This is a genomic window from Nocardioides pocheonensis, assembly GCF_003725535.1.
GTDB classification, from domain to species: Bacteria; Actinomycetota; Actinomycetes; order Propionibacteriales; family Nocardioidaceae; genus Marmoricola; species Marmoricola pocheonensis.
In genome coordinates this window covers 150,514-205,431 of the sequence record NZ_RJSF01000019.1, presented here as the reverse complement: position 1 = coordinate 205,431, position 54,918 = coordinate 150,514, and the positions used below count along the sequence as shown (strand labels likewise).

Annotated in this window: 60 protein-coding genes (1 of these 60 only partly in view); 12 read left to right on the top strand and 48 right to left on the bottom strand. The window is 71.6% G+C overall.

Annotated elements, in window-relative coordinates:
- The 3 genes in view from EFL26_RS06835 to EFL26_RS06825 are tightly spaced (at most 60 nt apart) and all read right to left on the bottom strand, a layout consistent with a single transcriptional unit that may run on beyond the window.
- Positions 1-615: the 5' portion of an HAAS signaling domain-containing protein gene (locus EFL26_RS06835; protein ID WP_123222135.1), read on the bottom strand. The gene continues 513 nt to the left of window position 1, outside the view; 615 of the gene's 1,128 nt are visible here — the first part of the coding sequence; it begins with the start codon at positions 613-615; its stop codon lies beyond the left edge, outside the window.
- Positions 612-947, bottom strand: coding sequence for a PadR family transcriptional regulator (locus EFL26_RS06830; RefSeq protein ID WP_123222134.1), 336 nt, complete (start codon positions 945-947; stop codon positions 612-614). The genes EFL26_RS06835 and EFL26_RS06830 overlap by 4 nt, the downstream gene beginning before the upstream one ends.
- Before the next feature lie 60 nt (positions 948-1,007).
- Positions 1,008-1,838, bottom strand: coding sequence for an alpha/beta fold hydrolase (locus EFL26_RS06825; protein ID WP_123222133.1), 831 nt, complete (start codon positions 1,836-1,838; stop codon positions 1,008-1,010).
- A 135-nt stretch (positions 1,839-1,973) separates the two neighbouring features.
- Here EFL26_RS06825 and EFL26_RS06820 point away from each other — a divergent pair, with 135 nt between their 5' ends.
- Positions 1,974-4,100, top strand: coding sequence for a molybdopterin-dependent oxidoreductase (locus EFL26_RS06820; RefSeq protein WP_123222132.1), 2,127 nt, complete (start codon positions 1,974-1,976; stop codon positions 4,098-4,100).
- A 2-nt stretch (positions 4,101-4,102) separates the two neighbouring features.
- Here EFL26_RS06820 and EFL26_RS06815 read toward each other — a convergent pair whose 3' ends face one another.
- From EFL26_RS06815 to rimP, 11 genes are all read right to left on the bottom strand, one after another.
- Positions 4,103-4,561, bottom strand: a complete 459-nt coding sequence (locus tag EFL26_RS06815) for a MarR family winged helix-turn-helix transcriptional regulator (RefSeq protein ID WP_123222131.1) — start codon at positions 4,559-4,561, stop codon at positions 4,103-4,105.
- Positions 4,558-5,016, bottom strand: a complete 459-nt coding sequence (locus EFL26_RS06810) for an SRPBCC family protein (protein ID WP_123222130.1) — start codon at positions 5,014-5,016, stop codon at positions 4,558-4,560. Before EFL26_RS06810 ends, EFL26_RS06815 begins: the two co-directional genes overlap by 4 nt.
- Before the next feature lie 81 nt (positions 5,017-5,097).
- Complete coding sequence (gene cobS, locus EFL26_RS06805) at positions 5,098-5,856, bottom strand: adenosylcobinamide-GDP ribazoletransferase (RefSeq protein ID WP_123222129.1); 759 nt, start codon at positions 5,854-5,856, stop codon at positions 5,098-5,100.
- Complete coding sequence (locus EFL26_RS06800; protein WP_123222128.1) at positions 5,853-6,812, bottom strand: bifunctional riboflavin kinase/FAD synthetase; 960 nt, start codon at positions 6,810-6,812, stop codon at positions 5,853-5,855. Before EFL26_RS06800 ends, cobS begins: the two co-directional genes overlap by 4 nt.
- A gap of 9 nt (positions 6,813-6,821) precedes the next feature.
- Positions 6,822-7,145 (bottom strand): DUF952 domain-containing protein, encoded by a 324-nt coding sequence (locus EFL26_RS06795; protein ID WP_123222127.1) that lies wholly within the window; start codon positions 7,143-7,145, stop codon positions 6,822-6,824.
- Positions 7,142-8,002: a tRNA pseudouridine(55) synthase TruB gene (gene truB, locus EFL26_RS06790; protein ID WP_123222126.1), complete on the bottom strand. Its 861-nt coding sequence runs from the start codon at positions 8,000-8,002 to the stop codon at positions 7,142-7,144. The genes EFL26_RS06795 and truB overlap by 4 nt, the downstream gene beginning before the upstream one ends.
- A complete protein-coding gene (gene rbfA, locus EFL26_RS06785; RefSeq protein WP_123222125.1) occupies positions 7,999-8,463 on the bottom strand; it encodes a 30S ribosome-binding factor RbfA in 465 nt (154 codons plus the stop codon). Before rbfA ends, truB begins: the two co-directional genes overlap by 4 nt.
- Positions 8,464-8,543: 80 nt before the next feature.
- The gene (gene infB, locus EFL26_RS06780; protein WP_123222124.1) at positions 8,544-11,366 is read right to left on the bottom strand and encodes a translation initiation factor IF-2; all 2,823 of its coding nucleotides are present in this window, start codon (positions 11,364-11,366) and stop codon (positions 8,544-8,546) included.
- A 103-nt stretch (positions 11,367-11,469) separates the two neighbouring features.
- Positions 11,470-11,805 carry a YlxR family protein gene (locus EFL26_RS06775; protein ID WP_123222123.1) on the bottom strand — a complete coding sequence of 112 codons (336 nt, stop codon included), beginning with the start codon at positions 11,803-11,805 and terminating at the stop codon, positions 11,470-11,472.
- A 54-nt stretch (positions 11,806-11,859) separates the two neighbouring features.
- Complete coding sequence (gene nusA / locus EFL26_RS06770) at positions 11,860-12,849, bottom strand: transcription termination factor NusA (protein WP_123222122.1); 990 nt, start codon at positions 12,847-12,849, stop codon at positions 11,860-11,862.
- Between the two features lie 2 nt (positions 12,850-12,851).
- Positions 12,852-13,343 (bottom strand): ribosome maturation factor RimP, encoded by a 492-nt coding sequence (rimP, locus tag EFL26_RS06765; RefSeq protein ID WP_123222121.1) that lies wholly within the window; start codon positions 13,341-13,343, stop codon positions 12,852-12,854.
- A gap of 66 nt (positions 13,344-13,409) precedes the next feature.
- On the opposite strand from rimP, the gene EFL26_RS24115 reads away from it, so the two are divergent.
- Together EFL26_RS24115 and EFL26_RS24110 are read left to right on the top strand one after the other, a co-directional pair.
- Positions 13,410-13,937 (top strand): hypothetical protein, encoded by a 528-nt coding sequence (locus EFL26_RS24115; RefSeq protein ID WP_183408069.1) that lies wholly within the window; start codon positions 13,410-13,412, stop codon positions 13,935-13,937.
- Entirely contained in the window at positions 13,934-14,353 is a 420-nt protein-coding gene (locus EFL26_RS24110) for a ferritin-like domain-containing protein (protein ID WP_183408068.1), read from the top strand. Before EFL26_RS24115 ends, EFL26_RS24110 begins: the two co-directional genes overlap by 4 nt.
- A 48-nt stretch (positions 14,354-14,401) precedes the next feature.
- Here the strand turns inward: EFL26_RS24110 and EFL26_RS06755 are convergent, their stop codons facing one another.
- Genes EFL26_RS06755 through EFL26_RS06740 form a run of 4 tightly spaced genes read right to left on the bottom strand, consistent with a single transcriptional unit; the run spans position 14,402 to position 18,291 of the window.
- Positions 14,402-15,118: an HAD family hydrolase gene (locus EFL26_RS06755; protein WP_123222119.1), complete on the bottom strand. Its 717-nt coding sequence runs from the start codon at positions 15,116-15,118 to the stop codon at positions 14,402-14,404.
- A 54-nt stretch (positions 15,119-15,172) separates the two neighbouring features.
- Positions 15,173-16,942 (bottom strand): proline--tRNA ligase, encoded by a 1,770-nt coding sequence (locus tag EFL26_RS06750; RefSeq protein WP_123222118.1) that lies wholly within the window; start codon positions 16,940-16,942, stop codon positions 15,173-15,175.
- Between the two features lie 48 nt (positions 16,943-16,990).
- Positions 16,991-17,359 (bottom strand): DoxX family protein, encoded by a 369-nt coding sequence (locus EFL26_RS06745; protein WP_123222117.1) that lies wholly within the window; start codon positions 17,357-17,359, stop codon positions 16,991-16,993.
- A 53-nt stretch (positions 17,360-17,412) separates the two neighbouring features.
- The gene (locus tag EFL26_RS06740) at positions 17,413-18,291 is read right to left on the bottom strand and encodes a GNAT family N-acetyltransferase (protein WP_246000054.1); all 879 of its coding nucleotides are present in this window, start codon (positions 18,289-18,291) and stop codon (positions 17,413-17,415) included.
- Positions 18,292-18,323: 32 nt separating this feature from the next.
- On the opposite strand from EFL26_RS06740, the gene EFL26_RS24105 reads away from it, so the two are divergent.
- The gene (locus tag EFL26_RS24105) at positions 18,324-19,082 is read left to right on the top strand and encodes a hypothetical protein (protein ID WP_183408067.1); all 759 of its coding nucleotides are present in this window, start codon (positions 18,324-18,326) and stop codon (positions 19,080-19,082) included.
- On the opposite strand, the gene ispG is transcribed toward EFL26_RS24105, so the two are convergent.
- The 6 genes from ispG to EFL26_RS06705 form a co-directional block, all read right to left on the bottom strand.
- On the bottom strand, positions 19,079-20,230 hold the full coding sequence (ispG, locus tag EFL26_RS06730) for a flavodoxin-dependent (E)-4-hydroxy-3-methylbut-2-enyl-diphosphate synthase (protein WP_123222115.1): 1,152 nt from the start codon (positions 20,228-20,230) through the stop codon (positions 19,079-19,081). The two genes, EFL26_RS24105 and ispG, sit on opposite strands and share 4 nt — an antisense overlap.
- A gap of 28 nt (positions 20,231-20,258) precedes the next feature.
- Entirely contained in the window at positions 20,259-21,569 is a 1,311-nt protein-coding gene (locus tag EFL26_RS06725; RefSeq protein ID WP_123222114.1) for a M50 family metallopeptidase, read from the bottom strand.
- A 10-nt stretch (positions 21,570-21,579) separates the two neighbouring features.
- Positions 21,580-22,689, bottom strand: a complete 1,110-nt coding sequence (gene dxr, locus EFL26_RS06720) for a 1-deoxy-D-xylulose-5-phosphate reductoisomerase (protein WP_123222113.1) — start codon at positions 22,687-22,689, stop codon at positions 21,580-21,582.
- A 24-nt stretch (positions 22,690-22,713) separates the two neighbouring features.
- Entirely contained in the window at positions 22,714-23,088 is a 375-nt protein-coding gene (locus EFL26_RS06715; RefSeq protein ID WP_123222112.1) for a nuclear transport factor 2 family protein, read from the bottom strand.
- Between the two features lie 73 nt (positions 23,089-23,161).
- Complete coding sequence (locus EFL26_RS06710; protein WP_123222111.1) at positions 23,162-23,737, bottom strand: NUDIX hydrolase; 576 nt, start codon at positions 23,735-23,737, stop codon at positions 23,162-23,164.
- A gap of 58 nt (positions 23,738-23,795) precedes the next feature.
- The gene (locus EFL26_RS06705; RefSeq protein WP_123222110.1) at positions 23,796-25,277 is read right to left on the bottom strand and encodes an NAD-dependent succinate-semialdehyde dehydrogenase; all 1,482 of its coding nucleotides are present in this window, start codon (positions 25,275-25,277) and stop codon (positions 23,796-23,798) included.
- Between the two features lie 206 nt (positions 25,278-25,483).
- Between EFL26_RS06705 and EFL26_RS06700 the strand changes: the two genes are divergently transcribed.
- Both EFL26_RS06700 and EFL26_RS06695 read left to right on the top strand, forming a co-directional pair.
- Entirely contained in the window at positions 25,484-26,365 is an 882-nt protein-coding gene (locus tag EFL26_RS06700; RefSeq protein ID WP_123222109.1) for a serine protein kinase RIO, read from the top strand.
- A 23-nt stretch (positions 26,366-26,388) separates the two neighbouring features.
- Positions 26,389-27,498, top strand: coding sequence for an LOG family protein (locus tag EFL26_RS06695; RefSeq protein ID WP_221176860.1), 1,110 nt, complete (start codon positions 26,389-26,391; stop codon positions 27,496-27,498).
- Here the strand turns inward: EFL26_RS06695 and EFL26_RS06690 are convergent.
- Together EFL26_RS06690 and EFL26_RS06685 are read right to left on the bottom strand one after the other, a co-directional pair.
- Positions 27,388-28,497 (bottom strand): adenylate/guanylate cyclase domain-containing protein, encoded by a 1,110-nt coding sequence (locus EFL26_RS06690; protein WP_123222107.1) that lies wholly within the window; start codon positions 28,495-28,497, stop codon positions 27,388-27,390. The two genes, EFL26_RS06695 and EFL26_RS06690, sit on opposite strands and share 111 nt — an antisense overlap.
- 4 nt (positions 28,498-28,501) lie before the next feature.
- The gene (locus EFL26_RS06685; RefSeq protein ID WP_123222106.1) at positions 28,502-28,906 is read right to left on the bottom strand and encodes a cyclic nucleotide-binding domain-containing protein; all 405 of its coding nucleotides are present in this window, start codon (positions 28,904-28,906) and stop codon (positions 28,502-28,504) included.
- 145 nt (positions 28,907-29,051) lie between these two features.
- Here EFL26_RS06685 and EFL26_RS06680 point away from each other — a divergent pair, with 145 nt between their 5' ends.
- Positions 29,052-30,833 (top strand): TIGR03767 family metallophosphoesterase, encoded by a 1,782-nt coding sequence (locus tag EFL26_RS06680; RefSeq protein WP_123222105.1) that lies wholly within the window; start codon positions 29,052-29,054, stop codon positions 30,831-30,833.
- A 7-nt stretch (positions 30,834-30,840) separates the two neighbouring features.
- Here the strand turns inward: EFL26_RS06680 and rlmN are convergent, their stop codons facing one another.
- The gene (gene rlmN, locus EFL26_RS06675) at positions 30,841-31,998 is read right to left on the bottom strand and encodes a dual-specificity RNA methyltransferase RlmN (protein WP_123222104.1); all 1,158 of its coding nucleotides are present in this window, start codon (positions 31,996-31,998) and stop codon (positions 30,841-30,843) included.
- Between the two features lie 86 nt (positions 31,999-32,084).
- Between rlmN and EFL26_RS06670 the strand changes: the two genes are divergently transcribed.
- Both EFL26_RS06670 and EFL26_RS06665 read left to right on the top strand, forming a co-directional pair.
- A complete protein-coding gene (locus EFL26_RS06670; protein ID WP_425464102.1) occupies positions 32,085-32,621 on the top strand; it encodes a sigma-70 family RNA polymerase sigma factor in 537 nt (178 codons plus the stop codon).
- Entirely contained in the window at positions 32,618-33,268 is a 651-nt protein-coding gene (locus tag EFL26_RS06665; protein WP_123222102.1) for an anti-sigma factor family protein, read from the top strand. The genes EFL26_RS06670 and EFL26_RS06665 overlap by 4 nt, the downstream gene beginning before the upstream one ends.
- 4 nt (positions 33,269-33,272) lie before the next feature.
- Here EFL26_RS06665 and EFL26_RS06660 read toward each other — a convergent pair whose 3' ends face one another.
- The 5 genes from EFL26_RS06660 to rpsB form a co-directional block, all read right to left on the bottom strand.
- On the bottom strand, positions 33,273-34,160 hold the full coding sequence (locus EFL26_RS06660) for a phosphatidate cytidylyltransferase (protein ID WP_123222101.1): 888 nt from the start codon (positions 34,158-34,160) through the stop codon (positions 33,273-33,275).
- A 4-nt stretch (positions 34,161-34,164) separates the two neighbouring features.
- A complete protein-coding gene (gene frr, locus EFL26_RS06655) occupies positions 34,165-34,719 on the bottom strand; it encodes a ribosome recycling factor (protein WP_221176883.1) in 555 nt (184 codons plus the stop codon).
- Positions 34,719-35,444, bottom strand: coding sequence for a UMP kinase (gene pyrH / locus EFL26_RS06650; protein WP_123222099.1), 726 nt, complete (start codon positions 35,442-35,444; stop codon positions 34,719-34,721). Before pyrH ends, frr begins: the two co-directional genes overlap by 1 nt.
- Positions 35,445-35,575: 131 nt before the next feature.
- Positions 35,576-36,385 (bottom strand): translation elongation factor Ts, encoded by an 810-nt coding sequence (gene tsf / locus EFL26_RS06645; protein WP_123222098.1) that lies wholly within the window; start codon positions 36,383-36,385, stop codon positions 35,576-35,578.
- Positions 36,386-36,388: 3 nt separating this feature from the next.
- On the bottom strand, positions 36,389-37,411 hold the full coding sequence (gene rpsB, locus EFL26_RS06640) for a 30S ribosomal protein S2 (protein ID WP_123222097.1): 1,023 nt from the start codon (positions 37,409-37,411) through the stop codon (positions 36,389-36,391).
- A gap of 403 nt (positions 37,412-37,814) precedes the next feature.
- Between rpsB and EFL26_RS06635 the strand changes: the two genes are divergently transcribed.
- Entirely contained in the window at positions 37,815-38,363 is a 549-nt protein-coding gene (locus tag EFL26_RS06635; protein ID WP_123222096.1) for a murein hydrolase activator EnvC family protein, read from the top strand.
- Here the strand turns inward: EFL26_RS06635 and EFL26_RS06630 are convergent.
- The 9 genes from EFL26_RS06630 to EFL26_RS06590 form a co-directional block, all read right to left on the bottom strand.
- Entirely contained in the window at positions 38,311-39,231 is a 921-nt protein-coding gene (locus EFL26_RS06630) for a tyrosine recombinase XerC (RefSeq protein WP_123222095.1), read from the bottom strand. The genes EFL26_RS06635 and EFL26_RS06630 overlap by 53 nt on opposite strands.
- 28 nt (positions 39,232-39,259) lie before the next feature.
- Positions 39,260-40,423, bottom strand: a complete 1,164-nt coding sequence (gene dprA / locus EFL26_RS06625; RefSeq protein ID WP_123222094.1) for a DNA-processing protein DprA — start codon at positions 40,421-40,423, stop codon at positions 39,260-39,262.
- Positions 40,420-42,009 (bottom strand): YifB family Mg chelatase-like AAA ATPase, encoded by a 1,590-nt coding sequence (locus EFL26_RS06620; protein WP_123222093.1) that lies wholly within the window; start codon positions 42,007-42,009, stop codon positions 40,420-40,422. The genes dprA and EFL26_RS06620 overlap by 4 nt, the downstream gene beginning before the upstream one ends.
- Positions 42,009-42,374 (bottom strand): YraN family protein, encoded by a 366-nt coding sequence (locus EFL26_RS06615; protein ID WP_123222092.1) that lies wholly within the window; start codon positions 42,372-42,374, stop codon positions 42,009-42,011. Before EFL26_RS06615 ends, EFL26_RS06620 begins: the two co-directional genes overlap by 1 nt.
- A 159-nt stretch (positions 42,375-42,533) precedes the next feature.
- Positions 42,534-44,525: a pilus assembly protein TadG-related protein gene (locus EFL26_RS06610; RefSeq protein ID WP_123222091.1), complete on the bottom strand. Its 1,992-nt coding sequence runs from the start codon at positions 44,523-44,525 to the stop codon at positions 42,534-42,536.
- A gap of 1 nt (position 44,526) precedes the next feature.
- Positions 44,527-44,982, bottom strand: a complete 456-nt coding sequence (locus EFL26_RS06605; RefSeq protein WP_183408066.1) for a TadE/TadG family type IV pilus assembly protein — start codon at positions 44,980-44,982, stop codon at positions 44,527-44,529.
- 14 nt (positions 44,983-44,996) lie between these two features.
- On the bottom strand, positions 44,997-45,377 hold the full coding sequence (locus EFL26_RS06600) for a TadE family protein (RefSeq protein ID WP_183408065.1): 381 nt from the start codon (positions 45,375-45,377) through the stop codon (positions 44,997-44,999).
- 201 nt (positions 45,378-45,578) lie between these two features.
- Positions 45,579-47,678, bottom strand: a complete 2,100-nt coding sequence (locus EFL26_RS06595) for a Tad domain-containing protein (protein WP_123222088.1) — start codon at positions 47,676-47,678, stop codon at positions 45,579-45,581.
- Positions 47,663-48,175, bottom strand: coding sequence for a TadE/TadG family type IV pilus assembly protein (locus EFL26_RS06590; RefSeq protein WP_183408064.1), 513 nt, complete (start codon positions 48,173-48,175; stop codon positions 47,663-47,665). The genes EFL26_RS06595 and EFL26_RS06590 overlap by 16 nt, the downstream gene beginning before the upstream one ends.
- 330 nt (positions 48,176-48,505) lie before the next feature.
- Between EFL26_RS06590 and EFL26_RS24100 the strand changes: the two genes are divergently transcribed.
- Positions 48,506-49,027, top strand: a complete 522-nt coding sequence (locus tag EFL26_RS24100) for a TadE family protein (protein WP_183408063.1) — start codon at positions 48,506-48,508, stop codon at positions 49,025-49,027.
- On the top strand, positions 49,015-50,322 hold the full coding sequence (locus EFL26_RS06585; protein WP_183408062.1) for a pilus assembly protein TadG-related protein: 1,308 nt from the start codon (positions 49,015-49,017) through the stop codon (positions 50,320-50,322). The genes EFL26_RS24100 and EFL26_RS06585 overlap by 13 nt, the downstream gene beginning before the upstream one ends.
- An 18-nt stretch (positions 50,323-50,340) precedes the next feature.
- Here EFL26_RS06585 and EFL26_RS06580 read toward each other — a convergent pair whose 3' ends face one another.
- The 7 genes from EFL26_RS06580 to EFL26_RS06550 all read right to left on the bottom strand — a co-directional run bounded on the left by EFL26_RS06580 (position 50,341) and on the right by EFL26_RS06550 (position 54,862).
- Complete coding sequence (locus EFL26_RS06580; protein WP_123222085.1) at positions 50,341-50,652, bottom strand: DUF2469 domain-containing protein; 312 nt, start codon at positions 50,650-50,652, stop codon at positions 50,341-50,343.
- A complete protein-coding gene (locus EFL26_RS06575; protein WP_123222084.1) occupies positions 50,649-51,362 on the bottom strand; it encodes a ribonuclease HII in 714 nt (237 codons plus the stop codon). The genes EFL26_RS06580 and EFL26_RS06575 overlap by 4 nt, the downstream gene beginning before the upstream one ends.
- 33 nt (positions 51,363-51,395) lie before the next feature.
- The gene (gene lepB, locus EFL26_RS06570) at positions 51,396-52,103 is read right to left on the bottom strand and encodes a signal peptidase I (RefSeq protein WP_246000052.1); all 708 of its coding nucleotides are present in this window, start codon (positions 52,101-52,103) and stop codon (positions 51,396-51,398) included.
- A gap of 58 nt (positions 52,104-52,161) precedes the next feature.
- Positions 52,162-52,512 (bottom strand): 50S ribosomal protein L19, encoded by a 351-nt coding sequence (rplS, locus tag EFL26_RS06565; protein WP_123222083.1) that lies wholly within the window; start codon positions 52,510-52,512, stop codon positions 52,162-52,164.
- Positions 52,513-52,721: 209 nt separating this feature from the next.
- Positions 52,722-53,900, bottom strand: a complete 1,179-nt coding sequence (gene trmD / locus EFL26_RS06560; RefSeq protein ID WP_123222082.1) for a tRNA (guanosine(37)-N1)-methyltransferase TrmD — start codon at positions 53,898-53,900, stop codon at positions 52,722-52,724.
- Positions 53,900-54,499, bottom strand: a complete 600-nt coding sequence (rimM, locus tag EFL26_RS06555) for a ribosome maturation factor RimM (protein WP_123222081.1) — start codon at positions 54,497-54,499, stop codon at positions 53,900-53,902. Before rimM ends, trmD begins: the two co-directional genes overlap by 1 nt.
- Before the next feature lie 120 nt (positions 54,500-54,619).
- Positions 54,620-54,862, bottom strand: a complete 243-nt coding sequence (locus tag EFL26_RS06550) for an RNA-binding protein (protein WP_123222080.1) — start codon at positions 54,860-54,862, stop codon at positions 54,620-54,622.
- Positions 54,863-54,918 lie beyond the last annotated feature (56 nt).

The window sequence follows — 54,918 nt, the reverse complement described above, 5'->3', positions numbered from 1 at the left end:
CCCGACCAGCATCGGCGTGAGGACGACCGCGCAGACGTTCAACCCGGCGATCAAGAGGCGCGCCGTCGCGGCCCGCCGGCTCGCGGGCCACAGGTGCCCGCGCCCGAGCTGGACACTGAGGAGGACGGCCAGGACGAGCACCGGAGCGCCGAATCCACGCAGGTGCGGGACCAGCTGGCCGGAGATGTGGGCCTGATGGGCGTGGACCGCGACGTCGAGGAGCTGCACCGCGAGCCAGGCCCGGAACACCCACCACACGGGCCGCAGTGCGACCGCGATCTCCCACGGACGGCCAGGCACCGTCGCCGTCGCCGCCAGCCAGCGCTGACGGACGGTGTCGAGCATTCCGTTGATCCGCTCCCCCAGGGGCCGGCGTGCGGCAGCGCCCGCCACCTGCGGCTCCAGGCCGGCCGCCGTGCGCAGCTCCCGGGCGTAGTCGACCGGGTCGCCGAGCGCTCCCCTGCCCCGCTCGGCGACCAGGTCGGTGAGGTCGGCCTCGAGGCCGTCGAGGATCTCGCGCTGCTCCTCGGGATCCAGGTCGGCGAGCTGGGCACGGACGGCGGTCAGGAACTCCTGGACCTCCGGGGCGACGGTCGGAGCGTCGGTGGTGTTCATGCGGTGACTGCCTCTCGGTGCTGGAGGATCCCGGTGACGGTGTCGGAGAAGAGCGCCCAGGCGTCGCGCTGCTGCTTGAGCTGCGCCCGACCGGTCGGGGTGATGCCGTAGTACTTGCGGTGCGGGCCGGACTCCGACGGGACGACGTAGGAGGTCAGGGCCCCGGCGGAGTAGAGCCGGCGCAGGGTGCCGTACACCGATGCGTCCCCCACCTCGGTCAGGCCGCCGTCGCGGAGCCGGCGGACGATGTCGTAGCCGTAGCCGTCCTCGCCGTCGACCACCGCCAGCACGGCGAGATCGAGCACGCCCTTGAGCAGCTGCGTGGTGTCCATGCGGTGCACAGTACTACGGAATGCGGAGTACTACGCGTCGCGCAGCGGCGTGTCGGATACTCACCCCACGTCGAGGATGTTCGTGAGCTCCTCGGCGAAGCGCCCGGGGTTGACCAGCAGCCAACTGTGGCTGCCGTCGATGGTGCGGACGGCCCGCTTGCCGAGGGCGGCGCGCATCGACTCCAGCCCCGCCTGCGGGAGCACCGTGTCGTGACGCCCCCAGAGGATCGTGACCGGCATCCGCCGCTTCCGCAGCTCCCTCAGCTCCGCCCCGAGGTCCGCGTCGCGCGCCAGCCGGCCCACCTGCCAGAGCGACCGCGGCTGCCGCAGCACGTTCGGCAGCGCGTCGGCGACGATCACCGGGGCGATCCGGGTCAGCTGGCGGAGCGAGAAGGTGTCGGCCTGCAGGTGCAGACCCCAGTCCCACAGCGGTCGGTCGCGCATGTGTCGCTCACGGCCTTGCCGGTCGGTCCACACCGAGCCGCCGATCGAGTTCACCAGCACCAGCTGGCTGACCCGGCCGACCACGTCGTGGGCGAGCTGGATGGCAACGCCGCCACCGAACGAGTGGCCGATGAGGACGACGGGCTCGGTCACCTCGACCGCGGTGAGGAACCGGTCGACCCAGCGCGCGTAGCCGCCGAGGCTGAACTCCTCCGCCGGGAGATCCGCCGTGCCGCCGAAGCCAGGCATCGACGGGGCGTAGACGCTCATCCCCAGGCGCGCCAGACCGCCGAGGGCGTGTCGGTAGCTGCGGTGGTTGAGGCCCCACCCGTGCAGGAACACGACCGGCCGCCCCTCCCCGCGGGTCGCGGCGAAGGCCACCTCGCGCCCGTCGACCTCCACGTGCCGCCAGTCGAGGCGGTGGTCGTGCCCGGTCACGTCGGTCATGGCAGGTCCCTCCGTCGGAGCGCCCGAGCGGCCTTCTCCTTCCACTCTCCGGCAGGGGCTGCGCCCGGGGATGGGCCGTCGTACCGGTGATGGGATGACTTTCGGCCCCGGCGCCCGCGGTGACAGGATCGGCGGATGGACCCGACCACGACCCGCACGCTCGGCGTGTGCAACCTCTGCGAGGCGATCTGCGGCCTCGAGCTGACCATCGAGCACCGAGCCGAGGGTGACCGCGTGACCGGCATCCGGGGCAACCCGTCCGATCCGCTGTCGCGCGGGCACATCTGCCCCAAGGGCGTGGCGCTGGCCGACATCCACAGTGATCCGGACCGGCTGCGGGCGCCGGTCAAGAAGGTGGACGGCGAGTGGGTCGAGACCACGTGGGACGACGCGCTCGACCTGGTGGCGGAGAACGTCGCCCGCGTGATCAACACCCACGGCAAGGACGCCCTCGGCATCTACCTGGGCAATCCGAACGCGCACTCCCTCGGCTCCGCGACGCACGGCGTCCGGCTGGTCAAGGCGTTCCGCACCCGCAACCGGTTCAGCGCCTCGTCGGTCGACCAGATCCCGCACCAGTTCGTCGCCTCCCTGATGTTCGGCCACCAGCTGATGATCCCGATCACCGACATCGACCGCACGTCCTACTTCCTGGTCTTCGGGGCCAACCCGATGGCCTCGAACGGGTCGTTGATGACCGTGCCCGACTTCCCGAACCGCGTCCGCGAGCTGAGGCGCCGCGGCGGCCGGATGGTGGTCTTCGACCCGCGCCGCACCGAGACCGCCAAGATCGCCGACGAGCACTTCTTCGTCCGTCCCGGCACCGACGCGGTGGTCCTGCTGGCGATGCTGCACGTCCTCTTCGCCGAGGGGCTGACCCGCCCGGCGGCGTACGTCGACAACGTCGAGCGCGTGCGCGAGCTGGTCGCCGACTTCACCCCTGAGTGCGCCGAGACCCTCAGCGGGGTCGCGGCCGAGGACATCCGGCGGATCACGCGCGAGTACGCCGCGGCCGACGGGGCGGCGGCGTACGGCCGGATCGGGCTCTCGACCCAGGGCTTCGGCTCCGTCTGCCAGTGGGCCCTGAACTGCCTGAACATCCTCTCCGGCAACCTCGACCGGGAGGGCGGCATGCTCTTCACCGAGCCGGCCGTCGACTTCGTCGAGCGGGGCCTGATCGGGCGCGGGCACTTCGACAAGTACCGCAGCCGGGTCCGCAACGCCCCCGAGTACGGCGGCGAGCTGCCGGTGAGCGTGTTCGCCGAGGAGATCGAGACGCCGGGCGAGGGCCAGATCCGCGCGGTGCTGACCATCGCAGGCAACCCGGTGCTCTCCACGCCCGACGGCAGGCGACTGGGCGAGGCCTTCGACAAGCTCGACTTCATGGCCGCCGTGGACATCTACCTCAACGAGACCACGCGGCACGCCGACGTGATCCTGCCGCCCACGACCGCGCTCGAGCGGGACCACTACGACATCGTGTTCCACGGGCTGGCGGTCCGGAACACCGCGCGGTTCACGCCGGCGGTGCTGCCCAAGCCCCGCGGCGCTCGCCACGACTGGGAGATCTTCCGCGACCTGGTGCTGCGCATCCAGGCGCGCCTGGACCGCAAGCCGCCGCTGGCCGCCCGGCTGCGCGAGCGGCTGACGCTGTCGCTGAGCCCGACGTTCCTGATCGGGATGCTGCTGCGCACCGGCGGTCGCACCACGATCAGCGAGCTGCGCAAGCACCCCGAGGGCGTCGACCTCGGCCCGCTGCGTCCGACGCTGCCGGAGCGCCTGATGACCAGGGACAAGCGGATCGACCTGGCACCGGCCGTGCTCACCGACGACCTCACCCGCCTGCGCGCCGAGATGACCGAGCTCGACGGTGCCGACGGCCTGGTCCTGATCGGTCGGCGGCACCAGAAGGACTGCAACTCCTGGATGCACAACACCGAGCGGCTGACCAAGGGGCGCGCCCGCCACCAGCTGCTCATGCACCCGGACGACCTGGCGGCGCGGGGTCTCACCGACGGCGCGCTGGTGGAGGTCACGTCCCGCGTGGGGTCGGTCGCCGTCGAGGTCGCTGCGGCCGACGACATGATGCGCGGGGTGGTCTCACTCCCCCACGGCTTCGGCCACCAGGTCGACGGCACCCGCCTCGAGCACGCCACGAAGGTCACGGGGGTCTCGATCAACGACCTCACCGACCCGGAGCGGCTCGACCTGTCGGGCAACGCCGCGCTCAGCGGGGTGCCGGTGACGGTGGCCGCGCTCTGAGGTCAGGCGTGGGCGTCGCGCAGCACCCTGAGGCCATGGGCGAACCCCGCCGACCGTGAGCCGAGCGCGGCGAAGAAGTCCTCGTCGCACTGCTCGACGGCGACCACGGCCCGGCGGACGAGCGCGACCCCGTCATCGGTGATCCGCAACGCGACGGCGCGCCCGTCCGCCGGGTGCGGCTCGCGGAGCAACCAGCCACGCGACTCCAGCACGCGGACGACCTGGGAGGTCATCATCGGGTCGGTCGCCGCCTGGTCGGCCAGGGCGCGCTGGCTGACCGGGTCGTCGGGCCGCTCGGCGTCCGAGAGCCAGGCCAGGGAGGCCAGCAGGACGAACTGCACGTGGGTGAGCCCGAAGGGCTTGAGCACCGCGCGTTGCGCGGCCTGCCACCGGTTGGTCACCTGCCAGAGCAGCAGGCCGGCGCTCTCGTCCGCGCCGTGCCGCGAGCCGAGCCGGCTCATCGGCCGATGTCGGAGGGTCCCACCCGGTCCGCGCGGTCGGCGCTCTCCACGCGCTGGACCAGGCGCTCCAGGTCGGGCTGCATCGACGCGCGGACACCCTTGCCGAGGATCAGCCGCCAGACCGGTGCCAGCGGCCCCTCCAGGGTCGCCTCGACAGCGACGGTCGTGAGCCCGTCGACCACCGACACCAGGTGCCGGAAGGTCAGGCGAGCGCCGAGCAACGTGGAGACGTCGGTGAACTCCTCGCCGTCGACCAGCCGCGCGACGACGAACCGCACCTTGGGCCCGCCCTTCGGCTTGAGCTCGCCGGTGGCGCCCTCGACGAAGGGTCCGTCGAGACGGACCCACTCGGTGTCGAGGTTCCACTCCGGCCAGCCGGCCATGTCGGCCCACTCGGCGAAGAAGGCTGAAGGCGCGGCGGACGAGGTGACGGTTGCGGTGGCGATCGTGGTCATGGATTTAGTATGCGCGCTTACTATTTGGGTGTCAAGCGGGCCCGTGTCACCCCGCCGGTGCGCGTCGACCGCGCCCGCCCCTCAGCGCAGCGCGACCAGCAGCGCGAGCGAGCCGATCTCGACGAGCTCGGCGGTGGCGCCCATCACGTCCCCGGTGACGCCACCGAGGCGGCGGCTCGCCGACCGTCCGGCGAGCGGGACCACCACGGCCGTGACCAGCAGCACGGCCCAGGCATCGACCCCGACACAGGCGACCGCCACGACCGCGCCGACGACGACAGCCACCACGGCGCGCGCCCGGCTGGGATGGGCGGACAGCGCCTCGCCCGCCCCGGGCCGGGTCTGGGCGTACGGCAACGCAGCCGCGAGAAGAGGCCCGCCCGCCCGACCGATGCCACCCGCCGCCGCGGCGACGAGCAGCGCGTCGGAGGTGCCGGCGAGCGCGGCCAGCGCGCTCACCCGCACGAGCAGGTCCAGCAGCAGCGCGGTGCCACCGTAGGTGCCGATCGTGTGGTCGCGCATGATCCGCAGCCGGTCCTCGGGCGTGCGGCCCCCGTAGCTGTCGGCGCAGTCGGCCAGGCCGTCGAGGTGGAGAGCCCCGGTGACGGCGGCACCGGCGGCGACGCCGATCACGGCGGCGAGCAGCGGGGGCACGTGGTCGCCCAGGGCCCACACCAGTCCGCCGCTGAGTGCACCGATGCCGGCGCCGACGACGGGGAACAGCACCGAGCCGCGCGCGACGTCCGCGCCGTCGAGGGCGACCCGGCGCGCGACCGGCACCACGGTGAGGAAGCTGACCGCGGCCGCCAGCGCACGGACCGCCTTGGTCGGAGCGTTCACACCAGGCCGAGCAGGCTGCGGGTGCGGTCGACGTCGTCGCGGATCGTGGCCACGAGGGCGTCGACGCCGTCGAAGGTCACCATGCCGCGGATCCGGCCCACGAACGCGACCTCGACGCGGCGGCCGTAGAGGTCGAGATCGGTGCGGTCCAGCACGTAGGCCTCGACCCGGCGGTCACGCACGCCGGCGAAGGTCGGGTTCGTGCCGATCGAGATCGCGGTCGGCATCGGCTCACCGGGCTCGAAGTCGGGGGCGTCCGCGTCGGCGAGGACACGCAGCCAGCCGGCGTACACGCCGTCGGCGGGGACCGCGAGGGCGCCGACCGGCACGTTCGCGGTGGGGAACCCGAGCTCGCGCCCGCGCTTGTCCCCCTCGACGACCACGCCGGTGACCGAGTACGGACGGCCGAGCGCCTCCGCCGCGCCCTCCACGTCACCCGCGGTCAGGCACGTCCGCACGTACGTCGAGGACCACACCTGCGGGCCGCCGTCCAGGGCGATCCCGTCGACGACGAAGTCCCCGGCCGCGCCGGCCCGCTCCAGGGTGGCGACGTCGCCGGCAGCACGGTTCCCGAAGCGGAAGTTCGCCCCGACCACGACGTGCCGGGCGTGCAGGCCGTCGACGAGGATCCGCTCGATGAACTCCTCCGGGGTCCAGGCCGCGATCTCGCGGGAGAACCGGATCACGAACACGTCGTCGGCGCCCGCCTCGGTCAGCAGGCGTGCGCGCGAGTCGAGGTCGGTGAGGGTGACCGGCGCATGGTCGGGTCGGAGCACGGCCATGGGGTGCGGGTCGAACGTCACCGCCACGACGCGCAGGCCGTCGGCGTCCGCGATCTCGCGCGCGGTGCGCACCACGTGCTGGTGCCCGAGGTGCACGCCGTCGAAGTTCCCGATGACCACCGCGGTCCGACCGAGGTCGGCCGGGATCTCGTCGAGGGAATGCCACACGCGCACGCGCTGAGACTACTGTCCGAGGGTCCGGGCCTCGACGACGGCATCGAGGTTGATCGGGCCGTAGAGGTGCGGGAACGTCTCCTCGCTCCCGGGCACCTCCTCCTCCCGGACCTCGGCGTGCAGCCGGTCCGGGTCGATCGCGAGCAGCACGAGGGGCTCGGTCACGTCGGCGTAGAACCGCTCGCGCACGCCGCGCCACTGTTCCTCCCGCGACGCGTGGATGAAGCCCTCCTCGGCGAGGGTGCGGCCGAGCGTCGACACGGCGTACTCGCCGGCGACCTGCGCCTCGGCCCAGTCACGGGCCAGCGCGAGGTGGTAGATCCGGGCGCTCACACGAACACCGCGACTGCGCGCGCCAGATCGCCGTCCTGCTGGTAGAGCGCGAGGAACTCCCCGTCGGGCGCGAACACGGCATGCGGGCGGTCGTCGCCGAGAGACAGCGCCAGCTTGCGCCCGAACCGGACGTCGTGCGCCTGCTCGTCGTCGAGGTCGACGGACGGGAAGGCCGCCCGGGCCGCGTCGGCGATCGGGATGACGTGCACGTGATCGAGGTCGGTGGTGGCGCCGGCCAGCGTGAACGGCCCGACCGCCGTGCGCCGCAGCGCGGTCAGGTGCCCGCCGACGCCCAGCGCCGCCCCGAGGTCGCGCGCGATCGCGCGGATGTAGGTGCCGCTCGAGCAGGAGACGCGAAGGTCGACGTCCAGGAAGTCGCCGACGCGCCGGACGGCGTCCACCTCGATCGCGTGCACCGTCACGGGCCGCGCGGCCAGCTCGACCGCCTCGCCGCTGCGCACCCTCGCGTAGGCGCGCTTGCCGTCGACCTTGATCGCCGAGACCGCGGACGGCACCTGCTGGATCTCCCCCTCGAAGGCCCGCAGGCTCGCGCGCACGTCCTCCTCGGCGAGGTCGGCGGTCGGCGCCGTGGCGACCGCCTCGCCCTCGGCGTCGTCGGTCGTGGTGGCCGCACCGAGGCGCACGGTGGCGTCGTAGGCCTTCTCCGTGAGCATCAGGTGGCCGAGCAGCCGGGTCGCCCGGTCGACGCCCAGCACCAGCACGCCGGTCGCCATCGGGTCGAGGGTGCCGGCATGGCCGACCTTGCGGGTCCCGGCGGCACGGCGCACGCGGGCGACCACGTCGTGCGAGGTCATCCCGGCCGGCTTGTCGACGACGACGAGGCCGGGGTCGGTCACGCGTCCTCGTCCGCCTCGTCGGCGTCCTCGGCCCGCGGCTTCTTGTACGGGTCGGGCTCGCCGGCGTACGCCGCGCTGCTCGCCGACGCGGCGACCGCGGCATCGGCCTGACGCGCCTGCTCGAGGAGGTCGTCGATGTGGCGGGCGCTCTCGGGGAGCGCGTCGTGGATGAACTCCAGGTTCGGCACGTGCCGCATGCCGAGCTGCTTGCCGACCTCGGAGCGGATCAGCCCCTTGGCCGACTCCAGCGCCGCCGCGGTGCCGGCCAGGTCCATGCCGCTCTGCTCGTTGTCGAGGGCGAGGACGGTGTAGAAGATCGACGCCTGCTGGGTGTCACCCGACACGCGCACGTCGGTGACCGTGACGAAGCCGAGCCGCGGGTCCTTGACCCGCCGCTCCAGCATCTCGGCGACGATCACCTTGATCCGGTCCGCGATCTTGCGGACCCGTGGGCTGGCCATGGGTTGTTCTCTCTGGTCTGAGCGGGTGGGTGTCCGGCGGGCCCGCGTGTCACCACGGGGCCCGCCGGATCACGACTGGACTAGCTCCGCGGGATCTCCCGCATCTCGAAGGCCTCGACGATGTCGCCCTCCTTGATGTCGTTGAAGCCCTTGATCACCAGACCGCACTCGAAGCCCTCGCGGACCTCGGACGCGTCGTCCTTCTCGCGCTTCAGCGACGCCAGGTCGGCGCTCTCGACGACCACGGCACCGTCGCGGATGACCCGCACCTTGGCGTTGCGGCGGATCACCCCGCTGGTGACCATGCACCCGGCGATGTTGCCGATCTTGGAGGACCGGAAGATCGCCCGGATCTCGGCCTGGCCCAGGGTCTGCTCCTCGTACTCGGGCTTGAGCATGCCCTTCAGTGCCGCCTCGATCTCCTCGATGGCCTGGTAGATCACCGAGTAGTAGCGGATCTCGACGCCCTCGCGCTCCGCCAGCTCCGTCGCCTTGCCCTGCGGGCGGACGTTGAAGCCGATGATGATCGCGTCGGACGCGGCCGCCAGGTCGACGTTGGTCTCGGTGATCGCACCGACACCGCGGTCGATCACGCGCAGCGACACCTCGTCGCCGACGTCGATCTTGGCCAGCGAGTCCTCGAGCGCCTCGACCGAACCGGACACGTCGCCCTTCAGGATCAGGTTGAGCTCCTGGCTCTCGCCCTTCTCCATCGAGGCCATGAAGTCCTCCAGGCTGCGGCGCACGCGACGCTTCGCCTGCATCGCGGCCCGCTCGCGCGCCTCGCGCTTCTCCGCGATCTGGCGAGCCATCCGGTCGTCCTCGACCACGATGAAGTTCTGACCCGCACCCGGTACGCCGGACAGGCCGAGCACCATCGCCGGACGGGACGGCTCGGCGACCTCGAGGTTCTCGCCGTACTCGTCGAGCATGGCGCGGACGCGGCCGTGCGCCGGACCCGCCACGATCGAGTCGCCGACGCGCAAGGTGCCGCGCTGGACGAGGATCGTCGCCACCGGACCGCGACCGCGGTCCAGGTGCGCCTCGACCACGAGGCCCTGGGCGTCCTGGTCGGGGTTGGCCCGCAGGTCCAGTGACGCGTCCGCGGTGAGCACGATCGCCTCGAGCAGCTTGTCGAGGTTGAGGTTCGCCTTCGCCGAGACGTCGACGAACATCGCGTCGCCGCCGTACTCCTCGGGGACGAGGCCGTACTCGGTGAGCTGGCCGCGCACCTTCGTGGGGTCGGCCTCGGGCTTGTCGATCTTGTTGACCGCGACCACGATCGGCACGCCGGCCGCCTTGGCGTGGTTGAGCGCCTCGACGGTCTGCGGCATCACGCCGTCGTCCGCCGCGACCACCAGCACCGCGATGTCCGAGGACTTCGAGCCACGGGCTCGCATGGCGGTGAACGCCTCGTGGCCCGGGGTGTCGATGAAGGTGATCCTGCGATCGGTCCCGTCGACCTCGGTGTGCACCTGGTAGGCGCCGATGTGCTGGGTGATGCCGCCGGCCTCCTCGCCGACGACGTTCGCGTTGCGCAGCGCGTCGAGGAGCTTGGTCTTTCCGTGGTCGACGTGACCCATGACCGTGACGACCGGCGGGCGCGCGACCAGATCGGCGTCCGCGCCCTCGTCGGCACCGAACTCCAGGTCGAAGGACTCCAGCAGCTCGCGGTCCTCGTCCTCCGGGGAGACGACCTCGACGACGTAGTTGAGCTCCTCGCCGAGCAGCTCCAGCGTCGCGTCGTTGACCGACTCGGTCGCGGTGACCATCTCGCCCAGGTGGAACAGCATCTGGACCAGTGCGGCCGGCTCGACGCCGATCTTCTCGGCGAAGTCGGTCAGGGACGCACCGCGGGCGAGCCGGACGGTCTCACCGTTGCCCTTGCGGACCCGGATGCCGCCGATCGTCGGGGCCTCCATCTGCTCGAACTCCTGGCGACGCGCCCGCTTGGACTTGCGCCCACGCCGGGACGGGCCACCGGGGCGACCGAAGGCACCCTGCGTGCTGCCGCGCTGGCCGGGGCGACCGCCACCGGGGCGACCACCGGGACCACCCGGACCACCACCCGGTCCACCGCCGGGACCGCCGAAGCCGCCACGGCCCGGAGCGCCGGCACCCGCGCCGGCGCCGGGGCGACCCGCGCCGGGACCACCCGGACGACCACCCGGACCACCGGGCCCGCGGCCACCGGGACCACCGGGACCACCGGGACCACCCGGACGCGGACGGCCACCAGGACCACCACCGAAGGCGGCAGGCGACTTCGGCATCATCGCGGGGTTCGGCCGGGGCATGCCGGGACGACCCGGAGGCGCCGTGGGCGCAGCCCCTTCACGGGCGGCCGGAGCGGCCGGCCGACGACCCATGCCCTGGGTCGAGGAGAACGGGTTGTTGCCCGGACGCGGTGCACCCGGGCGAGCGCCCGGACGCGGGGCAGCCGGAGCGGCCGGAGCCGGGGACGACGACTCGGGGGCGGCGGCAGGAGGCTCCTCGGCCGGCGGCTCCGGCGCGACCTCCTCGTCGACCTCGGGCTTCGCGACGCGCGGGCCCGGCTTCGGGGCCGTCCGCGCGGCCGGAGCATCGGTCTCGGTGGGCGCCTCGGCGGCCGGGGCCTCGACGGGCACCTCGGCCGGCGCCGGCTCCGCGGCCGGCTCGGGCTCGGCCGTCTTCGCGGCCGCCTTCTTCGCCGGGGCCTTCTTGGCGGCCTTCTTCGCCGCCGCGGCCTCGGCCTTGGCGCGGAGCTCCGCGCCGTAGGTCTGCTCGAACCGCATCTTCACCGGCGGTTCCACCGCGGACGACGCGGCCTTGACGAACTCACCCATCTCGGTGAGCTTCTCGAGGACCTCCTTGGAGGTGACCCCGTACTCCCTGGCGAGTTCAGAGACTCGGACCCTTGCCACAAACACTCCTCATGGTTGGTCCGAGCGGTGCTGCGGACCGTTAGTTGATGTGCACGCTCATCGCGAAGTTCTCATCGCAGGCTCATGAGCTGATGCTCCAGTTTCATCTCGGTTGGTCGGTCACAGAGGACGTGAGGTACTCCCTCAGAACTGTCAGGCTCAGCGGGCCCGGGCCGCCACGTCCTCCGGCATCATGCCGCAAGGCCCTGGCGAAGGCTCGTCTGCGCTCGGCGAGTTCGAAACACTCGAGGGTGGGGTGCAAGTGCGCTCCACGTCCCGGCGCGGTGCCGCCCGGGTCGGGTACGACGGCCGCGGAGGAATCCGCACCGTGCGCGCCCGGTCCTGCGACGACCCGCAGCAACTCACGCTTGGCGGCCCGCTTGCGACATCCGATGCAGGTCCGGACCGGGCCGGGAGCAGCGTCGTCACGTGGAGTCACCAGCGGCGAGTCTAGCCGCTCGGGCGGCGTACGCCGAACCGAGCCGCCCGCTCGCTACTCGCCGGTGGCGGCCGGTGGAGCCTCGTCGCTGCGGATGTCGATCCGCCAGCCGGTCAGGCGGGCGGCCAGGCGCGCGTTCTGGCCCTCCTTGCCGATCGCCAGGGACAGCTGGAAGTCCGGGACGACGACCCGCGCGGACCGGGCGGCGAGGTCGACGACCTCGACGCTGGAGACGCGTGCGGGGCTCAGGGCGTTGCCGACCATCTGCGCGGGGTCGTCCGACCAGTCCACGATGTCGATCTTCTCGCCGTGCAGCTCGTTCATGACGTTGCGCACCCGCTGGCCCATCGGCCCGATGCAGGAGCCCTTGGCGTTCACACCCGGTACGTGCGAGCGCACGGCGATCTTGGTCCGGTGCCCGGCCTCACGGGCGATCGCCGCGATCTCCACGGTGCCGTCGGCGATCTCCGGCACCTCGAGCGCGAACAGCTTCTTGACGAGGTTCGGGTGGGTGCGCGACAGCATCACCTGGGGTCCGCGCATGCCCTTGCGCACGCTCACCACCAGGCACTTGATCCGGGTGCCGTGGGAGTAGTCCTCGCCGGGCACCTGCTCGCCCTGCGGCAGCAGCGCCTCCAGCTTGCCGAGGTCGACCAGCACGTCGTTGGGGTCACGCCCCTGCTGGATCAGCCCGGAGACGATGTCGCCCTCCTTGCCGGAGAACTCACCGAACCTCATCTCGTCCTCGGCGTCCCGCAGCCGCTGCAGCATGATCTGCTTGGCCGTCGTCGCCGCGATCCGGCCGAAGTCCGCCGGGGTGTCGTCGAACTCCTCACCCTCGGGGTTGCCCTCGTCGTCGGACTCCCGGGCGTAGACCACGACGTGGCCGTTCTTGCGGTCCAGCTCGACCCGCGCGTGCTCGAGCGCCCCCGGCGTCTTGTGGTACGCCGTCAGCAGTGCCTGCTCGATCGCCTCGACGAGGACCTCGAACGAGATCTCCTTCTCGCGCTCGAGCATCCGCAGGATGCTCATGTCGATGTCCACGGCTAGTCCTCCTGGGACGCGGCAGCCGGCCGCTTGAACTCGATCTGGATCCGCGCCTTCGTGACGTCCTCGTACGCGACGCGGCGCTGCGTGCCGTCGACGTCCAGCTCGGCACCCGCCTCGTCGGACGCGACGATCCGGCCCGTCACCTCGCCGCCGTCGGCGAGCGTCACCTTGACCAGCCGGCTGGCGTTGCGGCGCCAGTGCCGGGGGTGGGTCAGCGGACGGTCCACGCCGGGCGACGAGACCTCCAGGGTGTAGGGGCTGTTGCCCATCGCGTCGGAGTCGTCGAGGACGCGGGAGACCTCGGTGGTGGCCGCCGCGATGTCGTCGAGGTCGACGCCGCCGTCCTTGTCCACGGCGACGCGCAGCACCGAGCGCTTGCCTGCCCTGGAGAGGTCGACCGCTTCGAGGTCGAGGCCGAGCGCCTCGATCGGCCCGGCGAGCAACCCAGCCAGGCGGTCGGTGATGTCGGGCGTGCCCGGCGCACTCATGAGCGACCTCCTGCTGTGTTGTTGTGGTGAACCCACCCTATAGGGCTGTCGTTACGATGCGCCGTGATGAGGTCCCAGACACGCTCCGCCGCCGCGCGGCCCAGCCGCCGGACCGCGCTCGGGATGGGTGTGGGAGCCGCGACCGTGCTCGCGACCGCGGGTTGTGCCCTGAACAACCCGCTCCGCGAGGACAAGACGCCCGCGGCGCGAGCGGTCCGCGACCTGGAGCCGGACGTCGCCGTGGCCGTCGAGGCCGCGGCCCTCCTGCGCACGGCGCAGGCGGCGGCGAGCGCCACCGCCGAGCGCCACCCCGGCCTGGCTGCCCGGCTTGCCGGACCGCTCGCGACCCATCGCGCGCACCTCGACCGGGTCTCCGCCGCCGTGCCCGACGGCGTGGACCTCTCGGCCACGGCGACGCCGTACGTCGTGCCGGAGCGACCCGCCGCGGCCCTGGCGCAGCTGGGCACCGCCGAGCGGTCGCTGCACGACGGCCTGGTCGGGCTCGCGATGCGCGCGCGCAGCGGTCCGTTCGCCCGCCTGCTCGGCGCGATGGCCGCGGCGACGAGCCAGCAGCTGCGAGGGCTGGCCGGATGACGCCCCTCGAGGCCGAGCAGGCGACGCTCGCGGGCGAGCACGCCGCGGTGTACCTCTTCGGCGTGCTCGGCGCGCAGGCGTCGGAGTCCCGGCAGCCCGACCTCTACGCCCGCCTGCTCGACGCCTTCCACACCCACCGGAGGCGCCGCGACCAGCTCACCGTGACGATCGCCGGGTCGGGCGCCGACCCGGTGCCCGCGGAGGTGTCCTACGACCTGCCGGCGGCGATGTCCACGGCCGCAGAATTGAACGATGCGGCGCTCCAGGTGGAGCGCCGCATCGCCAGGACCTACGGCCAACTCATCGAGAGCACCGCCGGCGCTGAACGCCGATGGGCCCTTGTCGCTCTCGACGACTCGGCCGTCCGTCAACTGGAGTTCCGAGGAACCCCCGAGATGTTCCCCGGTACTGACTGAATCTTCGCGTGGCCGGACTCGGTTCGGAACTCTCTTGCCGCTTCGTGTTCATGCACTGCACAACCCGGCAACAATTGCAGGGATCTCCGCCAGCTCGTGGGCCACCGCGTCGGGTGTCCCCTCGGAGTGGCCGACCTGCTCGGGCGGGATGGCGCTGTGCGGGACGTGGATCGCCCGCATCCCGGCGTTGTGCGCTCCCCAGACGTCGTCGAACAGTCGGTCGCCGACGTACACGCACCGGCTCGGGTCGGTCACGCCGACGGCCGCCATCGCGGCCTCGAACGCGTGCGGCGACGGCTTCGTCCACGGCACCTCGCTGGTGTACACGTCTCCGTCGACCAGGTCGAGCACCCCGTCGCGCCGGAAGAACCCCTCGTGCCACGCGCGGGGCCAGATCGTGTTGGAGAGCACCCCGACCTTGATGCCCCGCTCGCGCAGCGCGGTCCACATCGGCGCGACCTGGGGGTCGGTCAGCGTGTGCGGCTCCCAGAAGTCGTAGTAGGCCGTGAGCAGCTCCGGGTCGTGGTCGAGGCCGGCCTCGGCGAAGAGGTCGCCGATCGTCGCGCTCCGCTGGTGGTCGCGGCTCCAGCCCCACACCGTCGCGCCGGCCTGGTGCAGCCGCGCGGCGTGTACGTCGTAGCCGTGCTCGGCACCGTCGGCGGCGACCACTGCCTGGGCCAGCGCCAGGGACTCCGCGTGGAAGTCGATGTCGTGCCACGCGGTGAGCGTGCCGCCCCAGTCGAAGATCACTGCCTCGATGTCCATGGCGCCGAAGGTAGTGGCCCGCCCGGGCCGGGAGCGATCGGGTTTCGGCGTACCTCAGGACCCGTGCGCGAGGTGCACGACGTGGTTGGCCGCCTGCAGGAACGGGACCTCGGTGCGCTCCCCCGACCGGCGGTCCTTGACCTCGACCTTGCCGTCGACGAGCCCGCGACCGACCGTGAGGATCGTCGGTACGCCGATCAGCTCGGCGTCCTTGAACTTCACGCCCGGGCTGACCTTCTCGCGGTCGTCGTAGAGCACCGTGATGCCGCGGCGTGACAGCTCGTCGGCGAGCTCGGCCGCGGCGTCGTAGACCGCCGTGTCCTTGCCGGTGGCGACGATGTGCACGTCGGCGGGCGAGATCTCCCGCGGCCACACGAGCCCGAGCTCGTCGTTGTTGCCCTCGGCGATGGCCGCCACGGCACGAGACACGCCGATGCCGTAGGACCCCATCGTCACCGTGACCAGCTTGCCGTTCTCGTCGAGGACCTGCAGGTCGAGCGCGTCGGCGTACTTGCGGCCGAGCTGGAAGATGTGGCCCATCTCGATGCCGCGGGCGGACTCGAGCGTGCCGGAGTCGCAGTTCGGGCAGGGGTCGCCGTCGCGGACCTCGGCGGCCTCGATGGTGCCGTCCGGGGTGAAGTCGCGCCCCGCGACGAGGTCGAGGACGTGGCTGCCGGCGACGTCGGCGCCGGTGACCCAGCGGGTGCCCTCGGCGACCCGCGGGTCGACGAGGTAGCGGATGCCCGAGTCGGACTTCTCGCCCAGGGCCCCGGGGCCGATGTAGCCCTTGACCAGCGTGGGGTGCTTGCGCAGCTCGGCGTCGTCCATGGGCTCGACCTCGATCGGCTCGAGCTGGCCCTCGAGGCGCTTCTGGTCGACCTCGCGGTCGCCGGGCAGGCCGATCGCGAGCGGCTCGCGGGTGCCGTCGGGGTGCTTGAGCAGCACGAGCACGTTCTTGAGCGTGTCGCCGGCAGCCCAGGGCCGGTCGTCCCGGGGGTACTTCTCGTTGAGCAGCGCCACCAGGCTCTCGATGGTGGGGGTGTCGGGGGTGTCCTCGGCGTGCGCGGCCGGCGCGTCGTCGTACGGGACGGGCGCGGGCGGCCGCACCTGCACGGCCTCGACGTTCGCGGCGTAGTCACAGCTCGTGCAGCGCACGTAGGTGTCCTCGCCGACGTCGGCCTTGGCCAGGAACTCCTCGGACTTGGACCCGCCCATCGCCCCACTGGTGGCCTTGACGATCACGTAGTCGAACCCGAGCCGGTCGAACGTCTTGACGTAGGCCTGCCGGTGGGCGGCGTACGAGGCGTCCAGGCCCTCGTCGGTGGTGTCGAAGGAGTAGGAGTCCTTCATGATGAACTCGCGGCCGCGCAGCAGGCCGGCGCGGGGGCGCGCCTCGTCGCGGTACTTGGTCTGGATCTGGTACAGCCAGACGGGCAGGTCCTTGTACGAGGAGAAGAGGTCCTTCACCACCAGGGTGAACATCTCCTCGTGCGTCGGGCCGAGGAGGTAGTCGCCGTCCTTGCGGTCCTTGAGCCGGAAGATGCCGTCGCCGTACTCGGTCCAGCGTCCGGTCGCCTCGTAGGGCTCGCGAGGCAGCAGCGCGGGGAACTGCAGCTCCTGCGCGCCGATCGCGTCCATCTCCTCGCGGATGATCCGCTCGACGTTGCGCAGCACCCGCAACCCCAGGGGCAGCCAGGTGTAGATGCCGGGCGCGGCGCGACGGATGTAGCCGGCCCGCACCAGGAGGCGGTGGCTCGGGACCTCCGCGTCCGCCGGGTCCTCCCGCAGGGTCCGCACGAACAACGACGACATCCGCATGATCATGGGTGAAGGCTACTTGCGCCTGCCCCGCCCCCTCGACGGGGTTTGCGCTCAGGCGCGCGCGGCCCGGAGCGCCCCGCGGATCATCGGCAGCTGGAGCGGCAGCCGGGCCCAGGCCGCGGCCTTGAACCCGGTGTTGCGCCCGCGCTGCGCGTCGAGCGCCATCTTCACGTTGCCGGGGAAGACCGCGACCAGCAGCGCGGCGCTCGCGAGACCCGCCAGCCGCCGGGTCGGCGGTGCGAGCAGGCCCACGGCGCACGCCAGCTCGGCGATGCCGGAGCCGAGGATCACCTCGCGGTGCGCCGGCACCCAGCCGGGCATCAGCGGCTCGAACACCTCCGGCCGGACCAGGTGGACGGTGCCGGAGGCCAGGAACGCCCCGACCACGATCTTTGCGTCACGGCGCAGGGGTGCGGTCATGGCCGGGAGCCTAGCGACCGGCGCGGAGGGGCAGCAGGCGACCGTCGGACGACTCAGAACATGATCGTCGAGAACGTGCCGGACTGCCGGAAGCCGACCCGCTCGTACGCCGTCCGCGCAGCGATGTTGTGCGCGTTGACGTACAGGGCGACGTTCGGGGCGATCTCGCGCAGCGCCACGTCGACGACCGCGGCCATGCCACGGGTGCACAGGCCCTCCCCGCGACGCTCCGGGTCGACCCAGACTCCCTGGATCTGGCACGCGGTCGGCGTCGCGCAGGCGACCTCCGCCTTGAAGACGACCTTGCCGTCCTCGATCCGCGAGAACGACCAGCCGCGGTTGACCAGCTGGGCGACCCGGGCGCGGTACAGGTTGCGGCCGCCGTCGAGCTCGGGCGAGACCCCGACCTCCTCCTCGTACATCGCCACGCAGGCGGGATAGAGCGTGTCGATCTCCTCGGGTGTGGTGCGCCGGACCAGCGCGTCGGCCGTGACCTCCGAGGCCGTCGCGATCTCGAGGTGCGGCTGGTCCCAGCGGGCCTCACGGGGTGCGCCCCACTCCTCGGCGAGGTCCGACCACAGCAGCTCCACCGCCTCGCGCGGCCCGACGATGGTCGAGCTGACCCGACGGTGACGCAGGGCACGCGCGGCGAAGGCCGCGCACGACTCGGGAGTGCCCGCCACCGGCACCATGTTGGCGCCCACGTGGCACAGCGCCTGCAGCTTCCCGTCGACCAGGTAGCCCCACATCTGGCCGCCGAGCCAGCGCGGGTCGAGCTGCGTGAGCCGGCTGCGGTACTCGACGAAGACGTTGGTCACCGGGTCGCCGGCGAGCACCTCCAGGGCGGCCGGCAGGTCTGCCGGACCGAGCACGCGCACGCCCGTCGAACGGCCCTGGGGCCGCTCCGCGTGTCGCCCCTGCGATGCCAGCACATGGGGACTGTACCGACAGATACGGTGGCCCCATGCCCCGTCCTCCCAAGTGGCTGCGGGCCGGCGTCATGGCCGTGCTGGTGGCCTCGAGCGCCGCTGCCCTGGTCGCCTGCGGCGCGAGCACCTCCCCGACCGCCTCCACCTCGGCGACCCACCGCCTCGCGGACTGCCGGTCGCAGTGGAAGGACGTCGGGGACAGCGTGCTCGGCATGGACCAGGACACCAACCCCTCAGCGCTGGCGGACCGGTGGACGTCGGTGATCGCGACCGTGGCGTACTACCGCAGCAGCGGCTCGGTCAAGGACTGCCGGGCCCGCGTCGACGGCCAGATCAAGGCGGTGACCGCGCTGCGCCAGTTCAGCCAGCAGCTGCGCCCGTACGACATGACCTACCAGCTCGGCCAGGTGGAGGCGGCGATCGACCTCTACCTGCACGACCCGTTGCCGGCGCCGGTCCGCGACGACAGCGGCCGGAAGGTGGAGCCGCCGACGAAGGACGCGGTCAGCGCGGCGATGAAGACCCTGACCGACAACGCAGCGCAGGCCAACGCCGAGCTGGAGCCCGGCTGGCAGGAGACCAGCTCGGTGGACCTCACCGACGTGTCCGCGCTGACCAAGACGATGCAGGACCTCGACTTCCTCGCCCAGGACAGCCCGCACTGGCGGGCGTGCGAGGAGGCCCTGCAGGTGCTGGTCGCGGCGATCCGCGCGCAGGAGGGCCTCTCGGGCTCCGGGTCGACCACCGGGTCGACCACGCCGTCGGCCGCCCCGTCGGCGTCGCCGACGTCCTAGGAGACGGACACCTCGGCCGAGGCTCCCTCGACCGGCTCCATCTCCTCGGCGAGGCGCATCGCCTCCTCGATCAGCGTCTCGACGATGTCGGCCTCGGCAACGGTCTTGATCACCTCGCCGCGGACGAAGATCTGACCCTTGCCGTTGCCCGACGCCACGCCGAGGTCGGCCTCGCGGGCCTCACCGGGCCCGTTGACGACGCACCCCATGACCGCGACTCGGAGCGGGACCTCCATGCCCTCCAGGCCGGCGGTCACCTTCTCGGCGAGGGTGTAGACGTCCACCTGCGCGCGGCCGCAGGACGGACAAGAGACGATCTCGAGCTTGCGGGGGCGCAGGTTCAGCGACTGGAGGATCTGGATGCCGACCTTGACCTCCTCGACCGGGGGCGCCGAGAGCGACACCCGGATGGTGTCGCCGATGCCCTTCGAGAGCAGCGCGCCGAAGGCCGTGGCGGACTTGATGGTGCCCTGGAACGCGGGCCCCGCCTCGGTCACGCCCAGGTGCAGCGGCCAGTCGCCGCGCTCGGCGAGGAGCTCGTAGGCGCGCACCATCACGACCGGGTCGTTGTGCTTGACCGAGATCTTGAAGTCGTGGAAGTCGTGCTCCTCGAAGAGCGACGCCTCCCACACGGCCGACTCGACCAGTGCCTCGGGGGTCGCCTTCCCGTGCTTCTTCAGAAGCCGCGGGTCGAGCGAGCCTGCGTTGACCCCGATCCGGATCGAGGTGCCGTGGTCCTTGGCGGCCGCCGCGATCTCCTTGATCTGGTCGTCGAACTTCTTGATGTTGCCGGGGTTGACCCGTACGGCGGCGCAGCCGGCCTCGATCGCCGCGAAGACGTAGCGCGGCTGGAAGTGGATGTCGGCGATGACCGGGATCTGCGAGTGCTGCGCGATCTCCGGCAGGGCCTCGGCGTCGTCCTGCGAGGGGCACGCCACCCGGACGATGTCGCAGCCGGCCGCGGTCAGCTCGGCGATCTGCTGGAGGGTGCTGTTGACGTCGGCGGTGAGCGTCGTGGTCATCGACTGCACCGAGATCGGGGACTCGCTGCCGACCCCGACCTTGCCGACCTTGATCTGACGGGTCGGCCGGCGCGGTGCGAGCACGGGAGGGGGTGCCTGCGGCATGCCGAGGGAGACCGATGTCATGAGTCCATCCTAGGGAGGGTCGCGAAGGTCACGAGAGCGAGACCGGCGCGACGATGTCGGCGTACACGAGGATCGCGGTCATCACGAGCAGCAGGCTCGCCACGACGTAGGTGACCGGCAGCAGCTTGGCGGCGTCCACCGCGCCCGGGTCGGGACGGCCGAGCACGCGCGCGAAGGCGCGCCGCGCGGCCTCGTAGAGCGTGGTGGCGATGCCGGCACCGTCGAACGGCGGCAGCGGCACCAGGTTGACCAGGCCGAGGAAGAGGTTGAGCCCGGCGAGCAGCAGCACGAGTGAGAAGAACCGGCTGGCCAGCGAGCTCTGGGTGTCGGACGCGAACTCCCCGGCCACGCGACCCGCGCCGACCACGCTCATCGGGCTGTTCACGTCGCGCTTCTCCAGCCCGAGGGCTGCCCGCGACACGTGGTAGACCTTCTGCGGCATGGCCGCGATCGACTTCAGCGTCTGCCAGGTGCCGTCGGCCATGGTGCTGACCACGTAGCCGACGCCCTGGCGCTGACGTGCGACGGCGGGCTTGATGCCGAGGAATCCCGCGTGGACCGTCTTGGTGGGGTCGGTGAGCGATGGGATGCCGTTCACGGTGGTGCTGGTGTGCAGGGTGAGGGTCGTGCCGCCGCGCTCGACGACCAGGTCGGCAGCGCCCGCCTCGTTGGCACGGATCAGTCGCTGCAGCTCGTCGTAGGAGCCGATCGCCTGCCCGTTGAACCGCACGATCCGGTCGCCGGGCTTCAGGCCCGCGCGCAGGGCCGGGGTGACGGGGTCGGCGGCGGTGCACGGGCCGGCCTCGTGGCCGGTCTCGACGACCTTCACGCACCGCGACACGGTGCCGACCGTCGTGGTCGCGTCGTTGATGCCGTAGCCCATGAACACCACGGCGAAGAGGCCGAACGCGAGCACCAGGTTGATCGTCACGCCCGAGCCCATGATCACGATCCGCTTCCACCAGGGCAGCCGGTAGAACAGCCGGTCGTGGTCCTCGGGCGACACGTGCTCGTACTCCGCCGAGCGGGCGTCGCTGACCAGCTGGGCGAAGATGCCGGTGTTGGTCGCGCGCACCTTCTCCGGGTCCTGGTCGGGCGCCGGAGGCAGCATGCCGACGAGCTTGACGTAGCCGCCGAGCGGGATCGCCTTGACGCCGTACTCGGTCTCGCCGCGGCGCCGCGACCAGATCGTGCGCCCGAAGCCGATGAAGTACTGCGTGATCTTGACGTCGTAGAGCTTGCCCGGCACGAGGTGACCGACCTCGTGCAGCCCGATCGACGCGGCCACGCCGACGGTGAACAGCAGGACGCCGGCGAGGTACATCAGGGCGTCGCTCATCGGACGGTGCTCATCGGGTGGGCTCCAGCAGGCGGTGGGCCTCGGCGCGGGCCCAGGCGTCGGCCGCCAGCACGTCGTCGAGGGAGAGGTCTGTCGGCGTCGAGCCTACGTCGTGGCTGGTCAGGACGTCGGCGACCGTGTCGACGATCGCCGGGAAGCGGAGCCGGCCGTCGCGGAACGCCGCGACGCACACCTCGTTGGCCGCGTTGTAGACCGCCGGGGCGGTGCCGCCGCGCGCGCCCGCCTCACGGGCCAGGCGTACGGCGGGGAAGGCCTCGTCGTCGAGCGGGAAGAACTCCCACGCCTGGGGCTGGGTCCAGTCCACCGGCGGCGCGGTGTCGGGCACTCGATCGGGCCAGGCCATCCCCAGCGCGATGGGGATGAGCATGGTCGGCGGCGACGCCTGCGCCAGCGTCGACCCGTCGGTGAACTCCACCATCGAGTGCACCACCGAGGTGGGGTGGACGACCACCTCGATCCGGTCCATCGGGATGTCGAAGAGCAGGTGCGCCTCGATCACCTCGAGGCCCTTGTTGACCAGGGTCGCCGAGTTGATCGTGACGACCGGCCCCATGTCCCAGGTCGGGTGGGCGAGCGCCTCCGCCGGGGTCACGTCGGCGAGGTCGTCCCGGGTGCGACCGCGGAACGGGCCACCGCTCGCGGTGAGCACGAGTCGGCGGACCTCCTCGGCCCGTCCGCCGCGCAGGCACTGCGCGAGGGCGCTGTGCTCGCTGTCGACGGGCACGATCTGGCCCTCCGCGGCGCGCGACGTGACCACGGAGCCGCCCATGATCAGGGACTCCTTGTTCGCCAGCGCGAGCGTGTTGCCGGCCTCCAGGGCCGCGACGGTCGGCCGCAGGCCGACCGCGCCGGTGATGCCGTTGAGCACGACGTCCGCGCGCAGCGCGGCTGCCTCGACCGACGCCTCCTCCCCCAGCCCGGAGAAGGCAGGCGCGAACTCCGCCACCTGGGCCTCGAACAGGTCGGGCTGCGAGCCGCCGGCCGTCAGACCGACCACCCGGAAGCGGTCGGGGTTCGCGCGGACGACGTCGAGGGCCTGGGTCCCGATCGAGCCGGTCGAGCCCAGGACCACGACGTCACGACGATCCGGGGAGGTCACCGGAGCATCCTCCCAGCCGCCGGGTCAGCGCGGGTACGCGCGGTCGATCATCGCCTCCCCACCGAAGGTCTCGAACCGGATCAGCTTGCCGTCGCTGTCGTAGCTGAGCAGGTTGACCGACTCGGCGGTCTCTCCTCCGAGCTCGACGTCGCAGACGACGGCTACCTTGTCGCCCTCGGCGATGAACTCCTTCGGCGTGGTCCGGAAGCCCCTCTCCAGGAGCTTCATCCAGAACCCGCCGACCTCGTCCTTGCCGCGGTAGGTGCCGGTGAGGGCGTTGTCTCCGCCGACGATCCACTCGATCGAGTCGGAGATGTCCTTCATGGCACCTTCGGGGTCCATGGCGCCGAACGCCTGGTACCCGTTGATGGCTGCCTGCTTGTTGACTGTTGCTTCCATGCGGAACCTCACTTGGTCCCCCTCGACGTTCGACGCTACGACCGGCTCCGGGACGCCGCAAGACGCGGACGGGTCATCCTGGCGAGGCGAGGGTGCCGTAGTCGCCGATGCCCGCGTCAGCCAGCCGACCGAGCAGCTGACGGGTGTCCGGAACGAAGGCGATCGAGGGATCGGCGAGCATCCCGGCCAGCTCGCCGAGCGTCATCCACCGGCCCTCCGCAACCTCCTCCGGCTGGTGCCGGACCGGACCGCTCCAGACGGCTTCGAAGGCGTGCTCGAAGCAGCGCGTGCCCTCGTCCTGGTACAGGTGCGTGACGAGCGCGCGCAGCGGTACGCCGGTGATCCCGAGCTCCTCGCCGAGCTCGCGCACCGCCGACTCCTCGGGCTCCTCCCCCACGACGATCACGCCGCCGGCCGCGGCGTCCCAGTGAGCGGGTGCCCAGTCCTTCGAGTCGCTGCGGCGGTGGACGTAGATGTGCCCGGACCCGTCGCGCACGAGCACGGCCGTGGCGGAGTGCAGCAGGTTGTCCCGGCGTACGACGGACCGCGGCGCGCCGCCGAGCACGTGGCCGTCGCGGTGGACCAGGGCCACCTGCTCGTCAGGTACCTGCTCAGGTTTCGGCCCGCCGTCGCGGGTTCGCGAGCTCACCCGCGGGCTCGCTCAACCTCTTCGCGTCGCGACCTGCTCGTTCCTCGCATGTCGCGGCTCAGAGCTTCACCGCGACGTACTTGGTCTCCAGGTACTCCGCGATCCCCTCGTTGCCGCCCTCGCGGCCCGTGCCGGACTGCTTGACCCCGCCGAACGGAGCCCCGGCGTTCGAGACGATGCCCTGGTTCAGCCCGACCATGCCGGTCTCCAGCGCCTCGCACACGCGCAGGGCGCGCTGGACGTCGCGGGTGAACACGTAGGAGACCAGGCCGAACTCGGTGCGGTTCGCCGCCTCGATCGCCTCCTCGTCGGTGCGGAACGTCGCGATCGGCGCCACCGGGCCGAAGATCTCCTCGCTGAGCACGCGCGCGTCCGAGGGCACGCCGGTGAGCACGGTCGGCTCGTAGAAGTAGCCCGCACCGTCCGGGACACGCCCGCCGGTCACGCAGGTCGCGCCCTTGCTGACCGCGTCGTCGACCAGCTCGGCCACCTTCGCCTGCTGCTTGTCGTCGATCAGCGGACCGACGTCGACGCCGTCCTCGGTCCCCCGGCCGACGGTGAGCGCGCCCATCCGCTCGGCCAGCCGGCGGCCGAACTCCTCGGCGACCGACTCGTGGACGTGGAAGCGGTTCGCCGAGGTGCAGGCCTCGCCCATGTTGCGCATCTTGGCGAGCATCGCGCCGTCGACCGCGGCGTCCAGGTCGGCATCCTCGAACACCAGGAACGGCGCGTTGCCGCCGAGCTCCATGGAGACCTTCAGCACCTGGTCGGCGGCCTGGGCGATCAGCGTGCGGCCGACCTCGGTCGAGCCGGTGAAGCTCAGCTTGCGCAGCCGCGGGTCTCCGATGATCGGCGCCGAGACGTCGCTCGAGCTGGTCGAGGTCACGACGTTCAGGACACCCGGCGGCAGCCCGCACTCCTCGAGGATCTTCGCGAGCGCGAGCATCGACAGCGGAGTCTGGTGGGCCGGCTTGACGACCATCGTGCAGCCGGCGGCGATCGCCGGGCCGATCTTGCGCGTGCCCATCGCGTTGGGGAAGTTCCACGGCGTGATGAAGTAGCAGGGCCCGACCGGCTGGCGCATGACCAGGACGCGGCTCTGCCCGTTGCCGGCCGTCTTGTAGTAGCCGTCGATGCGCAGCGCCTCACCGGAGAACCAGCGGAAGAACTCCGCGGCGTACGCGATCTCGCCCTTGGACTCGGACACCGCCTTGCCCATCTCGAGCGTCATCAGCAGGGCCAGCTCGTCGGACCTCTCGCCCAGGGCGAGGAAGGCACGGTGCAGGATCTCCGAGCGCTCGTTCGGCGGGGTGGCCGCCCAGGAGGCCTGGGCCGCGACGGCGGCGTCGAGCGCGGCGCGGGCGTCGTCGGGGGTGGCGTCGGCGACCTCGCACAGCACCCCGCCGGTCGCCGGGTCCTCGACCTCGAACGTCGAGCCACCCGTCGCGTCGCGCCACTCACCACCGATCAGCAGCTGCTTCGGCACGGCCTCGACGACCTTGCGCTCCTCCGGTCCCAGCTCGGTGCCACCGGTGCTCATCTGCACTCCTCCCAGTCCGGTCCTCGACCCTCAGGCTCACCCTAGGCCCCGGTCGGGAAAACCCGTTGCCGAGCCGGGACGGCATCGAGGATCGTGGGCGCGTCGAGCCTCGCGCAGGAGGCTCCGGGAGCAGAGGAGGCGTGACATGCGCATCACTGTCGTCGGCGTGCCCGCCGTCCACCTCTCACTCCCACGGAGCATCCACCATGCACGACTCCGGTCCCGGCGCCTCGCCCGACCTGGTACCTGACCACACCACCGACCCGGCCTTCACCTTCGAGTACGTCGCCCTCGACGACGTCGGCGAGGGCCAGCGCTTCTCGACGTACTGGGACGTCGAGCCGCTCATGCGCGGTCCTCAGCCCCCGCCGGACTGGCTCGTGACGAGCCGGGCGGCCATCGACACCGAGCTCGGCGTCCTGAAGACCGGCAAGGAGGCCGAGGTCTTCCTGCTCGAGCGCGCCCTGCCGGCCGACCTCGCGCACGACGGCCCGCGCTCGTGCGTGCTCGCCGCCAAGCGGTACCGGGGCGCCGAGCACCGCACCTTCCACCGCACCACGGACTACACGGCCGGGCGACGGACCCGGGACAGCCGGGTGACCCGGGCCCTCGCGAGGAAGAGCGCGTTCGGTCGCGAGGTCGCGGCCGGCCAGTGGGCGATGGCCGAGTGGGAGTCGCTCAAGCGCTGCCACGAGGCCGGGGTGCCGGTGCCCTACCCCGTGCAGATCGACGGCACGGAGATCCTCATGGAGCTGGTCACCGTCGACGGCGAGCCGGCACCCCGGCTGGCCGGCACCCGGCCCGGGCGCGACCTGCTGGAGCACTGGTTCGAGCAGCTGCGCGAGGCGATGGTCGCCCTGGCGCGGCACGGCCTGGCCCACGGGGACCTCTCGCCGTACAACATCCTCGCGGCCGGGGACCGATTGGTCATCATCGACCTGCCACAGGTCGTGGACCTCGTGGCGAACCCGCTCGGCGCGGACTTTCTCCAGCGCGACTGCCACAACGTGTGCACGTGGTTCGCGCGGCGCGGCCTCGAGGTCGACGAGCACGCGCTGTTCGGGGAGCTGATGGCCAGCGCCTGGTGACGTCGCGAGGCTATCTTCGACCCGTGCGGCCCACGGAGATCGAATCCCTCGAGGAGTTCGACGGGTTCGTGGAGCGCGGGATCCGCTCGCTGAGCGGGTTCCACCTGCAGTCGCTCGCCCTCGCCGACCGGTCGGAGGCGCTCGCGCGCCTGGACGTGGCGGGCGCGGTGTTCCTCGGTTGCCGGTTCGTCGCAGGCACGGGGCCGGGCAGCGAGCTCGACGTGCGCCGGCGTGGGGGTCTGGTCTTCCCCGCCGTGCCCGACGTGCCGTTCAACCCGTACCGCGCCGAGCTCTACACCCCCGCCGAGCTGTACGCCGGCCTCGACCGGGGCTACGCCGCGACCCTGGACGCCGCGGCGTACGCCTGGTCGCGCACACCGCGCACGCTGGACAAGAGCCTGGCCATGGCGCTGCACGACCACGCCATCGACGACGCCGTCGAGGAGTTCACCGCGGGCCGGCGGATCGTCGGGGTCATGGGCGGCCACGCCGTACGCCGGGACGCGCCGGCGTACCTCGCGGCGGCCCGCCTCGGCCGCACACTCGCCGACCACACGGGGCTCACGGTGCTGACCGGTGGGGGTCCGGGCGCGATGGAGGCGGTCAACCTGGGCACGTGGCTCTCGGACGCACCCGACGCCGAGCTGGTCGAGGCGGTCGGCCTCCTCGCCGCCGTGCCGGACTTCGCCCCGGACGTCACCGCCTGGGCGCAAGCAGCGTTCGCGGTGCTCGCCCGCTGGCCCGGCGGCACGGAGTCGCTCGGGATCCCGACGTGGTTCTACGGGCACGAGCCGCCCAACTTGTTCGCGACCCGCGTCGCGAAGTACTTCCGCAACGCCCTGCGCGAGGACGTGCTGCTGGCGCTGTGCCGCGCCGGGGTGGTGTTCCTGCCCGGTGCGGCCGGCACGGTCCAGGAGATCTTCCAGGCAGCCTGCGCGAACTACTACACGCGGCCCGAGCTGGTCGCGCCGATGGTGCTCGTCGGGCGGGACTACTGGGCCGAGCAGCTGCCGGCGTGGCCGCTACTCGAGGTCCTCGGCGGCCGCGGCGCGCTGGGCCCGCGCCTGCATCTCGTCGACGACGCGGCGGAGGTCCTCCCCCTTCTCCTGGAGATAGGCGGCAGCCGGCGGTAGCTCGTCGTCGTCGTCGGCCGCCCGACCGAGCTTCCACGGCTCGAGCCGCCGGTAGCCCTTGACCGACGTGCGGCGCATCCGGCGGAGCCGGAAGTCGGGGTGGTCGCGCAGGGCCTCGGCCAGCTCCTTGTCGGTCAGCACCCGGCCCGGGCGGGCGACCGACGTGAGTCGCGCGGCGATGTTCACGGTCGGCCCGAAGACGTCGCCGAGCCGGTGCAGCACCGGTCCCCACGCCAGCCCGACCCGCAACCGGGGGAAGTCCGGGTCGCGGTCCTGCTCCTCGACGAGGTCCAGCGCGATCCGGGCGGCGTCCTCCGGCCGGTCGGCGGCGAAGAGGATCTCGTCGCCGATGGTCTTGATGATCCGGCCCTCGTGCCCGGTCACGATCGCCAGCGCCCGCGCCTCGAAGACGTCGACCAGGCGCCCGAGCTCCTCCTGCGTCAGCGCCCGCGTCTGCCGGGTGTAGTCGACGATGTCCGCGAAGCCGATCGCGGTGCTCACCGCGCCCTCGTCCCCCTGGGGGGCGAGCAGCAGCCGGGACGCGGCGTTGAGCACGTGTCGCCGCCAGACGTAGTTCTGCACCTGCTCGATCAGCGGGGTCACCTCGCCGATCACGGCGTCGAGCTCATCACCCGTGAGGGTCGTCGGGTCGATCTCGCGCCCGAGCAGGGCCAGCTGCCACTCCGCCAGCCGGGCGAAGCTGCGGCCGAGGGTCCGGATCAGCGCGGCCTCGTCGTCGTCGGTGATCATCCCGATCTCGCGCAGCCGCTGGGTGAGCCGCATGGCCTCGAGATCGGCCTCCGTGAAGACCACCGCGTCGTCGTCGACCGCGGTGAACCCCAGCGAGCGCCAGCGCTGGCGGGCGAGGTCCATGCTGATCCCGATCTCCTCGGCGATCTGCGGTCCGGTCAGGGTGGGGTGGCTGCCGAGCAGGTGCTCCTCGAGCAGGTCGACGACCTGCTGCGGGTCGAGCGGCGAGTCGCCGCGTGCGGCGGGCATGGCCTCAGGCGGGCCCGAGGCGGTCGGCCGTCGTACCGCGCAACGCTTCACCGAACGCCGGGACCTCGTCGAGCAGCTGCTCCAGCGACTCCTTGGTGAAGTGGATGACCTCGAGCGGGGTCAGGCTCACCACGCTCGCCGACCGCAGGCGGTGGTTGACGATCGCCATCTCGCCGATGACGTCGCCGGGGCCGAGCCGCGTCACCTCCACGCCTCCCTTGCGGACCGAGACCTCGCCGTCGACGATCAGGTAGGCCTTGTCGGCCGGGGTCTTCTCCCAGATCAGCGACCAGTCCGCGGGCAGGTGGACGTGACGCCCGGCCCGCACGACGGTCTGCAGGTCGTCGTCGCTCAGCGCCTCGAGGCGGTTGAGCCGGGCGAGCCGCTCCGGCGGGGGCGCATCGGCCATCGGTCTGGTCCTCCTCGAGGTGGGCGTCCCGGACGGACCGCTCCTCGGCCATCCTCGCGTCCGGCCCGGCAGGTGTCCACCGACGCACCGCGTCCGTGGTCCAGACCGCGACGTGACCGTGCACACACCCCGTCGTTGGGCAGGCATGGAGCTGTCCCGACGCGGGCTGCTGCGCTCTGCCGCAGTGGTCACCGGTCTCGCCGCCGTCCCACCGCTGTTCGCCTCTCTCGCCGAGTCCGCCGTCGCCGGCACGACGTCGGGCGCGTCCGGCACCACCCTCGCCGGCACGTACGGTCGCGGTGCGCCGAACGCGAAGGGCTACGCGAAGGTGGTCCGCCTGGCCGGGGAGCCGCGGGTGGTGCGCACCGACCTCGGCATCGAGGCCGCTGCCGGCCGCGAGGACTGCCGCACCCCGCTGCTGGCGTTCGCGCAGTTCAGCGACGTGCACGTGGTCGACTGCCAGTCGCCCGCGCGCGTCGAGTGGATGGACCGCTTCGAGGACCCGAACGACCTCGGGCTGACTCCCGGGCTGCTGTCGGCGTCGTACCGGCCCCAGGAGCTGCTCACCGCCCAGGTGCTCGACGCCATGGTGCGCGCGGTCAACGCGATCCGGAAGGGTCCGGTCACCGAGCTCCCGCTCGCGTTCATGATCGAGACCGGCGACAACTCCGACAACTGCCAGCACAACGAGGTCCGCTGGAACATCGACATCCTCGACGGGAAGGCCGGGGTGAGGCCGGACAGCGGCAGCTACTCCCGCTACGACGGCGTGATGGACAACAACGCGCTGTACTACGACACGCACTACTGGCACCCGGGTGGGACGCCGCTGGGCAAGAAGGACGACGTCTACCGCGACCAGCACGGGTTCCCGAGGATCACCGGCCTGCTCGACGCCGCGCGGCGGCCGTTCGACGCCGAGGGCCTCGACATCCCCTGGTACACCTGCTTCGGCAACCACGACGGCCTCATGCAGGGCAACTTCCCTGCGAAGTCGACCCAGCTCGGTGTCCTCGCGACCGGCAACCTCAAGGTGATGAGCAGCCCCGCCGGACTCAGCCAGTCCGACGTGCTGAACGCCGTGACCGAGCAGAACCTCGACAGCATCCTGGACAACCTGCTGCTCTCGCCGCTGGCCCGGATCGTGCCCGCCGATCCAGCCCGGCGCGTGGTCAGCCGCGCAGAGATCGTCGCCGAGCACTTCGACACGACCGGCACGCCGGTCGGCCACGGCTTCACCGCGGCGAACCGCGCCGACGGGACGGCGTACTACTTCTTCGACCAGGGCACGTTCCGGTTCGTGGTGATGGACTCGGTGAACCCGAACGGGTACGCCGACGGCTCCCTGGACCAGCCGCAGTTCGCCTGGTTGCAGAGCACCATCGAAGCCGCGGCCGGCAAGGCCGTGATCGTCTTCAGCCACCACACCTCCGACACGATGGGCAACCCGCTGGTGCTCACCGGTCTCGACGCGACGCCCCGGGTGCGGGGGCCGGCGGTCACCGCCTACCTGCTCTCCCAGCCCCGGGTCATCGCCTGGGTCAACGGGCACACCCACCGCAACCAGATCACCCCGCACGTGCGGGCGGACGGCAGCGGTGGCTTCTGGGAGATCAACACGGCCTCGCACATCGACTTCCCGCAGCAGGCGCGCCTGATCGAGGTCGTCGACAACGCCGACGACACGCTGTCGATCTTCACGACGATCTTCGACCACGCGGGTCCGGCCGACTACAACGGTGACCTGTCCTCCACGGTCAGCCTGGCGGCGCTGTCGCGCGAGCTCGCCGCGAACGACCCGCAGTCCGACCTGGCCTCGCTCAGCGGTCCGGCCGCGGCCCACAACACCGAGCTGCTGCTGGCGACGCCTCCTGAGCTGCGCGGGCGGCTCTGCGCAGCGGCCGTACCGGCCGGAGCCCGCGCGTAGGCGGCCCTCAGGAGTCGGCCGCGGCCAGCTGGCCGCAGGCACCGTCGATCTCGCGGCCCCGGGTGTCGCGGACCGTGGTCGGCACGCCCTTGGCCTCGAGCCGGCGTACGAACTCCTTCTCGTCGCGCGGGTCGGAGGCGGTCCACTTCGATCCCGGCGTGGGGTTGAGCGGGATCAGGTTGACGTGCACCCAACCCCACCGTGTCTGATCCTGGGGGCCGTAAGAGTTCAGCACGTCGCCGAGGAGGTCGGCGCGCCACGCCTGGTCGTTGATGCCGCGCATCATGGCGTACTCGATCGACACCCGGCGCTTCGTCCGGCGCGCGTAGTCCCAGGCCGCCTCGACGGTCTCGGCCACCGAGAAGCGGGTGTTGATCGGCACCAGCTCGTTGCGCAGCTCGTCGTCGGGCGCGTGCAGGCTGAGCGCCAGCGTCACGGGGATGCCCTCGTCGGCCAGCTGCTTCATCCGCGGCACGAGCCCGACCGTGCTGACCGTGATGCCGCGGGCGGACATGCCCAGCCCGTCGGGCGCCTTGTCGGTGAGCCTGCGGACCGCCCCGATCACCGCGTTGTAGTTGGCCATCGGCTCGCCCATGCCCATGAACACCACGTTCGAGACCCTGCCCGGACCGCCGGGGACCTCCCCACGCGCCAGCGAACGAGCCCCGGCGACCACCTGCTCGACGATCTCCGCGGTCGACATGTTCCGCTGGAGGCCGCCCTGGCCGGTGGCGCAGAAGGGGCAGGCCATGCCGCAACCGGCCTGGCTCGAGACGCACATCGTGGTCCGGCTCGGGTAGCGCATCAGCACCGACTCGACCAGCGCGCCGTCGAACAGCTTCCACAGCGTCTTGCGGGTCGTGCCCCGGTCGGCCTCGAGCGTGCGCAACGGGGTCATCAGGTCGGGCAGCAGCCCCTCGACCAGCTCGTCGCGCTGGCTCGCCGGGAGGTCCGTCATCTCGGCGGGGTCGTCGACCAGCCGGGAGAAGTAGTGGGTCGAGAGCTGTCGCGCGCGGAACCCGGGCAGGCCGAGCTCCTCCAGGCGGGCCTTGCGCTCGGCGGGCGTGAGGTCCGCCAGGTGGCGCGGTGGCTTGCCCCGGCCCTTGGGCTCCTCGAAGACGAGGGGGAGGGTCTTGATCGGCTGGGTGCTCTCGGCATGGGACATGACCGGCCGATTCTCCCACCGGGACGGGCACGGGCCCAATTCGTCGACGACAGGTCCGCTTGAACCTTCCCGTGCCGACGTGCGTGGTGTCAGATGTGGAGGTGGTCCGCACGCCCGACCTGGACGAACAGCTCATGCGCACCGCGTGCGAGCACCATGCGGACGCGCTGTGGAGCTTCTGCCTGCGCCTCACCCGTGGCGACGCCGCCCGCGCGGAGGACATCGCCCAGGAGACGCTGCTGCGCGCATGGCGGCACCCGAGCGTCCTCGGGCGCGAGCCGGACGGCGTCCGGGCGTGGCTGTTCACGGTGGCGCGCAACGTGGCGATCGACGCGTGGCGGGCCAGGTCGGTGCGACCGGAGGACAGCACCGACCCCGTCGACCTCGAGGTGGTGGCCCCGGACCGCACCGACGAGCTGCTCCAGCAGTGGCTGGTCGTCGACGCGCTCCGGTCGCTGAGCGCCGACCACCGCGCCGCCATCGTCGAGTGCTACTACGGCGGTCGGACGGTCGCCGAGGCGGCCGACCGGCTCGGCGTCCCTCCCGGGACGGTGAAGTCGAGACTGCACTACGGCATGCGCGCCCTGAGGCTGGCGCTCGAGGAGAGAGGGGTCACGCGATGAGCGTTCCGTGCGAGTCCGCGGCGGCCTACGTGCTCGGCGCGCTCCCCGCGGGCGAGCGGGCGACCTTCGAGCAGCACCTGGCCGGCTGTGAGGACTGCCGCCAGACCGTCACCGAGCTCGCCGGCCTGCCCGGCCTGCTCTCGCGGGTCTCGCCCGCCGACCTGACCGACACGGCACCGGTGCCGGACACGCTGGTGCCGCGCCTGCTGCGGGAGGTACGCCGCTCCGGACGCCGGCGCCGGCTCCTGGTGAGCGGTCTCGCCGCGGCCGCCGTCGCGCTCGCCGTCGCCGGCACGGCCACGATCGTGGACCGCGCACAGCCGCAGTCACCGGCCGCCGGCGTGGCGATGCAGGCGGTCGTGCCGAGCCCGGTGACCGCGACCGCCGCGCTCGTGCGCCACGGCTGGGGCACCGAGATCACGATGAAGTGCCGGTACTCCGACAAGTCCGAGTGGTCGCGGCCCTACACCCTGGTCGCGGTGGACGACCGCGGCACGTCGTACGAGATCGGCACCTGGGTGGTCGGGCCGGGCAAGACCGCGTCGGTCTCCGGCTCGGTGCCGGTGCAGCCCGAGCACATCGACCGCGTGGAGATCCGGTTGACCTCGGGTACGCCGCTGCTGCGGCTGCGACCGAGCCGGACGTGAGCGGTCAGGACTTGCTGAACACCAGGTAGTGCAGCAGCAGCCAGACCGGCGCGATGGTCGCGAGCAGCGAGTCGATCCGGTCCATCAGGCCGCCGTGCCCGGGGATGATCTGGCTCATGTCCTTGATCCCGAGGTCACGCTTCATCACCGACTCGACCAGGTCGCCGAGCGTGGCCATCACGACCGCGATCAGGCCGAGCGCGACGCCCACCCACCAGTGCCCGTCCAGCAGCCAGACCACCAGCGCGATGCCGGCACCGACGCAGAAGACCGCGGACCCTGCGAAGCCCTCCCACGACTTCTTCGGCGAGATCACCGGCGCCATCGGGTGCCGGCCGAACAGGACCCCGGCGATGTAGCCGCCGATGTCGCTGGCAATGGTCACCAGGATGAACGTGATGATGCCGCGCACCCCGTCGTCGAAGTGGTTGGCCTCGAGCTGGTCGCCGCCCTCGGCCAGCATCAGCGCCACGAACGACCCGAGGAACGGCACGTAGACGAGCGTGAACACGGCGGCACTGGCGTTGCGGACGAACCCGTCGACGCCCCGCCTCAGCAGCCAGAGCATGACCACCAGCGCGGTGACCGCCGTGGCGGTGACCAGGGCGGGAGCGCCCCAGAAGTACGCGACCACGACCATCACCACGCCGCCGGCCATCAGCGGCTGCTCGGGGATGTCGACGCCCTTGCCCGCCAGCCCGCGGTGCAGCTCCCAGACGGCGACCACGACGGCCGCCGCCACGATCAGCATGAACGCGGCCTTGAAGAAGAACAGCGATCCGGCGATCGCCACCAGCAGGACGACGGCGGAGCCGACCGCGGCGGGCAGGTTGCGCCCTGCGCGGCCGTAGTCCTTCTCGGGTGCGGGCGGGGCCGCGCCGGTGCTCGTCATGGCCTCAGACCTCGAGCAGCTCGGCTTCCTTGTGCTTGAGCATCTCGTCGATCTGGTCGGTGTGCTTCTTGGTCAGCGAGTCCAGCCGCTTCTCGGCGCCGGCGACGTCGTCCTTGCCGACCTCACCGTCCTTCTCGAGCCGCTCGAGCTCCTGCTTGGCGTTGCGCCGGATGTTGCGGACGGCGACCCGGCCGTCCTCGGCCTTCGTGCGCGCGACCTTGATGTACTCCTTGCGCCGCTCCTCGGTGAGCTCCGGGAACGTGCAGCGGATCACCCTGCCGTCGTCGGTGGGGTTCACGCCGAGGTCGGAGTCGCGGATCGCCTTCTCGATCGCCGACATCGCGTTCATGTCGAACGGCGCGACCAGGATCGTCCGCGCCTCCGGGGAGGTGAACGACGCGAGCTGCTGGATCGGCGTCGGGGTGCCGTAGTAGTCCGCGGTGAGCTTGGCGAACATGCTCGGGTTGACCCGGCCGGCCCGGATCGCGGCGAACTCCTCGCGCGCCACACCGACCGCCTTGTCCATCTTCTGGTCGGCCTCGTTGAGCGTCTCGTTGATCACTGGGTCTCCTTGTGTCCGCTGCTCACCAGCGTGCCGATCTTCTCACCCTGCACCACCCGGAGGATGTTGCCTTCAGGCTCCATCCCGAACACGATCATGGGCAGGTCGTTCTCCATGCACAGCGCGAACGCCGTCGCGTCGGCCACCTTCAGACCCTCCGCGAGGGCGTCCTGGAAGGTCAGCTCGTCGTACTTGATCGCGGTCGGGTCGCGGTGCGGATCGGCGCTGTAGACGCCGTCGACCCCGCTCTTGGCCATCAGCACGACCTCGCACTTGGTCTCGAGGGCGCGCTGGGCCGCCACCGTGTCGGTGGAGAAGTACGGCATGCCGGCGCCGGCCCCGAAGATCACGACGCGCCCCTTCTCGAGGTGCCGGATCGCGCGTCGCGGGATGTACGGCTCGGCGACCTGACCCATCGTGATCGCGGTCTGGACCCGGGTCTCGATGCCTTCCTTCTCCAGGAAGTCCTGCAGGGCCAGGCAGTTCATCACGATGCCCAGCATGCCCATGTAGTCCGCTCGAGCGCGGTCCATCCCGCGCTGCTGCAGCTCGGCACCGCGGAAGAAGTTGCCCCCGCCGGTGACCACGGCGACCTGGACGCCGGCGCGCACCACCGAGGCGATCTCGCGGGCGATCGCGGCCACGACGTCGGGGTCCACCCCGACCTTGCCGCCGCCGAAGACCTCGCCCGAGAGCTTCAGGAGGACTCGCTGGTAGGTCATCGCTTCTCTCCTGCTCGCGCGCGGGTCGGGGTCACTGGAACGACGAAGGCCGGTCCGATGATCGAAGTCTCGCTCATCGGACCGGCCTCCTCGTGTACGTCGTGTCGAAAACTAACCGATCGCTCGGTCGCTCAGGCGCCGACCTCGAACCGCGCGAAGCGCTTGACGGTCGTGCCGGCCTCGTCGAGGACCTGCTTGACGGTCTTCTTCGACTCGGTGACCGACTCCTGCTCGAGCAGGACGATCTCCTTGAAGAACCCACCGAGGCGGCCCTCCACGATCTTGGCGACCGCAGCCTCGGGCTTGCCCTCCTCGAGCGTCTTCTTCTCCAGGACGTCCTTCTCCGCGGCGACCACGTCGGCGGGCACCTCGTCGCGGGTGAGGTACTGCGGCCTCATCGCGGCGACCTGCATGGCGGCCGCGCGGGCGGCGTCCGCGTCGCCGTCGTACTCGACCATGACGCCGACGGCCGGCGGCAGGTCGGCGGCACGCTTGTGCAGGTAGACGACCGACGGACCGTCGAAGTAGGCGACCTCACCGAGCTCGATCTTCTCCCCGATGGTGATCGCGAGGCTCTCGACGACCTCGCCGACGGTCTTGCCGTCCAGCTCGACCGCCTTGAGGGACTCGACGTCGCCGGCCTTGGCGGCCGCGGCGGCGTCGGCGATCTTCTGGGCGGTGGCGACGAAGTCTTCGTTCTTCGCGACGAAGTCGGTCTCGCTCTTCAGCTCGACCAGCGCCCCGCCGGAGGCCGCCACGAGACCCGCGGTGGCCTCGCGCTCACCGGCGCGCTTCTCGGCCTTCGCCTGACCCTTGACGCGCAGGATCTCGACGGCCTTGTCGAAGTCGCCGTCAGCCTCCTCGAGCGCCTTCTTCGCGTCCATCATGCCCGCGGCGGTCAGGTCGCGGAGCTTCTTGACGTCGGCAGCGGTGATCGCCACGCCTCAGTCCTCCTTCGTCTCGTCGGTGGTCTCGGCAGCGGCCGGCTCGACAGCGGCCTCGGTGGTCTCGACGGCGGCCGGCTCGGCAGCGGCGGGCTCGGCAGCGGCCTCGGCGGGGGCGGCGTCGGCCGGCACGACCTCGGCAGCCTCGGGCGCCTCGGCGGCCGCACCGGTGGACTCGGCGGCCGGCGTGGTCTCGGTGGCGGCGTCGCCCCCGGTGGCCTCGACCGCGGCCTTGTCGGCCTCGCCCTCGAGCAGCGCACGCTCCCAGTCGGGCAGCGGCTCGTCGGCGCCGATCGCCTTCGCGTCGGCCTCGGCGTCCTTGCTGCCCGCGCCCGAACGCGCGATCAGCCCGTCGGCCACGGCGTCCGCGACCACGCGGGTGAGCAGCCCGACGGCGCGGATGGCGTCGTCGTTGCCCGGGATCGGGTAGTCGACGACGTCCGGGTCGCAGTTGGAGTCGAGGATCGCGATGATCGGGATGCGCAGCTTGCGCGCCTCCTCGACGGCGAGGTGCTCCTTGTTGGTGTCGACGATCCAGACCGCGGACGGCGTACGGCCCATCTCGCGGATGCCGCCGAGGGTCTTGTCGAGCTTGTCGCGCTCCCGCTTCATCTGCAGGAGCTCCTTCTTGGTGCGGCCGGAGCCGGCGACCTGCTCGAAGTCGATCTCGTCGAGCTCCTTGAGGCGGTTGATCCGCTGGTGCATGGTCTGGAAGTTGGTGAGCATGCCGCCCAGCCAGCGCTGGTTCACGTAGGGCATGCCGACGCGGGTCGCCTGCTCGGCGATCGCCTCCTGGGCCTGCTTCTTGGTGCCCACGAACATGATCGTGCCGCCCTTGGCGACGGTGTCCTTGATGAACGCGTAGCTGGAGTCGATGTAGGACAGCGACTGCTGCAGGTCGATGATGTAGATCCCGTTGCGCTCGGTCATGATGAAGCGCTTCATCTTCGGGTTCCAGCGACGGGTCTGGTGCCCGAAGTGGACGCCGCTCTCGAGGAGCTGGCGCATGGTGACGACGGCCATGCCGGTCTTGCCTCCTGGTCAGTGGTCCGGGCACGTGTGAGCGCCCGTCCCGTTTTCAGTTCGTGCAGGCCGGTCGGCCTGCCCTGACGCCTGCGTGAGGCCGGACCCTCGCGGCCGGGGCCGGTCGGGACTGAAGGTCCTCACCCGCGCGATCCGGTCTCCCAGGGGGCTGTGCTGCTCTTGGAGGCCGGCACGGAGTGCGGGCGTGCGAAGTCAACCCGTGCGGGTTGCTGGAGGTGAGTCTAACCGTCGCCGCGGACGGTGTCGAAACGGGCGACCCGGCCGCGAGGGCCGGTGCTCCGCCCGGCCGGCGAGCGTCCACAGGACCGGCCCGCCCGGGGCCGTCCACAGCCGGCGCCGCCGACACTGGCCGCAGGCGCCGCGCGGACCCGAGGGTGGCCCGATGAGAGTCCTCCTCCTGGTCGCCGGTCTGCTCGCGGTGCTCGTCGCCGCCCCTGGCCAGGCGCGCGCCGACGGCCCCGGACCCGCGGTGTGGCCGCTCCAGCCCGAGCCGAGCGTGATCCGTCCGTTCGACCCGCCCGACGACCCGTGGGGCGCCGGGCACCGGGGGGTCGACCTGCTGGGCCGGCCGGGCCAGGAGGTGCACGCGGCGCTGGCCGGGACGGTGACCTTCGCCGGCACGCTGGCGGGTCGCGGCGTGGTGGTCGTCAGCCACGGCGAGACCCGGACCACCTACGAACCGGTGGACCCCACCGTGTCCGTCGGCGCCGTGGTGCCCACGGGCGGGGTGATCGGCCACCTCCAGACCGGGACGAGCCACTGCTTCCCGCAGACCTGCCTGCACTGGGGCCTGCTCAGGGGCGAGGTCTACCTCGACCCGCTCTCCCTGCTGGGCGTCGCGCCGGTGCGGCTGCTCCCGCTCGTAGCGTCGCTGGTGCTCATGCCCTGGGGTGCGCCAGCTGGTATGCCTTTCGGAGCCGTTCTGCGGTGACGTGGGTGTAGATCTGCGTGGTCGCCAGCGACGCATGGCCGAGCAGCTCCTGGACGGTGCGCAGGTCGGCTCCCCCCTCGAGCAGGTGGGTGGCGGCGGTGTGCCGCAGGCCGTGGGGGCCGAGGTCGGGCGCGCCGGGCACGTCTCCGAGCCGACGGTGCACCATGGCCCGCACGGCGCGCTGGTCGATCCGCCGGCCGCGCGCCCCGACGAAGAGCGCGGCTCCGGCGCCGGGGACGACCAGCGCGGGGCGGCCCCGGTCGAGCCAGCGTCCGAGGGCCGCGTCGGCCGGCACGCCGTACGGCACGGTGCGCTCCTTGCGACCCTTCCCGAACACCCGGACGACACGGCGGGCTCGGTCGACCTCGTCGACGTCGAGGCCGCACAGCTCGCCCACCCGGATCCCGGTGGCGTAGAGCAGCTCGAGGATGGCCGCGTCGCGAAGCCCCACCGGGCTGCCGTCGTCCGCCGAGGCGGCGGCAGCGTCGAGCAGCGCCCGGGCCTCGGCCACGTCGAGCGCGAGCGGGAGCGGGCGGTGCGCCTTGGGACTGCCCAGCTGGGCACCGGGGTCGGAGTGCGCTCGTCCCGTGCGAAGCACCCACGCCGTGAAGACCCTCACCGCGGTGGCCCGGCGCGCCATCGTCGTGCGCGCCTTGCCGCGCACCTGCTGGTTGGCCAGCCAGCTGCGCAGCGTGCGCACGTCCAGCTCGTCGAGCGAGGAGAGCCCCAGGGCAGCCGCGTGCGCCAGCATCTCCGAGACGTCCCCGAGGTAGGCACGCACGGTGTGGGAGGTGAGGTCGCGCTCGGACACGAGGTGACGCTCGTACTCTCCGAGCGCCCTCGCGAACTCCTCGGGCAGGTCGCGCACCCCGTCAGCCTACGAAGCCGGGCGGGCGTCATCCTGCAGGCGCGACGGCATCCCGGTCGCCGGACGCGAGCCGCCACCGTCCGGCGGCGTGCTCGACCAGCCCGGCCGCACTCAGGACGCCCAGGGCGGCTGTGACCCGCACGGCCGCCACACCGGCCGTGCGGGCGATCTGCGCCGCCTCCGCGCCGCGCTGCACCGGGACGGCGTCGAGCACCTGACGCTGCTCGGCGGTGAGCAGGTCGCGGGCGTGCGGCTCCGCGTGGAGCGACGCGACCGTGTGCTCACCGGCCGGTGACACCGCCTCGAGGACCTCGTGGCCGTCGGTGACCAGCAACGCGCCGCGCGCCCGGATCAGCTGGTGCACGCCCACCGAGGGTGCGCTCGTCACCGGCCCGGGGACGCCCATGAGGGTCCGGCTCAGGCTGGCTGCCCAGTTGGCCGTGTTGAGCGCCCCGCTCCGGATCGCGGCCTCGACCACGAGCGTGCCCTGGGACATCGCGGCGATGAGGCGGTTGCGGGCCAGGAAGCGGATCCGGGTGGGGGCGCACCCGGGCGCAGCCTCCGACACGACCGCCCCGACGTCGGCGATGTGGTCGAGCAGAGGCTTGTGGGCCGCAGGGTAGGCCCGGTCGACCCCGCACGCGAGGACCGCGATCGTGGGGCCCTCGACGGCGAGCGCGCCCCGGTGAGCGGCCTGGTCGATCCCGAAGGCGGCGCCGGAGACCACGGTGCGGCCGGCCGCACCGAGGGTCGCCGCGATCTCGCCGGCGACGGCCGCGCCGTACGTCGTGGCCGACCGCGAGCCCACCACGGCGACGCACCGCGCGGTCGACGAGTCGAGGCGGGCGGACCCCTTCGCCCAGAGCCCGACCGGCACTCCCCCGCGCTCGTGCAGCAGCGGACCGTGCGCGAGGTCGTCCACCCCACGCGGCCACTCGTCGTCGGCCGGGGTCAGGAACCGGATGCCCAGGCGGGCGGCCCGCTCCAGCTCCACCACCGGGTCGACCCGCTCGAGGCGGGCCGCCAGGTCCTCCCTGAGCTGACCGGCCAGGCCCTGCTCACGCAGGGACTCCAGGACGGTGACCGCGCCGAGCTCGGCCACGAGGCCGGTGAGGCGCGGGTCGCCCGGCTCGCCCACGCGGCTCAGCACCACCCGCGCGGCGCGTTCCGGGTCGAGCGGCCCACGCGTCACGCGGCGCCGCCGATCATGGCCAGGTCCAGCGGGGCAGCAGCGCGCAGGCGGAGGGCGACCTCGAGCTCGTCGAGCCCGGGGCGCTCGATCCCGCGGAGGTCCGCGACCGACCAGCTGACGCGGTGGACCCGGGTCGCGCCCCGCCGGGTCAGGGCGCCGCCGTAGACCTCCTGGTCGAGCCGCTGTCCTGCGGCAGCGTCGAGGGGCCAGCACTCCCGGAGCAGCGGTCCGGGGACGTGCGCGTTCAGCCGCCAGGGAGTGTCGGCGTACCGGGCGCGCTGCCGTTGCCGTGCGAGGGTCACGCGGGCGAGCACGGTCGCCGACGACTCCGGTGCCGCGAACCGGTCGCGCAGCTGGTGCGGCTTGACCGGCTCGACGAAGCGGGTGATGTCGATCCGGTCGGCGATCGGGCCGGACAGCTTGCGCCGGTAGTCGCGACGCTTCACCTCGCCGCAGGTGCACCGGTGGTCGCGGCTGTAGGGGTGGTACTCGCCACAGGGGCACGGGTTCGCCGCGAGCACGAGCATCCCTGCAGCGGGATAGGTGGCGTCCTCGTCACCGCGGGCGATCGTGATCTCGCCGCTCTCGAGCGGCTGTCGGAGGGCCTCGACGATGTCGCTCGGAAGCAGCGGGAACTCGTCGAGGAACAGCACACCGAGGTGGGCCTTGCTCACCTCACCCGGGCGAACTCGACCGCTGCCTCCTCCGAGGATGCCCGCGCGCGAGGCGGAGTGGTGCGGCGCGCGGAACGGCGGTCGGGTGAGCACCGGGGTCGCCGCCGGGAGCGCTCCGCACAGGGAGTGGATCGCGGTGAGCTCGAGGGACTCCTCGGGCGTCAGGTCCGGCAGGATCGTCGGCAGCCGTTCGGCGAGCGTGGTCTTGCCGGCCCCCTTCGGGCCGGTGAGGAGCAGGTGGTGGCCGCCCACGGCCGCCACCTCGAGGGCGAAGCGCGCGTCCTCCATGCCGAGCACGTCGACGAGGTCGACGTCCTCGAGTCGGGCCTCGCCGCGCCAGCTCAGCAGCAGCTGTCCGGTCGGCGGCTCGACCGGCGGCGCCTCCGGGATCTCCTGCTCGCCCCGGAGCAGGGCGACCACCTGGCGCAGCGACCGGGCGCCGTACGCCTCGACGCCCGGCACCAGCGCGGCTTCTCCGACCTGGGGCTCCGGGACGATCACCCGGGTGATGCCGCGGGCCGAGGCCGACATCACCATGGGCAGCACACCGGGAACGCACCGCAGCCGCCCGTCGAGCGTCAGCTCACCGATCAGCACCACGTCGTCGAGCGCTCCTGCCGGGAACTCCTCCTCGCCGGCGGCGAGCACGCCGACGGCGATCCCCAGGTCGAAGTGCGGCCCACGCTTCGGGAGGTCGGCCGGGGACAGCAGGATCGTGATGCGTCGGCTGGTCGGCCAGTGGTAGCCGCTGTTCTCGATCGCGGCTCGGCAGCGGTCGCGGGCCTCGTTGATCGACGCGTCCGCACGCCCCACCAGGTTCGTGGCGATCTGCCCCTGGCTGACGTCCACCTGGACGTCGATCACGTGGCCCACCGCTCCCTGCAACGACACGGTGCGGGTGCTGGCCCACATCAGCCCAGCCCCCGCACGTGCTCCACCTCGGCGGCGCCTCGGGGCGACTTGAGGACCGCGACCACGTCGTAGCGGACGTCCGCGGGCACGACCCCGTGGGCGTCGATCCACCGCGAAGCCAGGTGGACCAGGCGCCGGGTCTTCACCTCGTCGACCGCCTCCAGCGGGTGCCCGTACGCCGTGCCGGTGCGCGTCTTGACCTCGCAGAAGACCAGCACCTCGCCGTCGCGCAGGACCAGGTCGATCTCGCCGGCGTCACACCGCCAGTTGCGGTCGAGCAGCTCCAGGCCTTCCTCGACCAGGTGGCGCGCCGCCACGCGCTCGCCGTACGCGCCGAGGGCGCCGTTCTGCCGTCCTGTGCTCATCGGTCCACCTCCGCCGAGCAGCGAACCCGAGGAGCGGCTACCCGTGCCGCGCCCGGGGCGTTCGCTGTGGAGCGGCGAGCGCCACGGGGCAGCAGTGGATGCGGAACGGACGCCCGGGGGCGTATCCGGGTCGCCGAGATCGACCCCTGGCGGCCGGCATCAGCGCACGAGCCGGACCACCTTCGGCCCGCTGCCGACGTAGTCCGTGATCGGGCCGTCGTAGTTCTGCGGAACCGCGGGCAGCGCCGACGGCTCGATCGTCATGAACCGCATCGCGCGCAGCGTCGTGCCGTCCGCGGACATGAGCAGGCCGTGGTCGTTGGCCGGGTCGATGCCCAGCAGGGTCTTCACCCAGTTGTCGACCAGGTCGGCGACCATGTCCACCGAGTCGATGCCCAGCGGGGCGTACTGGGTGACGAAGATCGGTCGCCAGGTGAGGATCGGGTAGTAGTTCGCGTTGTTCGGCGCCACCGGGCTGGAGATCACCGGCACCCACATGAAGCGCGCCGAGTCGTAGAGGTCCGAGGTCAGCGCGCTCTCGGGTGTCACCGCCGGGATGCCCGGCGTCAGGTAGGTGCTCAGGTTGAAGAACATCGACTCGGTGAGCAGGTTGCGCCGTTCCGGCTTGACGAAGTCCATCAGCTGGTCGTCGTTGATCTGCTCACCCGGGAAGCCGGGCAGCGTGAAGGAGTGCTTGCACGGACTCTCGTCGGTGCACACCAGCCGGCCCGCCGCCTGGAAGGCCGACTGATGGGTGGAGTTGTCCGCGGGCACGGTCTCCACCGCGCCGAGCATCCCGTCGGTGAACTCCTTGTAGGTGTTCGCACCCTGCTCCGGCATCACGCAGTTCGCGGTCGGATGGACCCCGCCGTTGTCGTAGATGTTCGGCAGCTGGTTGTTGCACGAGGTCAGCGCGGTGACGGCGTTGATGGCGTTGAGCATGCTCTGCACGTTGGTGATCGACGTGGTGTTGATCGTGAGCATGTTCGGGTTGTAGTTCAGCGGGTGGTCCAGGCCCGCCTTGAGGCTGTAGTCGAGGTTGCCCGGCGTACCCACCTGCAGGTCGCGCGGCGTCTTGATCAGCCGGGCGCAGCCGAGCAGGTCGGCGGTCACCGACGGGATGTTGACCGGGTAGGCGTAGTCCTGCTGGCTGTACTTCCAGCTGCCGTCCAGCTGCTTGACCGCGAGCTTGACCTGCCACGTGCCGACCTTGTCGTACACCGCCGCGGGCACCGTGAAGGTGCCGGTGAGGGCGACCAGGTTCACACCGGTGATGTCGGAGTACGGCAGCGAACCCACCGCGGTTCCCGACTGGTCCCCCAGGGCGAAGACGAGGCGCATCGGCTGGAGCAGCGTGAGCCCGGCGCCGGTCATCAGACCCGGACCCGGGTCGATGTTCTGGGTGGCCGAGCCCGGCGTCAGCGAGGCGATCCCGATCGTGTTGCTCTTGGTCATGCCCGACGACGGCCACTTCGTGATCACGTTGTCGACGGTGATCGGTCCGGGCGCGATGTAGTTCAGCGGGAGGAGCCCGCTGAGCGAGCTGCCCAGGCCGCCCGGCAGGTTGATCGCCGCACTGAGCAGGCAGTTCAGCGACAGCGACATCGGCGACACCGACCCGGGCGTTCCCACGTGCGCGGTCGCGGACTTCGCCTGGGTCGAGCTCTGCTTGCCCGCGGCCACCCCGAAGCCGAAGTCGATCCGGGCGGGGGGCGTGGTCACCTGGACGTAGGTGCCGGTGCTGTTGTCGATCGTCGGGAAGGTGACCTTGCCCGAGGCCAGCAGCTGGGCGGCGTACGTGTCCAGGGAGGCGTCGCTGGCACTCGCCGGGCAGGTGGCGGGGATCGAGCTGTCGATCTCGCGCTGGCCCGGCACCGGGTGGCAGACGATGTAGTACGCCGCCGCCTTCGCGGCCCGGGTGCGGCCCGCGCTGTCGTTGGCCGGCAGGTACTGCGCGGCAAACAGCGCCGCCTGGTCGGCCTGGCCCTGGAGGTTGCCGCGACGGGCCCAGGTGTTGCCCAGGTCGATCGCGAGCGCGCCGGCGACGAGCATCACGGTGGCGGCGATCGCGGTGACCACCGCGATCACCCCGTGCTCGTCGCGCCGCCGCGACGTCCGCAGGTGCCGGAGCAGGAAGGTCGGAACGGTCATGTCAGCACCCCGCCGTGGTGAGCTCGACGTTCTGGAGGCGGTACGTCGCCTCGGTGACGATCGAACCGCCGTTGGGGAGCGGGAGCAGCCCGCCGAGCGAGCTGGCACCCGGGATCGTGATCGAGACCGAGACGTCCACGCCCACCGTGGGCAGCACGTTGACGACGTTCACGCCGATGGCGGTCAGCGGCAACGGGCCTTGCACCAGTCCGGTGAGGCTGGGCAGCGCGTTCTGCACGGTGGTCTTCACCCGGTCGACGAGCTGGGCGCAGTTGAACTGCCCGACGATGCTGTCCAGCGGGAGACGCTGCGAGAGCGGCGCGACCTGCTGGGCCTTCCAGAAGTACATCCCGTAGGTGATCACGCCGAGCAGCAACGGGATCAGCACGACGGTGAGGAAGAACGCCGCCTCGAGGGCCGCCGCACCGCGCTCGTCCTGCCGCGCCGAGCGCCGCATCGATGTCCGCCGCATCAGCAGGCCACCGGCGTGCTCGGGATGTTCTCCACCCGGGCGGTGGCGACCTCGGTGATCGCGCCACTGTCCGGCACCGGGAGCAGCGACGGAGCGAGCGTCTTCGCGGTCACCGTCACCTGCACGAGGTCACCGATCTTCGCGGCGTTGTCGTCGTTGAGGTAGGTCCGCGTGACCACGACGTTCTTGCCGGCTCGGTTGGTGTTGGCCACCGCCTGGTCGTGGCTGCACGTCCAGTCGGTGCCGACCGCGAGCTGGCGCGCCGACTCGCGCGCACTCGCCGCCGCCGTCGACCGACCCCAGAAGTACACGCCGTACTGGATGACCCCGAGCATCACCGCAAACACAATCGGGAAGACCAAGGCGAATTCCACCGCCATGGCCCCCCGCTCAGAACGCCTTGCGCGACGAGCGCACATCCCCTACGTCCTCCCCGGTCCCCCCCGTACCAGAGAGACTAAGGGAAAATGTGGGAAATGTCCGTTTTGGTCTAGTTTGGCCTAGACCAGTCCGCTCCGGGACGCAAGGGCCGATCGGCCCCGGATGACGGCCGATGGTCCCAGAGCCCAGGACGGGGGGCGTCAGCGCACGAGGCCGACACTCGTGAGAGTGCCCACCGTGACGGCTGCGTTCGGGTCGACCAACATGTTGATGCTCGTGTTGTTGCTGTTCAGCTGGATGCTGCTGACCACGTACTGGGCGTTGACGAGAGTCTGGTTGAACTGACCGGACAGGATGAACGGCTGGGCGTTCGGCGCCATCAGCACCCCGACGAGGTGCACCGAGCCACCGCCCGTCATCTGGTACTTCGGGTTGCTCGAGATACCGCCGCTCTCGCTCCAGAGACCGAGGTCCTCGGGCCCCTCGGGATCGGCCCACTCACCCGACTTCGTCGGGTCTGCGTTTCCGTCGGACAGCATCATGGCGTCGTACCGGTTCGGCGCCGTCCAGTCGACGTTGCCTCCGGTCTGGGTGAACTGACCCGTCCCGTTGCTTCCGCCGCACGGGGTTGTCGGGTTCGGGGCTGCCGTGCTCGGTGCCGACGGCATGCAGGCGTTGGTCTGTCCACCCATCATCAGCACCGTGGTGTAGCACAGCTGGATCGTGCCACCGGTCTGCTTGAAGTCGCCGTTCTGGACGACCAGGACTGCCTTGTTCGCGACGTTGGTCGCGGCGTTCGAGCACAGGCCCCCGGAGACGTTCGCGTCCGACGCCCCGGTGTGCATGCTGAAGGTGCTGCCGTTGCCCAGTGAGAATGCGTCACCACTGTCGCCGGCGACGTACACGTGGGTGGCGTTCGGCAGCTTCAGGACTCCACTCGGCTTGACCGTCCCGGAGAACACGATCGTCCCGGCGTTGATGGTGGCCACGGCCGGCGAGGGGTTGAAGCCGCTGTTCGCGTTGCAGTTGATGTAGAGCTGCGAGCTGGCGGTCAGGGTCAGGTTCAGGGCGGTGAGCTGGGCCGCGGTCGGGGTGCAGTTGTTCAGCCTCAACGGCCAGGACGAAGCGGCCGCGAACGCGGTATTGGCGTTGTCGCGCATGGTCTGCACCGCAGAGAGGTAGCGCTCGTCCACCGGCTGGCGGAAGACCTGCGCGCGGCCGGTGACGGTCTTACCGGGACAGGTGCCGCCGGGGTAGAGACCGAGCGAACCGCACACGTTGCTGTCGGAGTCACGCAGCACGGAGCCGCTGAGGCCCAGGTTCGCCGCGTAGGCGGTGATCTGGCCGGGCTTGGACGTGTCCACGGCACCGGTGGACAGCGGTGCGGCGTACGCGACGATCCCGGAGTTCGCCTGCCCGGTGAAGATGTTCTCGTTGCTGCCGCAACCCGAGCCGTCGGAGTCGGAGTGGATCGTGCCGGGCTGCGACAGTCCGTTGGCCGTGGAGTAGACGCCGGCCACCTTGATCTGCGACCCGCCGGCCGAGGAGCCCGCGGTGAGGATGTTGCAGCCGGTCTGCTTGAGCAGCAACATCGCCGGGGCATATCCCCCCGGACCCTTCTTCACGCGGGCGACCGTGCGGACCGCGGTCTGCAGGTCGGACCCGGTCGCGAGGCTGCCCAGGCCGGGCCTGCGGCTCTGCGCGATCGTCACGGAAAGCTGGTCGCAGCCGCCCTGGGCGGAGTCGCCCAGGTCCGCGGCCGCCGCCGACAGGGCGTCCTCGTTCCAGCCCGTGGTCGCCGTCAGCAGGTAGCCGCTCTGGATCGTGACGGTCAGCGGCTTGCCGTCCAGAGAGCCTGTCCAGGCGAACTTCGCCCAGGTCGACGGGGTGTTCGCCGTGCACGTCTGCGCCTGGGCCGTGACACTGGTGCAGCCGTTCTGCGCCGCGACCGCCGGCGTCGCGCCCGTCGTCCAGGTCCCGCTGGAGTCGGTGAGCCCGCTGAAGCGGTCGTTGTTCTGCTGCAGGTAGCGCAGCGCACTGCACACACCCATGAACGGATGGGGCTTGCTGTCGCCGGCGATGAGGCCGTGCATGCCGGCGATCGCCGCCGAGTCGGCGACCGACTTGTCGATCTGCCGGTCGACCCGCACCAGGCCGAAGTCGAGCACCAGGGCCGCGCACATGAGGAGCAACGTGACGCTGATGGCGGCGACGACTGCGACCACACCCTGCTCGTCGCGGCGCCGCTGCGGACGCAGCGACCGAACCGCTGCCCGGGGCCGGCTCACGACGCCGTGCATGACCCCTGGGTCCTGCCGTAGTAGGTCACTGACTTCGCCCCGATGTCGAAGCTCAGCGTGGGGGCGACCACCAGCAAGATGGTCTCGGGCTTCTTCACCCACACCACGACGGCACAGCTGCCGGTGGCCATCGTGAAGCTGGTCAGGTCCGGGGCCGTCCCGCAGCTGGCTCCCGTCCAGGAGTTCGAGCTGTTGGCGTTGTTGTGCGTGCTGTCGACGATCTTGACGCAGATCTGGGCGTCGGTGAGCGTCGAGCCGGAGTTGAAGTAGGTCTGCTTCACGCGGTCGCGCACCGACGTGGCCCAACCACCCTGGGTGTAGTCGAGGGCAGACCCGAGCCGGGCGCCCTCCCGCACCGCATTGGCGACCGCGACGTGGTCGTTGTAGGCGAGACCGGTCGTGATCATGCCGAAGAGAAGCATGAAGAGGAACGGCGCGATGAGGGCGAACTCGACAGCCGCCGCGCCGCGGTCATCGCGCGATCGCCTCGCTGCCATCGACGATCCCCCAAAAGACATCGTGGTACAGCCCAGAGACCCAGCGCTCTCGGCCCGGATGCTCACAATAACGACGATTCGACCGCCAGGTCTCACGTTTGGGACTTTTGGTCTAGACGTCGCTGACCGACCGGCCGATGGCCACCTGACCGAACGTGCCGAAACGGACAGCCCCCCTGCCTCGAGTACGTCGGCCGAACAGCGGATGTGCCCTCCCCCGGTCCCGACCAGACTCAGTGGTGCCGGGTCCGAGCCCCTCGGACCACGCGCGGCGAGCGGTGTGGGAGCGCCCGCGACGCAGCGGCAACGTTCGACGGGGGCAGGACGGTCATGGGAGAGCCAGCACGACGGGCGGCACGGGGACCCGCCCGCCGTGGACCGTCCGCGAGCGAGGGAGCATCCGCGGTCGAGTTCGCCCTCGTCGCGGTGTTCGTCTTCCCGCTGCTCTTCGGGATGATCCAGTACGGCCTGCTGTTCAACGACTACCTGCAGGTCCGCCAGGGCGTCCGTCAGGGTGCGCGCACCGGGGTCGTGCAGACCGTCCCGGCCTGCACCGGCGCGACCACGACCGCCGCCCTGATCAAGTGCTACACCAAGGACCAGGTGGCGCCCGTGACCGGGACCATCGCCGCACGGGTGGTCACGCCGTCCGGCTGGACCAAGGGCAAGCCGCTGCTGGTCTGCGCGATCGTGAAGTCCGTCGCGGCCGGCGGGCTCGTGCCGGTCCCCAACGGCGGCTACGTCCGGGCCAAGACCCAGATGGCGATCGAGGTGGACACGCCGGCGCCCACGGGGACGTTCCCGGCCACCGACACCGACCCGAGCGGGGACGGGTGGTCGTGGTGCACGTGAGCCGCCGGCGTACCGACGAGAGCGGCGTGATCGCGATCCTGGTCGCGCTGGTCACGTGCGTCGTGCTGTTCGGGATCGCCGCCCTGGTCGTCGACCTCGGCCTGGCACGCGACACGAAGCAGGCCTCGCAGATCGCGTCTGACGCCTCGGCGCTGGCCGCAGCGACGGCGCTCTACCCGGACATGACCGGCACCCCTGACTTCGTCGGCGCGGTGGCGGCAGCCAAGACGTACGCGCAGAAGAACTTCGGGGTCGACTCGGCGACGGGCTGGTCCGGCTGCGTCGACGCCGGGGCCCAGACCTACAAGCCCGATCCGGGCAACCAGTGCATCTCCTTCGACGCAGCGACCTCGCCGACGAAGGTGCGCGTCGTCATGCCGTCCCAGGCCGTGCGGGCCGGCTTCGGCGCGGTGTACGGCGTGAGCACCTACACGATCTCGACGCAGGCGCGCGCCGTCGTCGCCAGCCCGGTCTCCGGGTCGTGCGCCCTCTGCTTCCTCGGCGACGTCGACACCAACAACTCCGACTTCACCGTCTCGGCCGCCTCGATCGCCGTCGACGGCAGCATCACCTCGGGGCCGAACTCCTTCTGGACCGCGGGCGGCATCCTCGTCGCCGGGACGGTCAACGGTCTGGACCCCGACACGATCACGAGCTCCAACTACTCACCGCACCCGCAGCAGACGGCGCCGTTCGCCGACCCGTTCGCCTCCCTGGCCATGCCGGCCACGCCGGCGCAGGTCCGCGGCAACGTCGCCGGCTGCAACGCGACCATCCAGCCCGGCGTCTACGGCAACGTCTCGCTCGGCAACAACGACACCTGCACGCTCGCCCCGGGCCTCTACGTGATCACCGGGCTGTGGCAGGAGGGGAACCACTCGCTGCTGAAGAGCTCCGGCGGGGTCACGCTCTACTTCACCTGCGGCACGACCGCTGCGGTGCGTGCCTGCCTCGACACCGACGTCGCCGGGACGGGCGGCCGCCTGGACGCCAAGAACGGCGCGCTGAGCATCGCGGCCGGGGCGCCCGGCTACACCGGGTTCGCGATCATCTACGACCGCAAGAACCCCAACGCTCTCGAGCTGCAGGGCAACGGCGGCACCGAGGTCACCGGCGGGATCTACGCACCGAACGCGTCGATGACCTTCAACGGCACCTCGAAGTTCGGCGTCAGCGGCGGTCCGGTCGTGGTCAGGTCGGCCGACGGGGTCGGCAACGGCAGCGGGATCTCGGTCACGAACGCGACCAGCACCAACCTCACCAGCGACCCCAGCCCGGCCTCGCTCGACCGCTGAGCCGGGCGCCGCCGACGCTCAGGCCTTCGGGACCTCGATGTCGTCGGACTGGTTCAGCTCCTCGACGTTGACGTCCTTGAAGGTCAGCACCTTGACGTTCTTGGCGAACCGCGCCGGGCGGTACATGTCCCACACCCAGGCGTCGGTCATCGAGACCTCGAAGAAGACGTCGCCGGCCTCGGTGCGGGCCTTCACGTCGACCTGGTTGCACAGGTAGAAGCGCCGGTCGGTCTCGACGACGTACTTGAAGATGCCGACGACGTCGCGGTACTCCCGGTAGAGCGTCAGCTCCATCTCGGTCTCGTACTTCTCCAGGTCCTCCGCGCTCATGACAGACCTTCCATCTCGAGCTCGAGCTGTGGCTCGAGACTGATCGGCTCGGCGTCCAGGACACCCGCGGCCCGGCGTACGTTGACGAACCGCATCCGGTGGATCGGACACGGGCCGTGCTCGGCCAGCGCGCCGGAGTGCTCCTCGGTGATGTAGCCCTTGTGGGTGGCGAAATCGTATTCCGGCCACTCCTCGTGCAGCTGCATCATGATCCGGTCGCGGGTGACCTTGGCGATCACCGACGCAGCCGAGATGCAGGCCGCGACGCGGTCGCCCTTCCACATCGCCAGGCCCGGTACGCCGAGGCCGTCGACCGGGAACCCGTCGGTGAGCACGTACTCGGGCCGCACCTCCAGGCGCGCCAGGGCGCGCCGCAGGGCCTCGACGTTCGCCACGTGCATGCCGAGCCGGTCGCACTCCTCGGACTCGACCACGACGACCGACCAGGCCAGCGCCCGCCGGGTGACCTGGGCGTAGCAGCGCTCGCGGGCCTTCGCGGTGAGCAGCTTGGAGTCGGCGAGCTCGGGCACCAGCCCGGCCTTGCCCTCGGGCAGGATCGCCGCGGCGGCGACCAGCGGCCCCGCGCAGGCCCCGCGGCCGGCCTCGTCGACGCCGGCGACCGGAGCGAGCCCTGCCCGACGAAGAGCGCGCTCGTAGCCGTACAACCCGGCGTCGCGCCGGATCGTGGAGCCACGAGGGAGGGTGCTCATCGCGGGCTTCTCACTGGTTGCGTCTCACTGCGGTCACGAGGGGTTGGGGATGCCCTTGAAGGTGGAGGGCCGGTGCACCCATTCTGCGCGCTTCCACGGCCAGATCAGAGCCCAGACCTTGCCGACCACCAGATCGTCCGCGACGAACCCGCCACCCGGCTCACCCATGTGGTAGCGCGAGTCCGCGGAGTTGCTCCGGTTGTCGCCCATGACCCACAGGTGCCCGTCCGGGACGCGCACGTCGAAGGGGTCCTCGGAGGGCAGCGTGCCCTTCGGCAGGTACGACGTCTCGTCGAGCGCCTTGCCGTTCACCGTGACCCGGCCCTGGGCGTCGCAGCACTTCACCCGGTCGCCGCCGATCCCGATCACCCGCTTCACCAGGTGTCCGCCCGAGGGGTAGAGGCCGACCGCCTCGAGGGTCTTCGTGACCGGGTTGCTCGCCGTACGGGTCTCGTCGGCGTTGAGCCAGTCGCCGGGGTCCTTGAAGACCACGATGTCACCGCGCCGCGGGCCCTTGTCGCCCCAGTAGGACACCTTCTGCACCAGGATCCGGTCGTTCTTGATGAACATCGGCTCCATCGACGGCGACGGGATGTAGAACGCCTGGACGAAGAAGTACTTGATGCCGATCGCGAGCACGAGGGCGATCGCGAGGAGGAGCAGGCTCTCCTGCCAGACCGGCAGGGACTCCTTCTTCTTCTCCTCCGAGGGTGTCCCGGCGGCCGGGGCAGAGTCGGTCACGAGCGGAGCCTAACGGTGCGTCCCAACGCTCGGTGCATTTCGTCGAGCGTGGCGGGGCTCAGGCCTCGCGCCGCTCCTTGATCTTGGCAGCCTTGCCGCGCAGGTTGCGCAGGTAGTACAGCTTCGCCCGGCGGACGTCACCGCGCGTGACGACCTCGATCTTCTCGAAGATCGGGGAGTTCAGCGGGAAGGTGCGCTCGACGCCGACGCCGAAGGAGACCTTGCGGACCGTGAAGGTCCGGCCGACGCCCGAGCCCTGCACGCGGATCACGACGCCCTGGAAGACCTGGACGCGGGAGCGGTTGCCCTCGACGACCTTCACGTGGACCTTGACGGTGTCGCCGGCGCGGAAGGCCGGGACGTCGTCGCGAAGGGCGGCGGCATTGAGCGTGTCGATGACGTTGGTCATGGTGTCTCCTCGCGAGTGCCACAGGTCAGCCGCGGACGATGGTGATGATCAGCGTGGGCGCCAGTCTGGTGGCCGCGCGCTGCGCCCCCTGTGGCAGGTGCTCGCGCGGATCTCCGCAGGTGTGCTCCGGACGATCGTGGCCGACTGGGCCGAGGAGCAAGTCTGCCAGAGAACGCCGCGGGAACGGAAATCGGGGCCGTCTGCGTCCCTCAGCCGCGGGCCGGACGCTTGGTGAGGACGACCGCCCCCGGCTCCGCCTCCCCGCGGAGCCGGTAGCCGGCCTTCCGGTACATCTTCTGGTTCCGCGCGCTGCCGGCCCCGGTGAACAGCTCGAAGAGGGTGGCGGTGGCGGGCGCCCGCTCCTCGATGCGCGTGAGCAGCACCCGGCCGAGACCGCGGCCCTGGAGGTCGGGCGCGACCATGAGCCGGCCGATGTCCCACACGTCGCCCTCCGACCGGGGGTGCAGGCGCGCGCGGACGGCGCCGACCAACCGGCCGGCGGAGCGGGCCACGAGCACGGTGTCGGTCGCGAGCCACCGCCGGAGGTCGTCGAAGGACTCCTCGAGCGCCGGGATGACCACCCCCGGGTTGGCCTGCATCTCCTGCACCCAGCACGCCCGCTGCAGGGTGAACAGCTCCCCCGCGTCGGCCGGCTCGGCCGGCCGGATCTCGACGTCGTCGAGGAGCTCGGCCGGGTGCCGCAGGTCGGGCCGCCGCTCCGCCGTACGCCGCAGCGCCTGCTCGCGCCGCCACGCCGCGATCCGCCCGTGGTCGCCCGACAGCAGCACGTCGGGGACCTCCAGCCCCCGCCACGCGGCCGGCTTGGTGTAGACGGGGTACTCCAGCAGGCCGTCCTGGTGGGACTCCTCGACCAGCGACTCGGCGTTGCCCATGAACCCCGGCAGCAGCCGCGCGACGGCCTCGATCACCACGAGGGCGGCGACCTCGCCGCCGTTGAGCACGTAGTCGCCGAGCGAGATCTCCCGGACCTCCATCCGCGAGGCCGCGTGGTCGAGGACCCGCTGGTCGATGCCCTCGTAACGGCCGCAGGCGAAGACCAGGTGGTCGCGCGTCGCCAGGTCGGCGGCCACCTGCTGGCTGAACGGCAGCCCCGAGGGCGTCGGCACCACGAGCGTCGCCGCACTGCGCCCGCCGGCGACGACCGGCGCCACGGCGTCCAACGCCTCTCCCCAGGGCTCGGGCTTCATCACCATGCCGGCGCCGCCGCCGTACGGCGTGTCGTCGACGGTGTGGTGGCGGTCGTGGGTCCAGTCCCTCAGGTCGTGGACAGCGATGTCGAGCAGGCCCTTGTCGCGGGCCTTGCCGGGCAGGGACAGGTCCAGGGGCGCCAGGTAGGCCGGGAAGATCGAGATGACGTCGATCCGCATCAGCTCGTGCTCTCCTCAGCGGCGAACAGGCCCGGGCGGTCGTCGACGACGACCCGGCGCCCCTCGAGGTCCACCTCGGGCACCAGCGCGGAGACGAACGGCACCAGCACCTCGCGCCCGCCCGCGTCGACGACCAACAGGTCCTGCGCTGCGCCGTGCACGACCTCGGTCAGCTCGCCGACGGTCTCCCCGGTGGCGAGCACGACCGACAGACCGACCAGCTGGTGGTCGTAGAACTCCTCGGGGTCCTCCGGCGTCTCGTCCGGGTCGACCGGTACGACGAGGAGGGTGCCGCGCGCGTCCTCGGCAGCGTTGCGGTCGGCGATCTCCTCGAACGTCAGCAGCAGGCGTCCCGAGTGCCAGCGCATCCCGCTGACGGTGAACGCAGCCGGGGCGGCTGCCCCGGGCCTGCTCCGCTCGGCGGTCAGGCGCGAGCCGACGGCGAACCGGCGGTCGGGCTCGTCGGTGCGCGGCTCCACGGAGACCTCGCCCCGCAGGCCGTGCGGCCGCCCGATCCGGCCGACGACGAGGTAGTCCTCCACGCTCACGCTCCTGCTGGGATGACGAATGGGCACCGACCCCGGAGGGTCGGTGCCCATTGTGATGGATCTGGTGGTGGAGAGAGGTTTCGAGGCTCGCTGGCGCTCGCACCTCAACCACCTGATGGTTGATCGTGGTTTCGAGGCTCGCTGGCGCTCGCACCTCAACCACCGATGTGGCTAGCGCCTCCGGTCCACGTCCACGAAGTCGACCCGGGCACCGTCGCGGCCGGCGAGGGCCGAGACGACGGTGCGGAACGCCGTGGCGGTGCGGCCGCCGCGGCCGATCACCTTGCCGAGGTCGGCGGGGTTGACCCTGACCTCGAGGATCGAGCCGCGTCGCAGCTGCTTGTCACGGACGGACACGTCGTCCGGGTGGTCGACGACTCCCCGGACGAGGTGCTCCAGCGCCTCCGCGAGCACGAGGTCAGGCCTCGGTCTCGGCCGGGGCAGCCTCCTCGGCGGCCTCCGGAGCAGTG

What these genes read in the sequence shown, in the direction of transcription:
- EFL26_RS06825 (WP_123222133.1), bottom strand. Translation starts at nt 1,838, where the DNA reads ATGACCGACGTGACCGGGCACGACCACCGCCTCGACTGGCGGCACGTG.
- ispG (WP_123222115.1), bottom strand. Translation starts at nt 20,230, where the DNA reads ATGACATCGGTCTCCCTCGGCATGCCGCAGGCACCCCCTCCCGTGCTC.
- rpsB (WP_123222097.1), bottom strand. Translation starts at nt 37,411, where the DNA reads ATGGCCGTCGTCACCATGCGCCAGCTCCTCGAGAGCGGCGTCCACTTC.
- EFL26_RS06680 (WP_123222105.1), top strand. Translation starts at nt 29,052, where the DNA reads ATGGAGCTGTCCCGACGCGGGCTGCTGCGCTCTGCCGCAGTGGTCACC.
- rbfA (WP_123222125.1), bottom strand. Translation starts at nt 8,463, where the DNA reads ATGGCCAGCCCACGGGTCCGCAAGATCGCGGACCGGATCAAGGTGATC.
- rimP (WP_123222121.1), bottom strand. Translation starts at nt 13,343, where the DNA reads ATGAGTGCGCCGGGCACGCCCGACATCACCGACCGCCTGGCTGGGTTG.
- EFL26_RS06620 (WP_123222093.1), bottom strand. Translation starts at nt 42,009, where the DNA reads ATGTGGGCCAGCACCCGCACCGTGTCGTTGCAGGGAGCGGTGGGCCAC.
- EFL26_RS06755 (WP_123222119.1), bottom strand. Translation starts at nt 15,118, where the DNA reads ATGGACATCGAGGCAGTGATCTTCGACTGGGGCGGCACGCTCACCGCG.
- EFL26_RS06685 (WP_123222106.1), bottom strand. Translation starts at nt 28,906, where the DNA reads ATGGCCGATGCGCCCCCGCCGGAGCGGCTCGCCCGGCTCAACCGCCTC.
- EFL26_RS06820 (WP_123222132.1), top strand. Translation starts at nt 1,974, where the DNA reads ATGGACCCGACCACGACCCGCACGCTCGGCGTGTGCAACCTCTGCGAG.
- pyrH (WP_123222099.1), bottom strand. Translation starts at nt 35,444, where the DNA reads ATGACCTACCAGCGAGTCCTCCTGAAGCTCTCGGGCGAGGTCTTCGGC.
- EFL26_RS06750 (WP_123222118.1), bottom strand. Translation starts at nt 16,942, where the DNA reads ATGATCATGCGGATGTCGTCGTTGTTCGTGCGGACCCTGCGGGAGGAC.
- EFL26_RS06660 (WP_123222101.1), bottom strand. Translation starts at nt 34,160, where the DNA reads ATGACGAGCACCGGCGCGGCCCCGCCCGCACCCGAGAAGGACTACGGC.
- EFL26_RS06700 (WP_123222109.1), top strand. Translation starts at nt 25,484, where the DNA reads ATGCACGACTCCGGTCCCGGCGCCTCGCCCGACCTGGTACCTGACCAC.
- rplS (WP_123222083.1), bottom strand. Translation starts at nt 52,512, where the DNA reads ATGACCAACGTCATCGACACGCTCAATGCCGCCGCCCTTCGCGACGAC.
- rimM (WP_123222081.1), bottom strand. Translation starts at nt 54,499, where the DNA reads ATGGGCACCGACCCTCCGGGGTCGGTGCCCATTCGTCATCCCAGCAGG.
- EFL26_RS06605 (WP_183408066.1), bottom strand. Translation starts at nt 44,982, where the DNA reads ATGCGGCGCTCGGCGCGGCAGGACGAGCGCGGTGCGGCGGCCCTCGAG.
- EFL26_RS06635 (WP_123222096.1), top strand. Translation starts at nt 37,815, where the DNA reads ATGAGAGTCCTCCTCCTGGTCGCCGGTCTGCTCGCGGTGCTCGTCGCC.
- EFL26_RS06715 (WP_123222112.1), bottom strand. Translation starts at nt 23,088, where the DNA reads ATGGAAGCAACAGTCAACAAGCAGGCAGCCATCAACGGGTACCAGGCG.
- rlmN (WP_123222104.1), bottom strand. Translation starts at nt 31,998, where the DNA reads ATGTCCCATGCCGAGAGCACCCAGCCGATCAAGACCCTCCCCCTCGTC.
- EFL26_RS24100 (WP_183408063.1), top strand. Translation starts at nt 48,506, where the DNA reads ATGGGAGAGCCAGCACGACGGGCGGCACGGGGACCCGCCCGCCGTGGA.
- EFL26_RS06745 (WP_123222117.1), bottom strand. Translation starts at nt 17,359, where the DNA reads ATGACCGCACCCCTGCGCCGTGACGCAAAGATCGTGGTCGGGGCGTTC.
- EFL26_RS06610 (WP_123222091.1), bottom strand. Translation starts at nt 44,525, where the DNA reads ATGACCGTTCCGACCTTCCTGCTCCGGCACCTGCGGACGTCGCGGCGG.
- EFL26_RS24115 (WP_183408069.1), top strand. Translation starts at nt 13,410, where the DNA reads ATGAGGTCCCAGACACGCTCCGCCGCCGCGCGGCCCAGCCGCCGGACC.
- EFL26_RS06725 (WP_123222114.1), bottom strand. Translation starts at nt 21,569, where the DNA reads ATGAGCGACGCCCTGATGTACCTCGCCGGCGTCCTGCTGTTCACCGTC.
- EFL26_RS06580 (WP_123222085.1), bottom strand. Translation starts at nt 50,652, where the DNA reads ATGAGCGCGGAGGACCTGGAGAAGTACGAGACCGAGATGGAGCTGACG.
- EFL26_RS06575 (WP_123222084.1), bottom strand. Translation starts at nt 51,362, where the DNA reads ATGAGCACCCTCCCTCGTGGCTCCACGATCCGGCGCGACGCCGGGTTG.
- EFL26_RS06815 (WP_123222131.1), bottom strand. Translation starts at nt 4,561, where the DNA reads ATGAGCCGGCTCGGCTCGCGGCACGGCGCGGACGAGAGCGCCGGCCTG.
- trmD (WP_123222082.1), bottom strand. Translation starts at nt 53,900, where the DNA reads ATGCGGATCGACGTCATCTCGATCTTCCCGGCCTACCTGGCGCCCCTG.
- EFL26_RS24110 (WP_183408068.1), top strand. Translation starts at nt 13,934, where the DNA reads ATGACGCCCCTCGAGGCCGAGCAGGCGACGCTCGCGGGCGAGCACGCC.
- EFL26_RS06705 (WP_123222110.1), bottom strand. Translation starts at nt 25,277, where the DNA reads ATGAGCACCGGTGGCACCGAGCTGGGACCGGAGGAGCGCAAGGTCGTC.
- EFL26_RS06830 (WP_123222134.1), bottom strand. Translation starts at nt 947, where the DNA reads ATGGACACCACGCAGCTGCTCAAGGGCGTGCTCGATCTCGCCGTGCTG.
- EFL26_RS06615 (WP_123222092.1), bottom strand. Translation starts at nt 42,374, where the DNA reads ATGAGCACAGGACGGCAGAACGGCGCCCTCGGCGCGTACGGCGAGCGC.
- EFL26_RS06590 (WP_183408064.1), bottom strand. Translation starts at nt 48,175, where the DNA reads ATGGCAGCGAGGCGATCGCGCGATGACCGCGGCGCGGCGGCTGTCGAG.
- EFL26_RS06690 (WP_123222107.1), bottom strand. Translation starts at nt 28,497, where the DNA reads ATGCCCGCCGCACGCGGCGACTCGCCGCTCGACCCGCAGCAGGTCGTC.
- EFL26_RS06810 (WP_123222130.1), bottom strand. Translation starts at nt 5,016, where the DNA reads ATGACCACGATCGCCACCGCAACCGTCACCTCGTCCGCCGCGCCTTCA.
- EFL26_RS06595 (WP_123222088.1), bottom strand. Translation starts at nt 47,678, where the DNA reads ATGCACGGCGTCGTGAGCCGGCCCCGGGCAGCGGTTCGGTCGCTGCGT.
- EFL26_RS06665 (WP_123222102.1), top strand. Translation starts at nt 32,618, where the DNA reads ATGAGCGTTCCGTGCGAGTCCGCGGCGGCCTACGTGCTCGGCGCGCTC.
- EFL26_RS24105 (WP_183408067.1), top strand. Translation starts at nt 18,324, where the DNA reads ATGCCCCGTCCTCCCAAGTGGCTGCGGGCCGGCGTCATGGCCGTGCTG.
- EFL26_RS06600 (WP_183408065.1), bottom strand. Translation starts at nt 45,377, where the DNA reads ATGGCGGTGGAATTCGCCTTGGTCTTCCCGATTGTGTTTGCGGTGATG.